This is a genomic window from Pantoea sp. RCC30.1, from assembly GCF_058148845.1.
This window is the reverse complement of record NZ_JBXUHX010000024.1, coordinates 1-57274: the sequence shown is the minus strand read 5'-3', so window position 1 is coordinate 57274 and position 57274 is coordinate 1. Positions and strand designations below refer to the sequence as shown.

The following is a 57274-nucleotide window of genomic DNA, read 5'->3' as shown; positions in this document are numbered from 1 at the left end:
GGGGGTTGAGTAGGTGTAGTAGTGGAAATAAGGATAAACCTGATTTCTATGTTGGGCCAGCAGGGCCAAGTGCGACAATGCCTTCAACAGGTTATAGGTACATGAGGTATCTTGATGATGATGGAAGTATTAACGCTTGGGCTACACCAACTATCAATAATAAGGTAGCACCAGTGACTTACTTTGGTTTTAAAAAGTTCGATTCAGGTTCGGAAGCGAGAGACGCTTTCCAAATAAAAGGTCTTGATAAAACTAACAAGTTAGATCCCAGAGATAAGTCCTGGAGTGATGCTCGTTTGCGCGGAGATTTTGATACCTTACAATTATATGAAAATGGAGTGCCACAAGTAAGACATCCTAGAATGTATGGCGATAAAATAGGCGCACCATTGGAGCCATTCACCGCCGCCTACCCAAAATTTGGTAAGGGTGGAGTAGAACAAATGTATGCAGAAAATAGAATGGTGCATTTCGACGAAGTAAACATATTGCCGGAGGAGTGATGGATTATTTTTCGTATAATGAAGTTTTAGATTATCTTGAAGTTTTCTTTAAAAAGGAAATTAAAGATCCTGACAGCTTAAAAGAAATGCTGCTAATGTTACAATTGTGCCGGAAACATAAAACAGTCACAATCAGAGCCATAGATCAATTCTTTATGAATTACAGGAAAAAGTTTCAGGATTACACTGTACCTACTACTGAAGAAGAGGAGGTTTGGAAAAATTTACTTAATGCATGGCAATGATGATTTATCTTTTTCTATCCGGCAATAGTTTGTTAAACGGCCAAACCACCTAAATAGCTGTTCCTAATAGCGCTACACTTTAGCCGCCCCATGTTTTCCACCGGGGAATGGGCTGACGGTATCCATAAAGTGATGAACCTTTTTCAACAGTTGCCACATCGAGAGGCACTGGTGATTTCGGGTTATTGTCTCATGAAGCGCCAGCCACAACCGTTCGACATGATTGACCCACGGCGAGTAAAACGGCTGATAAATCAGCCTGAACTTTGGGTTGGCTTTCAGCCAGCGCAACGTTTCACGGCTTTTGTGGATAATGTAGTTATCGACAATAAGCGTAATCGTTTTTGCATGTCTGTACGCCGCTTTCAGATGTTTTAACAGACTGATAAATAAAGATAAACCTTTGCAGGCTCCACCAACATAGCTGCCTTTGCCTGTACCACTGTGCAGCGCACCGGCAAGATAGTACTTTTCATTCTGGCCCGGCGTGACGACACGCGTCTACTGCCCGCGTAACTGCCAGTCAGCACCGATCTTGGGATTGAGGTGGATATCGACTTCATCTTCGTAAAACACCGGATTTTCAGGGCTCCAACTGGTCAGCGCCACACTACTTGCTGTCATTTTTCTTCTTTATGAGGGTCCCGAATGCGCAATGTCGGCGCGGCTCTTCGCCATACAAGTCCGGCAGCAGGCAACCATCGCCGTATGGTTGATGCATGTAACGGACAACCGGTTACCTCGCGGATTTTTATCGCCAGCAGTTCGGTACTCCAGCGGGAACGTTGATAACCAAAATCGCCGGGAGAGTGTTTTATCAGCTCACGTAACAATGTGCAGATATGCTCAAAGGGCCAGCGCCTTCCGCGGCCTGCAGGCAGGGACGTCAGGCCTTCAGCACCGAATAATGTAAACCAGTTAATCCAGCGACCAACGGATGAGCGGGCACAATAGAGCGTTCTGGCAACATGGTCGCCCCGATGCAGCATCAGCATGGCTGTGAGTCGCCTGGCATGGTTTTTGTCCTTTGTTTTATGGATCGCTTTTTGCATCTGGCGTCGTTCAGTTCTGGAAATGGGTGCTATGATCGGCATTGCTCAGTCCGGCTGGTGATTTGGGATATTCAGCGATTGATCAGATCGCATAAACCGGACTGAGTTCCCTTCAGGTGATCTACTATTCCGAACAGTTATTTAGAATAAATGGCTCATTTGTTAGTACATCTCCGGCGCTCAATAAAATTCAGGCGAAAATAGACTCTGCACTTTTACCGGAATGGAAAAATACCAGAAAATTCGAGGCAACTTTAAAAATCCCGAAAGGAACGATTCTTCAGATTGGGAAAGTTGAGAAGCAGATTATGAAATCTGGTGCAGTTCTTGAGGGTGGGGCGGACCAGATACTACTTCCGCACGGATATCCTGTCAGTTGGATAACTGATGTGAGATTTTTATAATTGAGAGATTGACTATGAACAAGCAAGAGTTATTGGTTGAAATAGATAAAGCATCTTCTTATATAGAGGGGGTTATGAACGACGAAAATAAAGGAGGGTTAATAGTATTTATTGATGAGTTAAAATCACTTAAAGTTAAAATTATAAATAATAATCTTATGAATAACCCCTTAAGAGGCTTTCCGCGGCGCCATGCTGAGATGTATAACGATTATCTTCATACAATAACTGATGTGATGAGTAAGGCTGAAAAGTCAGTCGATGTATATTTAGATAAAAATTAACTCTTGCGTTGATATTAATGCTTTGGGTTTAATAAAAAAGGGTGGCGAACCCTGTGGGTGCGTTTATCCCTTTTTAGATTACTATATATGTAGTGTCGAAAATGACATTCAAATCTCATGCTAATAGATTTATTTATTTTTCATGAGTTGAATATGATAGTTACCACTGCATTCGAATGAGATTTTAAGTTGTCATTATCAGATGAGCCATAGATAGAGCTAATCTGACATTAATTATTCGCCACGCTCTAATTATATAAATTAGGTATTATGTTGTAAGCGCTATATATCAGTTGATCCGCTGTAAATTAAACAATGGAGATCTAAATCATGCTCGCGCTATAATCACATTCTGCAATATAAGCAGCAGGCTTGGGTTATCATGACGATGATTCGAATTTATGTGGGTTCGGGTTGTAAAATATCTTTTTATTGTCAAATTAAGGGGGTTTTTCTTAGAGCATCATTACCTTAGTCCACATTGAAATGTCAAGCTCGGAATAAAAAAATCCACACCGAAAAGTGTTTTTTAATTTAAAAGAAAAAAATCAAATAAGACGTCAAACCACTTCCCTTGAAATATATCTCTTATTTTATAAATTTATTTTGTGGTTTTCAATTTGCACTTATTGTTGTATTCCTTTTTGATTTGAGAGAAGTATCAGTTCGAGTGGGGCGCGGATTCTCTGTTGCTGGCTCAGGTCGGGCTGGATGGTGTTGCGACCCGATATGACTATGACGCGACGGGCCGCACGGTATCGCGCACCTTTGCCGCCGGACATCCTCAGTCCATTACCCATCGCTACCACTGGAGCCGTGCGGGACAACTGCTGGCGCGGACCACGCCGGAAGGCCAGACGCGTTATCACTACAGCGGCGGGGGCCAGCTGGGTAAAGTGTCGCAGCATCTGCCGCTGTCTGACACCGAGTGGAGCCAGCAGGCCGAGCAGGAAATTACCTTTGAGTACGATGCGCTGGGCCGCATCGTTGCTGAGCAGGGGGAGCAGGGCGAACTGGCGTGGGAGTATGACGCGCTGGGCAACTGCACGGCCTTAACCCTGCCGGATGGTCGCAACCTGAAGCAGCTTCATTACGGTAGCGGCCATTTACTGAGCATCGCGTTAGACAACCTGCCGGTTACCGAGTTTACCCGTGACACGCTGCACCGGGAACTGAGCCGGACGCAGGGCGGCCTGACCATGCGCAGTGAGTATGATCGCTTAGGCAGACTGCGCCGCCGTGACGTGTTTAAGGGAGACGCGCAGCGTCCTGCGCCGCGCGTCTGGTCCCGTCGACGCGACTTCGATTACGGCAACAACCTGATCCGGGAAGAGCGCGACGATAATCCGTTCAGCCAGACATTATGGAACTACGATAACGCCGGCCGGCTGTTGTCACAGGATAGTGCGCAGCCGGGTAATGAACAGTGGCGCTGGGATGGCGCAGGCAACCCACTGGATCGCCATACTACCGCGCATGTCATGCATAACCGCGTCACCGAACTGAACGGTATCCGCTGGCAGTACGATATCCATGGCCGTACCACGGAGAAAGATGACGGCCACATCCGCTGGCGTTATCGCTACGATGGCGAGCACCGCCTGACGGATGTGATCAGCGAGCCGCGTGACCGCAATAAGCCGCGCACTAAGGTGAGTTTTCGCTACGATCCCCTTGGGCGTCGCATCAGTAAAACCAGCCAGCCGCTGTTACAGGGAAGACCGTCGGGGAACGCCGTCACGACGCGCTTTGTGTGGGAAGGCTACCGCCTGTTGCAGGAAATCCACGACGGGATCCCGCTGACCTACGTTTACAGCGACAGCCAGAGCTATGAGCCGCTGGCGCGTATTGATGGTGTTGAAAGCCCAGAGATTTACTGGTTCCATAATGCAGCCAACGGGATGCCGGAACTGCTGACTGACGCTGAAGGGCAAAAAGCCTGGGAAGGGATCAACAGCCCGTGGGGCAAACTGCTGCGCGAGTCAAACCAGCGCGTTCCGGGCTACCATCAGAATCTCCGTATGCAGGGCCAGTATCTGGACCGGGAAACCGGACTGCACTACAATCTGTTTCGTTATTATGATCCGGACAGCGGACGATTTACCCAGCAGGACCCGATAGGGCTGGCGGGGGGGATCAACCTTTACCAGTATGCGCCGAATGCGCTGGGGTGGGTGGATCCTTTAGGATTAAGTAAATGTAGCTCTGAATTAAAACCGGGCCCACAACTCCCTAAAGGAATCGCTGAAACCTTCGACAATGGACTATATAAAAATAGGCAGCTAACTAGAGACGAAACTTTCTACAAATATCATGGCTTAGATAATAGAACAGGAAGAAAGATATCTTGGCTAACGAATGAGAAATATGACTCAGAGCAAATCTTACGGGAGAAATTGGCGATACGCCATGACTGGGGTGTAAATATTACTAACGTATCAGAGTTTAAAGTTCCAAAAGGAACATGGTTAAGTGAAGGTCCAGCAGCTGCACAGGGGGCTGGATATCCTGGGTTGGGATACCAAGCAGTGGTATCTAATCTTCCCAAAACATGGGTTATTAAAACTATGAGGGTACCTTGGTGAATGGCTTAAGTAATTTAATAAAATCACTTGAAAGAATAATATCGGAGCTAAGTGGTAACGGTAAGAGAGAATCAGCACTTTTTTTTACGGTTCGCTATAATGAAATAATAAAGTATGGTGATAAGGTACCAAGTGAAATAATTGATACTCTGTCAACTTGCAGGGCTATGTCTCAATACGCCAATTTCTCTCTACTAGAGGAAACACTATTGGATAATGTCGTGAATGATGCAATAGTGGTAAAAAATACAATGCCATAAGAATATACGGAAGCTAACAAAAAGATTCTTCCGCCTTTGTTATCTGCAGGTTAGATCCTAGAGATAATTTCTGGAGTGATGCAAGTTTGTGCGGAGATTTCGATACATTGCAATTATATGAAATAGAATTCCGTAAGTAAGACACCATAGATTGGTGCTGGGATAGAACTGGCAACCCGCTGGATCGTTACAGTGCCGCTCATGTCATGCATTACCACGTCACCGAACGAAACGGTATCCGCTGGCAGTATGATATCCATGGCCGTACCACTGAGAAGGATGATGGTCAGACCCGCTGGCGCTACCGTTACGATGGTGAGCATCGCCTGACGGACGTCATCAGCGAGCCGCGTGACCGTAACAAGCCGCGTACTAAAGTGAGTTTCCGCTACGATCCGCTTGGGCGCCGCATCAGTAAAACCAGCCAGCCGCTGTTACAGGGAAGACCGTCTGGCAACGCCGTCACGACGCGCTTTGTGTGGGAAGGCTACCGCCTGCTGCAGGAAATCCACGACGGCACTCCGCTGACCTATGTTTACAGCGACAGCCAGAGCTATGAACCGCTGGCCCGTATTGATGGTGTTGAAAGCCCGGAGATTTACTGGTTCCATAATGCGGCCAACGGGATGCCTGAGCTGCTGACCGACGCTGAAGGGCAAAAAGCCTGGGAAGGCATCAACAGCCCATGGGGCAAACTGCTGCGCGAGTCCAGCCAGCGCGTTCCGGGCTACCATCAGAATCTCCGTATGCAGGGCCAGTACCTGGACCGGGAAACCGGACTGCACTACAATCTGTTTCGTTATTATGACCCGGACAGCGGACGATTTACCCAGCAGGACCCGATAGGGCTGGCGGGGGGGATCAACCTTTACCAGTATGCGCCGAATGCGCTGGGGTGGGTTGATCCGTGGGGGTTGAGTAGGTGCAGCAGTGGAAATAAGGATAAACCGGATTTCTATGTTGGGCCAGCAGGGCCAAGTGCGACAATGCCTTCAACAGGTTATAGGTACATGAGGTATTTAAATGATGATGGGACACCAGACAGATTTTTAGAATCAACCCTTCAAACTAAGTCTGCGCCAATTACCTATTTTGGTTTCAAAAAATTCGAAAGTGGAAGTGCTACTCGTGATGCTTTCCAAATTAAAGGTCTTGATCCCAATAATCCTTTAGATGTTTCATGGAGTGATGGCAGATTAAGAGGTACGTTTGACACCTTACAACTTTATGAAAATGGTGTACCTCAGGCAAAAGTTCCTAGAATGTTTGGTAATAAAGAGGGGGCTCCTCTTGAACCATTTACCGAAGCTTACCCAGAATATGGAAAGGGTGGGGTTCAACAACTGATTGCTGACAGAAAAACAGTAATATTTGATGAGATTAAAATTCTTCCAGAGGGCAAAAATGAACCTTGATTCTTATAATGAAGTTTTAGACTACCTTAATGAATATTTTACATTAAGAGTTAAAGATGAAAATTATTTACGTGAACTGAGAGAGTTGATAGAGGGGTCTAGAAGACAAAAAACTGTAACTATCAGACCCATGCATATTCTTTTTTTGGAATATGTAAAGAAATATAATGACTATAACGTTGCCACCATTGAAGAAGAAAAAGAACTGTGGAGAGATCTTTTAGATTGCTGGCAGTAATTAGATTTTAGAATTAAGAAAAAAACCGAAGAGGAATTACGCTGGGGGCGTGGAGTTTTGGGTGTTAATAATAAACATCCTGATATTTTAAATTGCTAATCACTGTTTCCTATAAACGGTCTTTTCGGTCTTTATCATATCCTATAACTTAAATTCATAATGTTTGTTCAAGCAAGTAAAACTCTGAGAAATGAAATCTGCAAGATGCCTGCTGTGTATTAATGGTATATACCGGATTTATGATCTCGTCGAAAACGGTGGTGTAAACGTCGCGTGGCTGGACTCTCAGGATTGGTAAGTTGCCACTTCAATGTCTCTTGACCTTATTTCACTTGCCAGTGTGGGTGGTGCATTAAAAGAAACCCTGGCAACATGGCGAGCGAAGAAATCGGTCTCTTCTTTAAAAGCCACGGAGTGGCTCAGGAACTATCCAAGGCAGGACCGGCCGCGCCTTAATGAATTAATCATCAAGGCACAAAACCCGGGTATAAATAATAAAGAGCTTAAAGCCACCATCCGTGCAGGACTCTATCCGAAACGTTTCCCTGTAGAGCCGGTGCAAAAAGAACTTGTTAAGCAACTCGCACAGGTCGTCACGAGCGCAGCGGCTGTGGCTGGCAGTGCTGTCAGTGGTATCATTGCTGCTCCAGGTAACGTGCCGCGTACCGGACGCTACATTGTGGGAACAATCCAGTCACTGGCGGTAATTTAATGCAATTTTTATCATGGCTTGTCGGGCGTAACATTGCTGAACTTCTGCAACAGAATCGCGAAATAGATCAGGTCATCGCACTGCAGGATGATTCCATACCTGACCGTTCCACGACAGAGCTTGAGCGTTATTTTAAACAGCCTTCCGAGTCGCTTCCCCGGCAAAACGGCTTCCCGGTTGCAATCGTGCTGACGCTGTTGCTGGTTTCATTTGCATTTAATTTGCTGACGTTTCTGCACGCGTTACCTCCTCTCACTCCACAGATACATGCGTTGAGTTTTTTTGTTCCCTCAATCGTCCTTATTGCCGCGATACTCACGGCCAGTTACCTGCTTGCGCGTGGCCATACAGCCGGTGTGGCGGGGCTGGCTTATGTCTGTGCGATGTTGCTTATATCAACTGTTTTACTCCTGAGCTACAGCGTTGTTACGGGTAGCCACTCGGGCCTGTGGTTGCTTCTGGCACTCGCTGCTTTGGCGGGTGCTCGCTGGATATTTAATGGGCAGGCTTTCATCCTGTTTGCCATTTACTGCCGGACACAACGCCTCGCAAACATCGCCCGGCAGCGTCGCATGAAATAACCCGTACGGGTTTGTAGTGCTGTTATCGCGGAATATCCGTTCCGCGACTCTACTCTTACCATCCAGTTTTCTTTCAAACCTGAAACTAAAAGCCAGATGCAAGTTACCCCCCTTGTGAGAATTGATGATGAGGATAGCTCTGCGATATTCAGGTTTCCCTGGCGTGATTTCGATTACGGTAACAACCTCAACTTTGAAGAGCGCGACGATATCCTTTCAGCAGACATCATGGAACTACGATAATGCCTGCTGTTTGTTGCCTTATGATGGCGCACAGCCGGGTTGTGAGCAGTTGCGATGAGACAATGCAGGCAACACGCTGGATTGGCCCATACTGGTTCCGACATCATGCATAAACTCACTGAACAATATTCGCTGGCAAAATGATATCCATGGTCATACCAACCGGGAAGGATCACGGTCAGACTCACTGGCACTACCGTTACGATGTTGAGCACCGTTTGACGGACTTCCTCAGCGAACCGCAGGACAGTAATAAGACATGCACGAAGGTGAACTTCCGCTACGATCCACTGGTGTGTCGCATCAGTAAAACCAGCCAGTAATTGTTACAGAGCAAGCCGTCTGGCAACGCGGTCACTTTTTTATCATAGGTTCTAACCTCCATTGCCCGGTTATGACCAGGGCCAGATCATGAATCAGCAGTTTTAATAATGTTGACAGAAAATGGTTATTAAGGATGGTTTTTTTGATGGCAAAGCTTTCCCGTTTGCCGCAATTAATTGGTCAGCTAAGAGAGATATGTTTAAATGTATGGTATCAATGATTTAATTTTACTGGCTGATCAAGCTATGCTTAAGTGGAAATTTAAGGATGAAGCATTTTCAGTGGTTTTATCCGAAGTCGATCAGGTGTTGGTTGATGAAAACAGAGGTTTAATATTTGTTCTTGATCAGAAGAGAAATTTGCCTGAAAGACTCATTATAATAAATGCGCAAGGCAAAATCTTATCATCTTTTTCACCGCCCGATGGCGGAGTATTCTACTACATGACGTTGGATTCAAAAAAAGAAGTCTTAATAGTCTGCGTTTTCACTGGAAAAATTGATGGCTGGAGTGACTGGTATTTCTCTTTCCATCAGCAAACTTATCAACTGGTGCGGCTATCACGGGCTTACTGATGCCAAAGAAGTAAATGCTAATCATGCTGATCCCAGAGAATTATGCCTGCCCTCAGCACCGGTAACGCGAGTGTTATACTAATGATTAAAAAGGCCTGTGAATCTGGTCGGGTGAGGGTGTGGATGTATCAGAATTATAGCCTGGAAGGTGGACAGTGTATTGTAAAGAAATGGCTCAAGAGTTATTAATCGAATTTCTGAATTTAAAAAACATTCTGATCAATGATGGTGAGTGTAACTGGATTAGAGGTGTTTTATCAATAATAAAAAAACTCAGGATTTCTATCGACTCTCAGGGAGTTGAATCAGCTACTTATTGTAAGGAAGCCTGCGATATGTGGAGGTTAATGTATAGCGGTAATGGCTCTTTCTCTGATTACCATCTCTGGCATGATGATTACAATGAGAGGGTTAAACGTAATATTCCACTAGATTCAATAAAGTATAATATCGCTAGGATACTCGATCCCGAGGAACATTAGTAAAGCATTTGTCTGGATATTATCGGTTCTATACTTTCTTATCCATCACTCCATAATGCGATGGAAAACGTTTCCACTCTATTGCGATTTCTAAAGTGCCATTCAGGCATGCAACATTAGCGCCGTACATTTATAGGAAAGCTTCTGGAGGTAAGATGGAAACCTTACACCCTGATCTATTCGTTATGCGAACGACATTGTAGAAGATAAGTCAGGGTTGTGAAGGGCTTTTAAATAAGGCGTTTTGCTCAGGCCAGGTGAGACGGAAGCAAATTTCTGAAGTGGTCACCAGACCCGTTTCATCACTAATCGGTGTTGAATATGCAATATCAAATTTTTTGCAATTATGGGATAACCCTTGTAAACAGGGATGGGATTCTTATTGCTTTGTTTGACTCGGGCAAGCTTGTTCCTGAATATCTTGTAGCTGAAATCAGCATGGATGAAGCGATAAAAATAAAAAAAAGCCAACAGGATGCCTATGAATTTATAATGTCATTAGGTGACAGGGTTAAAAAAGCTCCCTAGAAAACCTGAAGCGTTTACATATTTTTATCGTAAATTTTATTCCAACATATGAGAAGGTTTTGCTTAAGATGCTTCATTTATTTCATTTTAACAGTAGAATCAGGTCAGTTTAATAATATCACGTGTCGCTAAGGTAGTGATGATGGAAAAAATGATATTTAGTGGTTATGGCATGTTCATCACTGAAGAGAATGGTAAGTATTACATCAATTTTGATGAAGGTGGCATTGTAAATAAGGATGTCAGATATGAAATAAATGAACAGGAGGCTGTGGAAGCTCGCTGTAGTGGACAGGATGCCTATGAAATAATGTTAATTTCTCAGTCCAGAGCAAGTAAATCTAATCTGTGATGCATTATTTTGCGTCAACTTATTTGAATACGTCAGGGTAAATTAAGACCAGCTGATTCGGCACTCGATTTATCGCATTAGAAGAGAGTAAAGAGCGGGTTTCAGGCGCATACATGATGATATGGTTTATAAAAATGCGTTTGTCGGACTATCCACATTTTGCAGATCTCTTAACCCACTATTAAGGCGTCCCTATTCCGCTCAATGCATAACAGAGGTTAAATGAAAATCTCCAGAACAGCTGTGAAGCGTCTTCAGAATATTCCGTGGTTTACTAGTACAGGTAAAGGCGGTTATTTGAACAACATAAAAAATATAACTGCTGAATCAGATTTTATCAGCCTTATAACGAGCGACGACTGGGAAAATGTAACGCTTCAGGCGGGTAATGCGATAACCGGGTATCTGGCCATAAAGCAAAGCTTGAAATATCAGTACTGGAATGATCTTGTCAGAGAAGCAAAAGAGATTATTGATATTGAAATCATACCCTTCATGAAGAATCCCACTTCATTAGATGATGATATCCTGGTCAATAATGTGAAGTGGGATTTAGTAAGTTTCCTTGCTGAAGATGCTTATAAATCATATTTACCTAACGAGCCATTTTTTGGTCGGCTGACGATGATTTATGAAAATGGATACATACCCTGTGGATGGGAAGGGCAATGGCCATCCGGGAGACTTGTTATCTACTGATGCAGGCTCATCTATGATGTTGCTGTGTTAGCACCAACACCAGCCTTTAAGGACGATGATCCTCCGCCAGCCCGGTTAACCCCATTAAGATGGTAAGAACGTGAAGAGGTTATCAATCCCTTATCCCTGCCGGAGAGTGTGATACCGGGAGCTATTATGATGATCAATACACGGATTAGTATGAAAAAAACGACACATCAAAGAAAAAGTGTTCTGTTAATACTGAGTTTCTTTCTGTTTAGCGGGTTCGCAGAAGAGAAGATGCAAAATAAAGATATGTGGAGCTTTATCCCTCAGTTGAGTGCTTCACTTAAAAGTCTCTCTGTGAAAGATCTCACTCAGTTTCCGCTGGCACTGACATTAGAAACCCAAAATGATCACATCAACATTTATCAGGCTAATTCGATAAAACTGGAAGATAATGCAAAAATTACTGATATTGAGTTGCGTGTCAGTAGATCATCAGACGGCATGGCTCCTTTTCTGAGCTTTTCTCCCGCTGGTAAATGCACAACCCTTGATGATGTCAGAAAACACTATCCTGCGGTTAAGTTGAGTGACTATCCTCGTGGCCAATCTGAAAATGAAGTAACCAGCTACTCATTTCCCCCGGATGTGAATGGTCAGGTAATCACATTTTCTTTTGCCGTCAGAAGTCCGGATTGCCTGACTAAAGTGATCATCACGGCTAAAGAGTGAATAAGGTGATGTTGCACATATCTCCAATTAAGCAGGACGGTAACGGCAGCACAATGCCGCTTAGCACTCTTTGTCCCTGGAGTGTACAGACCTACAACGGTTACAACGGGCAATGCCTTCGTCTCTTCCAGAGCGTTACCTCAAAGGCAGCGAGGTCTGTTTCTAAAGCCTGAGCTTAGTGCGACATTGCGCAATTTTGCAAACAGAACTATTTAAGAGAAAGGTTTGAGCGAGACTCTATTTAGTGACTATGGTATTGATATCTTAGTAAGAGATGGGATTTTCTATATCCGATATGATGATGGCGGTTTAGTCAGTAAGGAGATTGAGTCTAAAATAAGTAAGGACGAAGCGCTCAAAGCTCAACGCAGCCCGGGTGATGCTACTGAAATCATTTTGTTAACCCAGGCCAGAGATGGTATTAACATTGAAAAATTTTAGGCGGACTATCCGGGACTGATTGTGTGAGTTTTGCCAGAAACATTTCCTGTGCTTCTGCTCTTAATGAATCCCTCATAAACTCTTTCAGCAATCCATGGCTATAAATGTCCAACGCCATAGAAAATGATACTGACAAGGCCAGATAAATAATCAGAAAGGCCGTATTTATCATTATGAAATTTATTGACCACTCAGAAGTAAATACGATGACTCAGCAAGCGTTAAGAGAGTACCTGTTTTATTTAATCAATAAATATGTGCCGGAAAGCAATAGAAGTGATTTCTTCGAATGTCTTCTAAGAGATGATGTCCCTGTAAAAGGGATTCTGGCAAACCTGAACGAGGTAAAAGATATCACTCTGGATGAAAAAGATGAAGATTTATTAAGAGAAATCTATTTTAATTTTTGCTAAAAAAAGCTATGGATCAGGCGTTACAGCTATCTTTGTTTCATAGACGTATTAGAGCGAAATCGGCTGCATGATGATGGCCGGATTCCACACCAACACCAGGTCAGCGAGGGGAGACTGTCTGGGCCTGCTGCAACTGAAGCTGGTTCATTTAAAACGGAGAGTGATTTTATGATAGATCTCAGAGCTGACGAAGACGAAATTTTGGTTTATGCAAAACGTTACGCCCATTTAATTCCACCCGTTTCGCGTCAGCTGATGAACAGGATGTCCTATAACCCTGTACCAATGCCAGAAACGCCAGAAGACAGGCAAAAGCCGAAATGGATGTACTCTCAGCCTCAAAAGATCTCTGATGTACAGGCCTTGGACAAAGCGCAGGGTGCCCTGATGGGACTTGCGGCAGGAGACGCGATTGGTTCAACTCTGGCGTTTGTACCGCGCGATAAAGCCCATGTAGACGATATGGTTGGCATGGGTCCTTTCAACCTGAAACCCGGTGAATGGACTGATAACACCTCAATGGCACTTTGTCTGGCTGAAACTTACATTGAGAGCCATAGGTGTGACACGACGCTGTTCCGTCAAAAGCTACTCAGCTGGTACAGAAACGGGACGAATAGCTCAAAGGGTGTCTGCTTCAACATAGGTAACACAACCCGCGTTGCGCTAGAGCAATTTGAACGACACGGACCCACCTGGATGGGTAATAATTCACCAGATACCGCAGGAAATGCAGCTCTGGTCCGACTCGCACCCACCGCGATTTTCACGAGAAAATCATTTGTTGATGCTCTGCGTGACGCAAAACAACAAAGTAACGCAACGCATCGCGCGGCTGAGTCCATAAGCTGTTGCCGTTTCTTCATCTTAATATTTCATTACCTTTTGAATGGTTACAGTAAAACTGAGAGCCTGGCGCCGCATCTCATGGGATCATCATTACGTGTTCTTCTGATCAACGCCGGTGAATATAAAGAAAAATACCGGGATCAAATACGATCTTCTGCCTATGTTATCGATACCCTGGAAGCCGCCTTATGGGCAGTCTGGCACACAGACAATTTCAAAGATGCTGTCTTGCTGGCGGCAAATCTGGGTGATGATGCAGCCAGCATAGCGGCTGCCGCTGGTCAGCTCGCGGGGGCGCTATATGGTCTGTCAGGCATTCCGGAGGCGTGGGTGGAGAAACTAGCGCATAAAGAGAGGATTCTTTCATTGTCGAAGCAGCTTTTTGAAATGGCACCCGAAGAAAAAGATTGAAGTCATCGCGCAACATGCTCGTCGGGTATGGGTCAGGTAGATCTGCCCTGAATAGCGACCTGACGCTGTTGACCATAGAGGATATTCAACAGATAAGTATTGATCACCCTCTGTCTAAAATACGACTGTTCTGACAGAGCTGGTTAACTCTATCAAAAAAGTGAATTCATGAGGCCCATCCCCGGTTCATATTTCTGGCAGGTGCGCTGATTAGTGGAGTCGCAACAGACCCGGGAGGTGTAGCAATATGGATGATCTAAGCTATCTGCTCTCAGCGATGCCAGCAAAAAGAGAGGATTGGTCTCAGTGTTTGAGTGAGATCCTTCTTTCTCATAGCCTGGAAATCGGTGTTTCTTATAATGAATCGCTAAGTTTATTATTATCCAAATATCGAAGCAGAATGCGGTCAACTGAAATTGATATCAGTGATACCCTGGGCCTGAATGCCCTAATTAAGTGTTTAGCAGCCCTTGAAGATAACGTTAAAGTCATTGTTTTCCCTTTAAGAAATAGGGTTGTGTCTGGTGATTGCTTCATAGTCGGTGATGAAATTATTGGTTGTGCTTTCATTAAACGTGGCCATGGTCGTTCTAAAGAAGGGCTTTGGATAGAGGGAAAAAAGTTGTGTTGAAAGGCGCTAAAGAAAAAGCTAATACAATTAAAAAACCTTTCTTTGTGACCGCGAAAATTTTAATCTCACAATGACATTCTTTCTGACGTGAAAATGTAAATACCTTTCCTGAGAGAGTAAAGCAGGATATGAGCGAGGGAATTTTGATTCACGTGAGGAAAGGCGACTATGCGATTCTCGAAACACAAGAGGGTTATGTCGTCAGTTTTTTATTTCCCAATGCCTGCATGAACGTTCACTTTGATATGAGCAGGGATTTTAAGCTGGATATATCAGGGCTGATTCAGTCAGGTAATTTTAAAGCACTTGATGATTGGCTCAGGATATAAGAAGGGATTATGTCTCATTTCAACGATATGAAACTGTACAGGTAAGCGTTGCAGGATGACGGGTGATGAGTAAAATGAAATTAGCAATGAGACCCTGGGATTTCACATTATATCGGTGTGGCAACGATAAGTATGTACTCAAGGTCATTTTCATTGAGGGAGATTACAAAGTCGACGTTGAAAGATTTTTTATTGTCACTGACTCACTATTGAACGCAGAAGACCTGGTGAGTACGTGCGAGAGGTTATCAGCAAATATCAGGATGTCTTACGAAGATCATGTTAACAGCGAAATAAGTAAGCGTGATTTTTATTTGCTCTGAAAGTGATTTTCAGGGCGGGCACCGTTTTTAATTCCAGCGTTTTGCTACGGCCAGAATAGTAACGACCGGGGACTCCCATTTTAGGGAGTGAAATAATAACAGCGTGTCAGAGTCTGTACAGATTCGATGAAACTTATTTTCATTTAACTCCTATTAAAGGCATTGATGTAGAGATATCGCTGACGATTAAATTTCTTCAGGCAGGTAGTGATGAGATTGTTTAGTAGTTTGATTTTTTTTATTATTTTCTCAGGTGCCGCTATGGCTTCTGAAAATGCACAACCTTTGTCTCAGTATGAAAGCTTAGCTAAAATTTCAGCTATCTAAATTTAGTGGCCTGTCGTTGAGGTGATAAGGGCAGGGTTATAATCATATCTCAATCTGTAATAACAAAGACGAGTTTTTAAACATGAGCTTAAAATACGCAATGGGAGAGCTGGCTTTTAATGATTCGTTGATTCTAACCCCAAAAATAACTAAGCATGAGTTAATGTCAATTCCTGGTTTCGTCTGGGAGCCATGGCCAGATAATGGCGGGGACACAGTTTCATACAGAAGTATTTTTCCAATTAAAAAAATAATAGTGGCGATATTTATTTGGTTGTCATTTTTTTTGACTCCGTGAACTCAGACGCCTTAATAACGCGCTGGAGTTTTGCACCAGCAAAATTGTTGATGGGTGAGCAAAAAAGCCTTACTGGGGACGTAACTCAAAGGTTAAAACGTTGGTTTAAGGAACAAGCGAGAAGTTCATTACCTTTAAATGGTGTTTGGGGCAGTATCGATGTAGCTTATGACGTTTATAACAGAACGGCTACAATCAATTGTCACTATCGTTCAGGTTCCGGGAAGTAAATTTAATAAAAATAGTTATTATTAATGACGATGCAGGATATAAGGCGTGATTGCGAGTGCTGCTAAATTCATGATTAAGTTAAAATGAAGGTTGATATATTTTTAAAGCCAGCAGTTTAATTTTCCTGATTATTCAGGGTAGCTAAGCTATCTTCTGAGTTAACTAAAGATATCTCTTATTCTCTTGAATATCTTATAAATACAGGTGAGATGCTCATCAGGCTGAACTTTTATGTTGATCAAATATTGAGTGAGCCGGATATATATAGCATTGAGGTTGTTAAATTAGCCTCTGGCTTACAATCCGATCTTATAAAGATCCTCTGCTGATCATGATCCTAAGGGATCCAACTAGTGAACATGATTATTACGCCCCTTTGTCGCTGGGCTGGTTGTACCTAGTATTTAACGCTCAAAGCTTTTAAGAGGGATAAAGAGGGAGTTGCTATGACTGAAAATAGTCCAGACGAAATGCTTTTGGATGCTCTGGCGCCAGATTTGGTACGTCAGTATATTGATTTTAAAAATATAAATGGTTTGTTTTCAAGGGGCAATGCGACGGGCAGAGCAAAGGAGGAAATTGATATTCATCTCAGTTGCGTCAAGAATATGGGTGGCGAGGTTATAGGGAGCGTCTCGCTAAAAGAACACCTTAGTCTCTATCAGGGAAGCTATGTGTATATTTTAGCTGGTTGTGACAGGTACTATGGTTTTGAACTCTATCTCAATGATAAGCAGACTGAGGTTCTGGGCGTTATGATCGTCAGGCTGAGAAATAAAAGTGTAGATGAAATTCAATGGGAAAAGGAGAGGTTAGGCATTAAGTACCCCTGAGTTTTATTAAATAATCAGGTTTTTGGTACATCAACCAGGATTCTGGATGGATCATATACCCGTCAGGGCTGAAGCAAAGTCTGGACGCCTGACAGGATGCGGTTGATATCGGTGCAGTGAGGGGGCCTGGAGGAAAAGTGAATAATCTCCTGGCGTTAACAGATTGAGAAAACTGAGATTTACACGTACATCAGCATGGAAAGTTTTAATCATTACATAATGACAATCTGTTGGCGCAATTGAAAATGTGTCTTCCCGAGAGAAAACAAGCTGAAATGATGTTGTTGAATCTCTTAAACAGAACCTTAAAAAATCAGGCTGATATATCCCTGCTAATGGATTTAGCAACAAAAAATGAGTACTCAATTCCAATGAAGGGCATCAGGTACAAATTTGACAGCATGGAGAAACAGCCACTTACACAAGATGACTGGAATGATATGGATACGCTAATGCACTATTTTGGTCCTTAGCGTTTGCTAAGCAACAGAGAGAAACGACTAAGAAACGTTGTAGCGCTTTACCACCACGCAATTGAAAAAGGAGTTTGTATGATAGATCTAAGATTGTCAGAATCTGAACTTAGAACATACGCAAGTAAGTATGCGAATTTGCTGCCTGAGTTATCACCTCAACTCATCAACCGGATGGCTTATGAACATCAGCCGATGCCTGATGAAAAACCAGTGAAACCTGAGTGGATGTATACGCTGAAACAACGCATTTCTGACGTTGAAGCCTTAGATAAAGCCAAAGGTTTACTCATTGGACTTGCTGTTGGTGATGCAGTGGGTACCACTCTGGAATTCCAGACTCGCGACAGTTCTCACATTTACGATATGGTGGGCGGTGGTCCTTTCAATCTCAAGGCCGGAGAGTGGACCGATGACACCTCAATGGCACTGTGTCTGGCAGAAACGTATATTGAAAAGAAAAGCTGTGACCATTATCTATTCAGGGAAAAATTAATCGCCTGGTATAAAACGGGGCATAATAGCGCTAATGGAATCTGTTTTGATATTGGTAATGCTACTCGCTATGCTCTGGAAAAGGTCATCGAGCATGGTCCTGCTTGGATAGGTAATAACAGCCCTGACACCGCAGGGAATGCTGCATTGATTCGTCATGCCCCTGTAGCAATATTCAGGCGCAAGTCATTTATTGATGGCTGGCGTGATGCCAGCATTCAAAGTGAAGCTACACATTGTGCACCAGAGTCAATTGATAGCTGCAGATACTTCAATACTATTCTGCATTATCTGCTAAATGGTTATGGGAAAAGTGAATCATTAGCGCCTCATAAGATGTCTTTACTGGTAAGGCTTCTAATCATCAATGCCGGTGAATATAAAGAAAAGCATCGTGATCAAATTCGCTCTTCTGGTTATGTCATAGACACCCTTGAGGCCGCATTGTGGGCCGTCTGGCATACAAACAATTTCAAAGATGCCATTTTGCTGGCGGCAAATCTTGCTGATGACGCTGACAGCGTGGCAGCCACCGCAGGCCAGTTAGCGGGCGCATTGTATGGTTTGTCAGGCATCCCTCAGGAATGGGTTGATAAAATAGTCGATAAAGACAGAATCCTTTCGATGGCAGAAGAGCTGTTTCACCTCGCACCGGAAGAAACGGATTAATGTCGACATCCTGTACTTCAGGTAGCGGATTTTTTGTTGCCCTTATATAACCCGGCAGGGTCGCTGGCATTCGTCATAAATGCTCTCATCAGCGGCCCGGCGTTAGTTACTCCGCAAGCCATTTCCTCCTCTTGCCAATATCCATCCCACCTGCCTGAACACAATCTTTTTCCTATGACCCACCCCTTCTTTTACTCCATTCCCTGTCCCAACCCCCCCGAAAAACCCACCAACTATCACTATTAACTCTGACTATAACCTGCCGTTATACCCTCCTGCTAAACAAGCATTCGTCACCTTTCAGAACGCATGAAATAGTGGTTTCAGAACCTGATCTTTTGGCTGAAACGAGAGACAACATGCTAATCCCACAACCCTATTTACTCTTTCTTGGCGATGTTACCGATCCCCTTGCGGCAAAAACGGCGCGCGGTATTCATATCTGGCGGCCGGAGCAGTGCGTTGGCGAAATTAAACTGCCGGGTTGCACGGTCAGTCTGGGTCTGGATGAACTGGATATTACCAGCGCCAGAGCGCGTGGCGCGAAGACGCTGGTGCTTGGCACGGCCAATGCCGGGGGCTATCTGCCAGCGCACTGGCTGGAAACGATTAAAAGTGCCATTAAAGCAGGCATGAATGTTGCGAGTGGTCTGCACCACCGACTGGTGGACGAACTGGAACTGGTGACGCTTGCACAGTCTTCGGGGGTTGAGCTTTTTGACCTGCGTCATATGCGTCCAGCGCTAAGCGTAGGTAGCGGTAAGAAGCGTTCAGGTAAGCGGATACTGACCGTGGGTACGGACTGCTCAGTGGGCAAAATGTATACCTCTCTGGCGCTGGAAGCAGCGATGCATGCGCGCGGTATGAAAGCCGATTTTCGCGCCACGGGGCAGACCGGGATTCTGGTCGCAGGGGAGGGCATTGCTGTGGATGCGGTCATCGCTGATTTTATTGCCGGTGCAGCAGAAGCACTGTCACCGGCGAATGACGAGGACCACTGGGATATCGTTGAAGGTCAGGGCTCACTGTTCCATCCCTCCTATGCGGGCGTGAGTATGGGGCTGATGCACGGTGCGCAACCACACTGGCTGGTTATGTGCCATGAAATGGGACGACCTCACATGCGTCATTTGCCACACCAGCCCATGGTCAGCTTGCAGGCGTGCGTTGAAGCCAATCTGCGTGCCGCGCAGGTGACCAGTGAGTCCGTTCAGCTGGCTGGCTTTGCTATCAACACCTCCAATTACAGTGAAGAAGAGGCGCTCGCTTATTGCGCCGAAATCAGCGCTGAGTTTGGCTTACCGGCCACAGATCCGGTGCGTTTTGGTATTGATGAGATCGCCGCACTGCTTCAGGAGCGTGGCTGAAATGAGACAGTTGCAGATTGATGTGGTGGAACTGCCGCTGGCGCGACCCTTTGCTATCGCACGCGGTACCCGTACCGCCGTGACGGTTATCCGGGTCACGCTGGAGCAGGCGGGTTTCATCGGGCAGGGCGAATGTACCCCGACGGCCCGCTACGATGAGACCCCGGATAGCGTTCAGGCCATGCTCGACGCGGTTCGTACTGAGGTAGAGTCGGGCCTGAGCCGCCATGAACTGCAACACCGGTTACCCGCCGGTTCAGCACGCAACGTGCTGGACTGTGCGCTGTGGCGACTGGATGCCGCACGGGCTAATCAGACGCTGTGGCAAAAAAGCACCTGCTCTCAGCCAGCGTCAGTCGTGACCGCAGAAACCCTTAGCCTGGATACGCAGGAGTTTATGGCTCTCGCGGCGGCGGATGCCGTGTCACGGGGTGCCAGCCTGCTCAAAATTAAGCTCGACCGTCATGCGATTCTGGAAAAAGTGGCGGCGATTCGCGCAGCGGCACCGCATGCCACGCTCATTATCGATGCCAATGAAGCCTGGTCGGGGCTGGACCTTGAAAGCCTGCTGGTGGCACTCAAGGCCTTCAATATTGTGATGGTGGAGCAGCCCCTTCCCGCCGGACAGGACCATGACCTGCAACGCTTTAAGCATCCCATACCGGTCTGTGCCGATGAGAGTTGCCATACGCGGGCAGATATTGCCGGATTACGCGATCGATACGAGATGGTCAACATCAAGCTGGATAAGTGCGGCGGCCTGACCGAAGCGCTGGCGATGGTGGATGAAGCCCGGACGCTCAATATGCGCATCATGGTCGGTTGCATGCTGGGCTCGTCACTGGCCATGGAGGCCGCATTGCCCGTCGCGGTTAACGCTGAGTTCGTCGATCTGGATGGGCCCATCTGGCTTGCCGCCGACAGCTCTCCTTTTTTGAGCTATTTCCAGGGCCGTATCTGGCTATAACTGTGCGAGGCGACGATGACGGACACACTACGTACTTCCCCTGCAAGCCGCGCTGCCTCGCCATCTCCCGTGCTGGCAATTCAGGATCTTAGCGTCTCGTTTCATGGACGCAGCGGTGAAAATCAGGCACTCAAAGGCATCAGTTTTGCCATTAATCCGGGTGAAATTGTCGCCGTCGTGGGTGAAAGCGGATCGGGTAAATCTGTCACGTCGCTGGCGGTGATGGGCCTCCTGGCAAACAACGGCCGTGTCGATCGCGGCAGCATGCAGTTTTGCGACCGGAGCGGAAAAGTGCATGCGTTAGAAACGCTGGATGACGCTCAGCGCCGCACACTGCGTGGCCGTGAAATGGCGATGATCTTTCAGGAGCCCATGACCTCGCTGAATCCGGTGCTGCGTATTGATGATCAACTCACCGAGGCATTACGCGATCACCATCTGTGCGACAGAAAGCAGGCCCATGCGCGCGTGCGTGAATTGCTGCGGCAGGTGCGTATCGCCGATGTGGATCGCGTCATGAAAAGCTATCCGCACTCGCTGTCAGGCGGCATGCGGCAGCGTGTGATGATTGCGCAGGCCCTTGCCTGTGATCCGCAACTCCTGATTGCTGATGAGCCTACCACGGCGCTGGATGTCACCGTGCAGGCGCGCATTCTTCATATTCTGCGTGACCTGCAACGCGAGAAACAGATGGCGGTGCTGTTTATTACCCATGATATGGGCGTGGTAGCTGAAATCGCCGATCGCGTGGTGGTCATGCTGCGTGGCGAGGTGGTAGAGCAGGGAACCGTGTCTGAGATTTTTGCCGCCCCGCAGCACGCTTATACCCAGGCGTTACTGGCGGCAGTGCCAAAACTCGGCGATATGCGGGAAAACGCGTGGCCGCAACGTTTCCCTCTGCCGGGTGCGCGCGAGGCTGTACAAAGCGAACAGCAAACCGCTCGCTATGACGTAGCGCCGCTGCTGGATGTTCGCGGCCTGAAAGTCTATTACCCGATTCGCAGCGGCATCTTATCGAGCCTTACGCATCATGTGCATGCGGTTGAGCAGGTTGATTTCAGTCTGTGGCCAGGTGAAACCCTGGCGATCGTAGGTGAAAGCGGCTGCGGCAAATCGACAACCGGACGGGCGCTGATGCGCCTCATCAACAGTGAAGCTGAAAGTATTCATTTTGAAGGAAAGGAAATCTCTGACCTGAAAGAGGCAGCATTCCAGCCGCTCCGCCGTGAAATTCAGATGGTGTTTCAGGATCCCTATGCGTCACTGAATCCGCGCCTGACAGTGGGGTTCACCATTGCCGAGCCATTACTGTTACATGGCATGGTCTCTTCGCTTGAACAGGCTTCCCCACAGATTGATGCGCTGCTGAAAAGCGTCGGTCTCCTGCCAGAGCACGCGCGTCGTTATCCGCACGAATTTTCTGGCGGTCAGCGTCAGCGTATTGCCATTGCCCGCGCCATGGCGCTGAAACCGAAAGTGATTATTGCGGATGAAGCGGTATCGGCTCTGGATGTCTCGATTCAGGCGCAGGTGGTGAACCTGATGATGGACCTGCAGCAGCAAACGGGCGTGGCATGGATTTTCATCTCTCACGATATGGCGGTCGTCGAGCGTATTGCTAATCGCGTCGCGGTGATGTACCTCGGCCAGATTGTGGAGCTTGGACCGCGCCAGTCGGTCTTTAATCAGCCGCAACATCCCTATACCCAACGTCTGCTGGCCTCCGTGCCGGTAGCCGATCCAGAGAACCGTCAGCCCCGACTTTTCGATGACAGCGAAATTCCCTCGCCGTTGCGTAAGGTGGGCGAAACGGTCACTAAACCCCGTTATCGCCAGGTTGCGCCCCATCACTGGGTCGCTGACGGCATTGCATTGCAGTAATCCTCAACGACCAGGAGAATGTATGAAAACGCTGTTTCGCCGTACTTCGCTAGCCCTCGCATTGACGACGACGCTGGTCATGACTGCGCAGGCACAGGATCTGCGCATTTCAATGTATGCCGATATCACGGGGCTGGATCCGCACGATACCTCAGATAATGTCAGCTACTCGGTTCAGAGCGGCATCTTTGAGCGCCTGTTCCAGTTTGATCCTCAGATGAAGCTACAGCCCTGGCTGGCGACAGGGTATACCTCCAATGACAGTGCCACCGAATTTACGCTGACGCTGCGCAAAGGCGTCACTTTCCAGGACGGTACGCCTTTTGATGCCGAAGCCGTCAAAGCGAACCTTGATCGTCTGGCAGATCAGAAAAAAGGACTGAAGCGTAACAGCCTCTACAAAATGATTGATAAGGTCACGGTGCTGGCACCCTACCAGGTAAAAATCGATCTGAATCAGTCGTTCGGGGCCTTTATCAACACGCTGGCGCATCCTTCCGCAGTGATGTGGAGCCCATCCATTCTTAAGCAATATCCGGACGAAGCGCAGTTGCGACTGCATCCGGTGGGAACCGGTCCGTTTAAATTTATTAACTGGACACCGGGCAAAGCGGTCACACTGGCGAAATATGACGGTTACTGGCAGCAGGGATGGCCTAAAGTCGACCATGTGATCTTCTCGCCGAGTCCGGAAGATGCGACACGCGTCGCCGCATTAAAATCGGGGCAGGTGGATGCCATCTGGCCATTACCTTCAGACCTGATCGCGGCCGTGAAGCAGGACAGCCATCTCTCCATTCAGCGCGATCCGAGCATTTATCTTTACTACATGGCGATCAACACGCAGCACAAGCCGCTGGCGGATGTTCGGGTGCGTCAGGCCATCAACTATGCGATTGACCGTAATCTGTGGCTGAAGGTGGCCTTTGCCGGTCTGGGTAAACCGGCCACCTCCGCGATACCGGAAGGCGTGCAGTTCTATGAGAAACAAGGCGATCCTGATTACCGTTATGCGCCGGATAAGGCCAAAGCCTTGCTGAAAGCGGCGGGCTATCCGGAGGGGCTGGACCTTAAGCTCTGGGTGACCAACGCCACGGCCAGCGTCCGTGCCGCTCAGGTGCTGAAAGCGCAACTGGCCACGGCAGGCATTCGGGCCACGGTAACCCCGATGGATTCCGGCACGCGCAACGCTAAATTGTGGGGCGTACAGGACCCGAAAAAGGCGGAGTTTGACCTCTATTATGGCGGCTGGTCGACCTCAACAGGCGATGCTGACTGGGCGCTGCGTCCGCTGTTTGCCACCGAATCCTGGGTGCCGACCTCGTATAACGTCTCCTACTTTAGTCATCCTGATGCAGACAAAGCGATTGCTGCCGGGCTGGCGACGGCCGATCCGGCAAAGCGTGGCATCGCCTATGCACAGGCGCAAAAGGTGTTGTGGAAAGAAGCACCGGTGGCGTTTCTTGGCACGCCAGACAATCTGGTGGGCAAGCGCAACACCCTGAGCGGCGTTTCGATGCTGCCTGATGGCAATTTGCTGTTCACTCAGGCGTCCTTTAAATAAGACTGTTCCTCTTCCTTGTCCCCTGTCCGGAACGGGTGAGGGACGTGAGGAGGCCAGTCACACCACATTTCAGGGAATGGCATGTTTGCATACATCATTCGCCGATTGCTGGAGATGATCCCGGTTTTGCTGGTGGTCTCGTTGCTGGTTTTCGGTTTTATCAAGCTCATGCCGGGCGACCCGGCGCGCATTTATGCCGGACCGGATGCACCCATTGAGGCCGTCGAAGCGGCGCGTCAGCATCTCGGCCTTAACGATCCGCTGCCGCAGCAGTATCTCCACTGGATCGGCAGCCTGTTGCAGGGCGATCTGGGCACCACATATCGCACCCAGCAACCGGTGCGGGAGGTGATCAGGCAGGGCTTTATGCCGACGCTGTGGCTCGCCTTAGCGGGTTTCACCTGGTCCGTCATTCTCGGTTTGTTATTCGGCGTTATGGCTGCACTGAAACGTGGACGATGGCAGGACTGGACGCTGATGAGCGTGGCGGTGGGCGGTATTTCGATGCCAGCCTTCTGGCTGGGGCTGTTGCTCATCCAGTTCGTCGCGATGCCATTTGGACTGTTTTCGGTCAGCGGCTTTAATCAGGCCAGCGATATTGTCCTGCCCGCTATTACGCTGGGTTCGTCGGTTGCGGCGGTCATGGCGCGCTTTACCCGTTCGGCCTTTCTTGAGGTGGCGCAGGAAGATTACGTGCGTACCGCAAAAGCCAAAGGGCTGCGTAACCGCCTGGTGACGTGGAAACATGTGATGCGCAATGCGCTCATCCCGGTGATTACCATGCTGGGCTTGCAGTTCGGGTTTCTGCTGGGCGGATCCATCGTGGTGGAGAGTGTTTTCAACTGGCCAGGGTTAGGCTGGTTATTGATAGAGTCGATCAAAGCGCAGGATCAGCCGGTTATTCAGGCGCTGGTGATGCTGTTCGTGTTCGAATTTATTGTGATTAATTTGCTGGTCGATCTGCTTTACGCGGTGGTCAATCCGGCCATTCGTCTGCGACAGGAGCCAAAATGAGTATTCAATCGCTGACTGAAAACCCGCCTCAGATCATTCGTTCGCCGTGGCGCGATTTCCTGCATGCCTTTGTGCGTAATCCTCTGGCGCTGGTCTCAGGCGGCTTTGTGCTGTTGTTAATTGTGGTGGCGATCTTTGCGCCCTGGCTGGCGCCCTGGGACCCCATGGCGCCAGACTGGATGGCGTTATCGTCGCCGCCAACGGCGGCACACTGGATGGGGACCGACGAACTGGGGCGCGACCTGCTCAGTCGCATTATCTATGGCGCGCGTATCTCGCTCTATATCGGCGTGCTGTCGGTGACGATCGGCATGCTGGTCGGGGTTATGCTGGGGTTACTGGCGGGCTATTACGGCGGTTGGGTCGATATGCTGATCATGCGCGGTGCCGACGTCTTATTCGCGTTTCCTGGCATGTTGCTGGCCATTGCGGTGGTGGCGCTGCTGGGGACGGGCCTGAACAATGTCATTATCGCGGTCGCGATATTCAGCATACCGGTATTTGCCCGCATCGTGCGGGCTTCGACGCTCTCTCTGAAGCAGGCTGCCTATGTTGAAGCCGTTCGCTGTGCCGGTGCGCCAGACAGAGTGATTATTCTGCGGCATGTTCTGCCCGGCACGCTCTCCAGCGTGATTGTCTATTTCACCATGCGCATTGGTACCAGTATTCTGACAGCGGCGGGCCTGAGTTTTATCGGACTGGGTCCGGAGCCAGACGTGCCAGAATGGGGCAATATTCTGGCGATGAGCCGCAGCATGATGATGGCCGGATCGTGGCACATGAGCGTATTTCCAGGGCTGGCGATCTTTATTACCGTGCTGGCATTCAATCTGCTTGGCGATGCGTTGCGCGACACGCTCGATCCCAAACTCAAGGGCTGACGATGGATTTCCAACAATTGCAGCGCGACCTGCTGCTGGATCGCTGGCGTGACCTGCGTCAGCTTGGGCAGCCACGAAGCCCATGCGGACCCACTAATCGAATCAGTGATGTTGCGGGCGTGCGTGTCGGACATGACACGCTGAATGAAGGCGAAAAGCAGACTGGCGTAACCGCCGTCATACCGCCGGGTGATAATCTGTTTCTCACGCCGCTGCCGTGTGGGGTTGAAGTGCTGAACGGCTTCGCGAAACCCATCGGACTGGTTCAGATAGAGGAACTTGGCGTGCTTCAGACGCCAATTCTGCTCAGTAACACGCTGGCAGTTGGCACGCTGTTTACCGCGCTGGTGCGGGATGCCATCCGTCGTAACCCGGAACTGGGAAGAACGTTGCCCACGGTCAACCCGCTGGTACTGGAGTGCAACGATGGCTGGCTGAATGATATCCAGGCGCTGGCCATTAATGAGGCGATGGCGCAGGCGGCGCTGCTGACGGCCTCAGCCGACTTCGCGCGCGGCAGCGTCGGCGCGGGACGCGGGATGAGCTGTTTCAGCCTGAAAGGAGGCATTGGAACCGCCTCACGCCTTATTCCTTCACTCAACGCCACGCTTGGCGTGCTGGTACTGGCCAATTTCGGCGCGCTGGAGGCCTTAACGCTCGATGGCGTCCGGGCTGGCGAGATGATTGCGCCGCTGCTGGCCGGAGAGGCGCCGCAGCGTGATGCCGGTTCTGTCATCATCATCATGGCGACGGATGCACCACTGGACGCACGTCAGTTGAAACGCATCGCGAAGCGAGCCGGTGCCGGTCTTGGACGGCTGGGCAGTTACTGGGGCCACGGCTCGGGCGATATCGCGGTGGCCTTTTCAACACAACCTTTGCCGCAACCGCCACAGGACGACACGCTGGAGCCGCTGCTTGCTGCAGCGGCAGATGCAACTGAACAGGCTGTACTGGATGCCTTGTTGAGCGCAGAGGCTGTTACCGGCTTTCGCGGTCATCATCGCCCTTCACTGACTCAGATTCTGGATAGATTAACCTCATGAAAATTTTTATCTCGGCCGACATTGAAGGTATCGCGGGGGTCATGCGCCCGGAGCAATGTACCCCCGGCCACCCGGAACATCAGCTGGCCCGTGGTCTGATGGAGCAGGAAGTGAATGCCGCGATTGAAGGGGCATTTGCAGGTGGGGCAACCGAAGTGGTGGTTGCAGACAGCCATGCTCAGATGACCAATTTGCGTGCGGAAAATATGGATCCCCGCGCCCGACTGGTGCAGGGCAAACCCCGCTGCCTGTCGATGGTGGAGGGGATAGAACAGCAGACGTTCGACGGGCTGTTTCTGGTGGGATTTCACAGCGCAGCAGGTGAATCCGGCGTCCTGGCGCATACCATTAACGGTCGGGCATTCTGGCGTATCCATATCAATGGTCTGGTGATGGGCGAAACCGATATCTATGCGGCCGCCGCGGCTGAACACGGCACGCCATTGCTGCTGGTCACCGGTGACGATCAGTTACAGAACTGGATAGCGGAACACTACTCAGCGGTCGATTACGTCTGTGTAAAGCGCGCCATTTCGCATACCTGCGCGGAATCGATCAGCCCACAAGCGGCACAGCGTGCGATCGCTGCCGCGGCAAGTGCCGCACTGCAACATCGCCCTCAGGTGAGCTCGACCCGCCTGACGGCGCCTTACACTATGCGGCTTCAGGCCACTAAACCGGTGCTGGCCGATCTGTTCAGTCTGATCCCCGGCGTCACGCGCCTTGATGCCGTTAGCGTGGCTTATCAGGCGGAGAAGATGGAGACGTTAGTCAGCTTACTCAGTGCCTTCTCCTATCTGGCGAGTACTCAGTCGTAGCAACTTTATACCGGGACTGCCTGCACCGGTTTGCGGTACAGTTTTTGCAGCAGGATAATGATGGCTCTCACCCCTCGCCGGTGCAGCCTGTCGGAGAAGCCTCCGTGTCCGGTATTCCATCCAGGGTAAATCATCATGCGGCTCCGCCATATAGAGGTCTTTCAGGCCATCGTACAGACCGGCAGCATCAGCGCAGCGGCGCGCCTGCTGAATGTGTCGCAGCCGAATATCAGCCGTGTGCTGAATCATGCTGAACAGCAGCTGGGATTTGCGCTCTTTGAGCGACGGCTACAGGGAATGAGTGTGACGGCAGAAGGGCGACGCCTGCTGCCTGAAATAGAAGACCTCTGCCAGCGTCTGCAATCTATTACCCAGCTCACCGAACAACTGCGGCGTGGCGAAGGGCAATTAGTCCGCGTCGGGGCGGCTCACGCTTTTGGTCAGATGGTGATGGCGCCTGCCCTGGTCACCTGGCGGCAACAGATGGCCTCGGTCAGTGTGGAACTGGTCACCGAGCACTTCAGTACCCTATGCCAGATGATTCTGGATAATCAGCTCGATTTCGCGCTGGTCTTCGGTCAGCAGGTCGATGCGGATCTCCTGGCTGAGCCTCTGTTCCAGTCCTCCATGGTGGCGCTGCTACCCCTCACTCATCCCCGGCATGAACCCGTTACGCTGGCGTGGTTGTGCAACAATAATTTACTGATGATGCAGGCTCAGGATCCGCTTGGGCGCGTACTTCACCGTGCGCTGCGCGATAAAAAACTGAATCCCGCCGTGTCGTTGTCGATTAAAACCTATTCGGTCATTGCGGATATGGTGCTGGCAGGCGGCGGCACGGGCGTCGTGGATCTCTTCACCGCCTGTCGCTATGCCGAACAGCTAAAGCTGCTGCCAATAGCGCAGCCCCTGCCGTTTGAAGTGATGCTGATCAGCCGCCGTGACCAGCCACAGTCGCAGTCCACACTGCAACTTAAGCAGGTCATCCGTAACAGACTGTGGGAGATCGCCCGGCAGTGTGAAGCGCAGTTTATCCGTGGCTGAACACGCGCCGCGCTTCACCGCTACCCATCCGACTATTTTGTGAGGTGCATCACAAAATTTTAAGAATTTCGTTCTGATGTGCAACCAGGCTCGCTTGCGCATCACTCAACCCTGACGCTGCGGGGTGAGTTGCTCATTTCGCAAGTTATCAACTGACCGGCTACTGATAACCGGCACAACCTGGCGGAGTGAGAATTATGGATGGAATTAGAAGTCACGGGCGCACACCCACACCTGGACACGAGGATATTGCCCTGCGTTCACGCACTACCGCGTCGACCAGCGCAGCTGCGGGCGTAAATCCTGCCGACGCAGCCCGGATCGAGGAGATCGCACGTATTCAGCACACCCTGGAAAATGAATCTACCGGTGGCGCAGAGGTTCGCGAACACATGCATGAGGTCGCTGTCACTCTGCATGATGAAATGGGGCAGTCTGCAGATGATGTAAGAAGTGTGATTAAAAGCGCTCGCCAAAGCGATAAAGGAACATCCGCACTCGCCGAGGCCGCCATAGGGATGGCTTATGGGCTTTCCGGCTTGCCGGGTGATCTGGCGGGTAAGGCGCTGGCACACCAGCTAAATCTGGAGCCAGGCACGCAGGCACACGATTTTGTTACTGGCCTGACCGGGGGACTGACGGCGGTAGCTTTCAAGGCCGTCGTTTCCAAACTTGTTGATAACAGCCTCAAAGATGGGAAATGGATGCAGGCTGACAAGGAGGCACTCCAGCCATTTATGCAGGAGGTCATGAAAAGGCACGACAGCCTGGGGCATAAAGTGCAGCAGGCGGGGCTGGGAGGGACAGGTTATAATCTGCGCAACCCGGTGACTGCAGCGATTTCAGCAGGTACGCAGAAACTCGCAGAAAACGCGCCGCGTGCGCAACCGATGAAAATTTTAGAAGCTGCCGGAAAAGCAGGGTATCTCATCAATCAGGCAGCAGGTTTGGTCTTTACTACCGGGGCCGGAGCGGCGAGTGGGGTCGCGCAGAACCATTTCGACCATTTGCACGGTGCGGAATATTTATTTGGCCGTAATGACTGGAAGGAGCGGTATGAGGCATTAGCCAGCGGGCGTAAGCATAGCGCTGACGGTGGCCGGTTTGATGCCCTGGCCAATAACGTTAAAACGCCAAAAACCTGGCTCAATGCCCTGAGGAACCTCGTCGCGCTCTCCCAGTTGGTAGAAGGCTTTGCTTTGGGTGGAGGACTGGGGCTGGCAAATATGTCGAAAAGCGGAGCGAGTAAGGCTATCGCGTCGTCTATGGCCAAAGGGCTGGGCAGTGTTGACGATGTTATGAAAAACCCCACTAACCGCATGATTCGCGAACTTGCAGGCCAGGGTGCCTACATCCCGGTGGCGGCGGGGGCCTATTTTTCACAAGGGGCAGCTGCAATTGCCTATGATGAGCTGAAAAAAGCAGTGAAAAACAAACTGGGGCTAAATGACGAAAGCAGCACAAGTTCCTCATCATCCAGCAATACGGACACAACCGACGGCGATGCCCCGATAAGTTCAGGGGCCAGAACGCCTGCCGGCACGCCAGCACCCAGTGTCGGTACCGAGGCGAGAACGCCTGACGGCACGCCAGCACCCAGCACCGGTACCCCGACGAAAGGGCCGTCAGAAGAAGGCGAATCGGACAGCGACAGCGTACGTTCGCATAACTCTGGCCCATTACGTCATACCCCGCCTGAGCGTTCATCTGAGATGCGTGCCGCGGGTGATAACCATGCATGGTGGCACGCGTTCCCGGGCCTGGCGAATATCAAAAGCCCACAGCCTGAGAACTTAACCAGGGCTGAAGCTGAAACCATCGTTGCAGTCCTTGAAGCTGAAGCAGAGAAGATGAGCGAGCGCATTGCCGAGATGATACCGCTGCCGGACTCCTTACCGACATCATCCGCATCATCAGTGGCATCCGGATCTTCTGCGTCATCAGAAGCCGCAGGGCCTGCAGGATCGCCAGAACCTGAAGAAACGAAAAAAGCCTCCTGATGCCACACCTTAAAAGCCGCAGCGATGCGGCTTTTTTTTACGCCTGAAATTGCTCTGTCTCACGTTCCGCCCGGAACTCCCGCCTCGCGCTTTCCACTCAATCATACCCCCGGTCACAGTGGGAGAGGCGTCAGTCTGGCTGGCGCGAACGATGACGCTTTATTGAGAGGAGAGAAGAATGAATATCTCGTCAGGTTCGGCTTTCGGGCCGATACAGTCGCAAATGCCTGATTTTAGTGCGCTTGATGAAAAAAATTTAGCCTCGCTTAGCCCGTCAGATTCTGGCGACAGTGGTCAGGCAATTAACTTTGGCAATAATGCCATGAGCGGCACGGATTTCAGTAGCCTCACCACCACGCCCGACAGTGTGAGCAACAGGGATCCGATGCAGATGCAGGGGCTGATGCAGCAACGGGGGCCGCAAATAGAGGCATTGCTGCAACTGTTATTAATGTTGCAACAGCTTTTCTCTGGTCAGCAGCAAAATAACAGCGCAGGAGCAGGAGCAGGAGCAGGAGCCGGGAGTGGTGGCGGTGCTGATATGACGGGGACCTCAGCAGAAGAGGGGACTTCCCTCACCACACCGGTTAACGCCGCCATGCAGCAGCCTGTTAACCCGCAGGATGCCGCTTCTGCTCAGCAACCGCTACCGGCCAGTACAATGCCACAGCCGGGTACGGCTTCTGATGCTGCACTGAACACGCCTGCCGGGCAGACGCCGACATCCGGCGGGGTACCGCTGATAAAAGGCGAGTCGGGGCTGCATTTACCTGGCCCGCTATTAGATCATGAGCAGGCTATACTGCGTGCCGCGAAAGAGAGTAACCAGGCGCCTGAGGTGCTGGCAGGGCAAATCTGGCAGGAGTCACGCGGAAAAACAGAGGCGACCACCGTTAACGGCGGTAATGGGCTTTCCGACAGCGGCCTGATGCAGGTTAATTCAAACACTTTCGCCGATCTGCAAAGCAGATACCCGCATCTGCTGGGGCCAGATGCCAGCCCATCCAGTCCTGAAGACAGCATCATGGCTGGTGCGCTCTATCTGAAAGAGCAGCGGGAGACTTTTGGGGGCGATCTCGGAGCCGGGCTGCGAGGCTATAACTCAGGGCCGGGTAATGTGAATGTCAACGATCTGACGGATATCTCGAAAACCGGAACCGGCGATCCAACCTATGTCGGCAAAGTTCTCAACTTTGCCGACATTATCTCCAGCGGCAAAGGCGCGTTACCTGCGTAACGGGCAAAAAAAGTCCCTGTACCGGGTACAGGGACAAACATGAGCAGCCTCAAAAATCAGGCAAACGGCGGCGGTTCGTTCTTGCCTTTCCCCCCGCTATTCTCAACCGCAATCTGCACAGTATCGGTCGCTGCCGTGATGCCCCAGCCAATCGGCCCACGCGCCACACTCATTCCACCCTCGGCCAGTCCTTTCAGGCCACCGGTAAAGACTTCGCCCACATTACGGGCCTCGCCAATATTGTTAAAGAAAGGCGCAGCAACAGATTTGAGAATCGGAATGTTCGACAATATTTTGCCGAACTCACCCATTCCCCACTGGAAGTTGTCTTTATTGGTACCATCCATACGAACGTGCGTATCATTCGTCTCCGGCAGTTGTTTATTCTCCGGCAGCATCTTCAGACCCTGCTCGGCGATATCCTTAAGCACACCCGCCTCGGTACCGTGACGCGCGTCACCATCTTTCGTGATGCCCTCTATTTTGTCATTAGCTGAGATCTCCTTCCGCTCGCTGCCATCGCGCGCATTCAGGCTTTTTATGCTGTTTAACACGCAGGCCATGTTATACGCCGCATCAGCACGACTCTTGGGATCTTTATTGGCATCCGTCCAGTCGCCGAAGCGCGCTTTTAGCTCCGCCTGCTTGATATCTTTCTGGTTGCCGAGATTTTTTAGCACCGGATTTTCATCAATGATCTGTTCGGCGCTACGGTTATCACCCGGTGGACGGCCCTTCAGATTTTCCTCCGTCGGCCTGACGCTGGTGTCCTTCTCACTGGTTCTCACGCCATCGCCCGGTGCCTGTGGCCTATCTTCACCTGCTGTTTCGCTGGCAAATAACGCCGTGGGCATCGTCCCTTCTTCAGCGGCTGCCGGATCGACAAGCGCCCCTAATCCAGCCTGCGTTAAAAGCTGATCAAGCTGCTGGATCGGATCGGTCAGGCCCGCCAGCGGCGTTCCGCTCCCACCGGCGTAGCTGATAGGGAGATCGCTGCCCGGACCCGAGAGGGCAGAGCCGGGCAGGGGGGTGGATAATGGCAGGTTACCCGGCAGTTGCCTGCCGGGTGAAAAAGCGGGGGTTATTCCTCCCCCGCCAGGTATTGGCATTACCATACAAGCCCCCTGGGTCAGCTTTGCGTATTTTTCTGGGAAGATTGGCCCTCACCGCTGCCTAAAAGCCCCTGCAACAATGAAGTAAGCCCTAACATGGACAGCAGGTTTTGCATCATTCCGCCCTGTTGCCCGGCATTGTCAGTCGCTCCCTGAGCCGGTGCCTGCGGTGCATTTCCGCCAGATTCTCCGCTGTCTGCCCCTTTACCTTTATCGATACCCATCATTTGCTGGAGCAGTTGCTGAAGCATCTGCATCAGCTGCTCAAGCGGATTGCCGCTGTGATTCGTGCCCTGTGCAGGCGCAGGCGTGCCCGGTTGCTCCGGCTGCTGCGCTTTGTTACCGCCGCCCAACAGCTGTTGCAGACCTGTCAGCATCATAATCTGCTGCAGTAAGCCACCGCCCGACAGGGCGTCAGGCGAGTTTGCACCGTTTGACTGGCCGTTTTTCTGACTTCCGCCTGAACCGGTCAGCGAAGCCAGCGTGCTCAGGCCGTCAAAGGCGTTACTGGCAAAATTGAGCGGGCCTGTTTTCGCATTATTGAGAAAAGGTAAGGACGATTTTCCGGGCTGATCGGGTAAGTCTGGTTTTCCTGACGGACTGCCTCCCGTCTTGCCTGGCATATTTGCCGGAGGAAAATCGACTTTGTTTGCGTTTGTAGCTCCACCACCAAATCCTGGAATCTTCATGAATTTATTCCTCAGAGTTAATAAGTCAGCGATTGATTGGGCAGCAGCAGCGGTAACATTTTGCAATCCTGATTACTGCTGATTGCACAATTTTACCGTTCAGGCTGATGCTACCTCGCACTGTGAGTGGCAGTTGTCCCGGGATGGTTCCACTAAAAATGTTCCCTTTGTGATGCGGATTCAGATTTATAAAAATTAAGCTGCATCGCCATTAATAAATCATCTCTATGTTTTATAAGATTTTTATTTGAGTTATGTAGGGTAATCCTTACCGGCTGAGCGTCTATCCCTACAAGATAATAATCCTGGACTGATAGCGGGGATGACCTGATTGGGTGAGAGTGAGGCCGCAGTAAATTTGTAATTCTTTGCATCAGGCTCTGCTTCCAGAACATCCACAAGTGCTGAACGAGCAGCGCGTCTCATGTAAGGCGCGCTTATGCGAAGCTAATGGAGAATGTATGGTTCGTCTTTACAGGACACAGTCAGGCCACGGGACTGTCGATGAAGAGAGTACGGATAACGTCTTACGTCAGGTTGATTCCCGCCCACATGCGGCGGCGGATTACCCGGAGCCCGTAACCGATATCCATACTCATCTGTATAAGATTTTAAATACGATTGCACCGTTAAACATCGATGTCTTAATCGAGGGAGAAACGGGTACCGGGAAAGATGCACTGGCCCAGCGGCTGTATCAACTTTCCGGCTGTCGCGGCCCGATGGTGCCGGTTAACTGTGCGGCCATCCCGGAGACACTTGCCGAAAGCGAGCTGTTTGGGGTCATGGCCGGGGCGTTCACCGGCGCAAGCAGTTCCCGCGCCGGGTACATTGAGAGCGCTAACCACGGCGTGCTGTTTCTGGATGAAATAGACAGTATGCCGCTCACGATGCAGGCTAAGCTGCTGCGTGTACTGGAAAACCGTGCGGTAGAGCGACTGGGCAGCACCAAAAGTATCGGACTGGATCTGCGCGTGGTCGTCGCCTCGCAAATTCCACTGGCGCAGCTGGTGGCTCAGGGGCGTTTTCGTCGGGATCTCTTCTTTCGTCTCGACACGATTAAAATTGCCACGCCAACCGTTCGATCACGACCGGAGCTGATTTTGCCCATGTTTCGCCAGTTTACGCAGGAGGCGGCGCTGCGCCTGAATCAGCCCCTGCCGCCAGGATCGCTCGCGCTTGATGAGACCCTGCTGCTGCATAGCTGGCCAGGAAATATCCGCGAGCTGAAAGCGGCGGCAGAACGCTTTGTGCTGGGCTTACCGCCGCTGTGCTGTGAGATAAAGCAGGAAGGGCGCGTGTTATTAAAAGACAGAATGCGGCGCATTGAGCGCAGCCTGATCCACGACTGCCTGAACCGGCACGACAATCGTATCGATGATGTCATTCTTGAGTTAGGGATCCCCAGGCGCACCCTTTATCACCGCCTGAAGCTGTTAAAACTTACCGCCTGACATATCGCCCACCTCTCTTGCCGTGGGCCAGAAGGCTTAATCTGCATAAATATTTTCTTTGCGATGGAACCGGATAGCTTCATTTATTACTTAATGAATGCAACACCCAAATACAATCTATCATCAACGCGAGGAATGACTATGTCAGGTGCTAGCTTACTTTCCAACGGGATCACCAACGCCGCTTCTGCTTACACTCAGGTTGCAGGTGCTTACAACGGTGCGAAATATATGGTCCGTTCGCAACAAGCGATGGACAAGATGCAGGAAAACCAGGCCGATAAAATGGATCGCGATGTAGAGTTCCAGCGCATTAACGGCATCGCCGAAAGTAATGCGCAGGCCGCGTCAGCCGCAGCCCAGGTCAAGATTCAGTACTAATCGACTCCGGCAGGGAGGTGTTTTTCATGTCTCCCTGCTTTCTCATCTCACAGGAGTGTTACTGATGAAAGTCTCTCAAACTTCCTTGCTCACTTCAGAACCGGTTCCGTCAGTCGAAATGTACCAGGAAGCACCCTCGGCGGAAGATATTCAATGGTTTAATGCAAAGCTTAATGGCCCTGCACCTGACAGTAGCCAGATGACCTCTTCAGAGCCGGGCGTGGTCGGCAATATTCTGCAATCGCTGAGCGGCAACCAGCGTGCGCAAAAAGACGCTTTTAACGATCTCAGAGTCGCTTCGCGGTCATCCAGTGCGGAAGATTTCTCCCGCGCCAATGCGCAGCTCTCTGATTACTATATCGAGAGCCTGATGAACGCCAAAGTGATCGCCAAAACCGTTCAGTCAGTCGATAAACTCAGCAACCTGCAGTGAATCTTATGAATGGCGCTGTCATTAAATGCTTCTGTGCCCTGTGCCTGGCGTTGCTGCTTACCGGCTGTGGTGATCAGACCCAGTTGCACAGCGGGCTGTCAGAAAACGATGCCAATGATGTGGTGGCAGAACTGAGCCGCTTTAAAATTGAGGCGGATAAACAGGTTTCCAAAGAGGGGATCAGCGTTAGCGTCGCGCGCAGTGATATTGAGCGGGCGGTGAATATCCTCAATGCCGCCGGACTGCCCCATCAGGCGCGAACCAACCTCGGCGCGGTTTTTCAGAAAAGTGGTGTTATCTCCAGTCCGCTGGAGGAGCGCGCCCGCTATATCTATGCGCTGTCACAGGAGGTAGAAGCGACACTTTCACAAATCGATGGCGTCGTGGTGGCACGTGTTCATGTCGTATTGCCGGAGCGTATTGCCCCCGGCGAGCCGGTACAGCCCGCTTCCGCCTCGGTATTTATCAAATATCATGAAAACCTTGATCCGGACAGTATCGAACCGCGCATTCGCCGGCTGGTGGCAACCAGCATTCCGGGGCTGGGCGGGCGTGATGACCGCGATCTGGCGATTGTCTTTGTCCCGGCGAAAGCCTGGCAGGATAAAATTGAAATGGTGCAGCTGGGGCCGTTTCAGCTAAGCCCGGAACGTTATGGGATGATTAAGATAGTTACAACATGTTTAGGGGTGCTTCTGCTGTTACTGGTGGCAAATGCGTTCATTCGTCAGGCTCTGAGTCGTAAGCGCCTGGCCGCACAGGCGAAGTAATTGATTATGCTCAACGCTTCGCCTGATGAGGACATTGCCCTGCGCTGGTTACACTGGTGGCACGCTGACTTTTGGTTACAGGCTGATAAAAGCTGGTGCACCCCGCCACTGGCCCGGTTATCTGCGCCTTTGCAGAGGCACTATCTCCGCCAGCATGCCTCGTACTGGCACCACACGCTGGGTGTACCAGGCGAACTGGTCGCGCCGGAGCCGATGGTGCTGGCCATCAGCGACTTAAGCTGCGAACAGCGCGCGCAACTGCTGATTTTAGTCGCGGAAATTTGCGCCGGAGCCATGCCGTTACCCGCAGAGCTAAAGATCTGGTTGCGGCGTCTGGCGAAAGGAATGCGCATTGAGTGCTGGCTGCCCGCCGGGCTTTTCACCACTGGCGGCAGCGCCGACAGCCTCTGTCTGCTGCAGGCGTTATTTCCGACCATCTGGCCGCGCCTGCGGCTACTCTTCCCTGCAAGCGATGCGCCGGCCAGCCCGGCGCTTTCACTGCCTGGCCATCGTCTGCGTCCTTTATGGGAAACGGCGCTCTGGCAGGTGCAACAACATTCGGGAGAGAAGCGCGATGTGGAAACTTAAAAGCCTGCATCTGCAGGGCGGCAGCGCGCCACCGGGTAATGTGCTGCGCCGCGAGGAAATTGCGCTCAGACTTGAAGCGGCTTCCATCATCGAGATGGCCCATAAACAGGCGCAAACGATCCGCGAGCAGGCACGCACCGAGGCGGAAGCCGAAAGGGCGGCCTGCCAGCGCGAATGGGAAGCCCTGTTCTGGCAGCAGGCGCAGACGCTCTTTGCGGACTGGCAGGAACAGCGCGCAGCCGAAGAGACGCAGCTGGTATTGCTCGCTGGAAAAGTTCTGAACGAGGCACTGCAACACCTGCTCGATGAGGTGGATGATGAGCGCCGTTTTCACGCGTTACTCAAACAGTTGTTGCGTCACTATCCGCGTCAGCAGCAGGCGACGCTGTATTGCGCCAGCGGGCAGGAGCAGGAGATTAACGGCTGGCTGGTCGTGCAGCCGCAGCTTCGCTGGACGCTGTGCGCCGACCCGGCGCTTGAACCAGATCGCTTGCGGCTTATTACCGACGCAGGCGAGCTGATGGTTGACTGGCGGACACTGTGCCGGCACCTCGCACCAGCGCTGGCAGAAGAGACTGCATAAAAAAAGCAAAAACAGTGGAACTGCTTCGCTTGTCGCGCCACTTAACAGGGGTGTCCAACAAGAGGAGTCAACGTCATGAGTTCCAGCGATCTGTTACAGCGTCAGTTATCTTCCAACTCAAACCGCAAACATCATGAAGCCTATCAGTTTGCCCGCGATGTTTCGGGCGAATCGTTCAGCATTGCGGATATGTATGCTTTCCAGAACCGCCTGCAGGATATGTCCAACGCCAGCTGGGCAAGTTCGCAATATACGCAGTTCAAGTTTGGCATCCGTAAAGCGATCATTGACGCTGTTAACTAAGCCCCTGTCATCAAGGAGTCAGGCGTGTTTATGTTTTCTTTTCCGGGCCGCCTGCTGGCGGCCATTACCCTGTTGCTACTGAGTATGGGCATCACAAACGCTCGTGTGCCGGATGAGTGGAAGAATGGGGCGTATGCCTATTCGGCAGATAATACCCCGCTTAACATTATTCTTGACGATTTTGCCAGCAGCTTTGGTGTTGAGGTCAATCTTGGCACGCTGGGCGACAGCAATGTCACCGGTAAACTGCGCGCAGACAGCCCGGAAGCGTTCCTTAATCGCCTGGCGCTTGAGTATCGCTTTCAGTGGTTTGTCTACAACAACACGCTCTACGTCAGCCCACAGGCAGCGCAAACTTCCCAGCGTATTGAGATTTCCCCGGAAGCCGCGCCGGATCTGAAAGAGGCACTGCGCGGTGTCGGCCTGCTGGAACCCCGCTTCGGCTGGGGCGAACTGCCGGATGAAGGCGTGGTATTGGTCACCGGCCCGCCGGAGTATGTGCGTCAGATAACGGAATTTGCCCGTAAATCGGAAAGCAAACCTGAAGCCGGGGCCAATAAAGATATGATGGCATTCCCGCTGCGTTATGCGGCCGTGGCGGATCGCACTATTCGCTATCGCGATCAGGAGCTGCTGGTGCCGGGAGTGGCCACCATTCTGAATGAACTACTGGGTCAGTCCAGTAATGCCTCTTCCGGAAAAATGTCATCAGGCCAGGGAGAGGATGAACAGGTATCACGTGAACAGTCGCAAAGTGTTTTAAACGAGCTGATTAATCGCAATATGCCGGTCTCCGGGCGTAAAAAGGCGCCTGTCAGCAATCTGGCGGGTAAAGTATCAGCGGATGTGCGTAACAACCTGTTGCTGGTGCGTGACGATCCGAAAACCCGGGACACTTATCAGGCATTAATTAACGCCATCGATGTTCCGCAAAAGCTGATCGAAATCGATGCAGTGATTGTCGATATCGACCGCAGCGCGCTGAAGCGCTTCTCCAGCAATCTGGCCGGTCAGTTTGGCAGCGTCGCCAGCGGCGCCAATATGCTTTCCGGTGCCAGTACACTGTTTGTGACCGATTTCCAGCGATTTTTTGCCAGTATCGAAGCGATGGAGGGGGAAGGGACGGCATCCATTATCGCTAACCCAACTATCCTCACGCTGGAGAATCAGCCCGCTGTGATTGATTTCAGCGATACTGCCTTTATTCGCGCCATTGGTGAGAGGGTGGCGGATATTCAGTCTGTCACCGCAGGGACCAGCCTGCGGGTGACGCCACGCGCTATCAGCACCTCACAAAAATCGGCTATCCAGCTCATTGTTGATGTGGAAGATGGCAAGCTCAATAAAGATGAAGAGGGCGATGCGCAGGGAACCCATAACGCAGCGGTCAGCACCCAGGCGCTGGTGGAGGCGCGACGCTCGCTGGTACTGGGCGGGTTCCATTCCAAAGAGACGGGCGACCGCGAACGACGCATTCCGATCCTCGGCAGTATTCCGCTGATTGGCAAGCTGTTTACCTCAACGCGCTATGAAACCTCCCAGCGTGAGCGGCTGTTTATTATTACGCCGCATTTAATTGGCGACCAGGTCGATCCCACCCGGTATATCGCTGCCGAGTCGCGCGAACAGCTGAATAGCGCGATGGATGAGGTGACTAACCGTCATAAATACACCGACATCAAAGGGATGGTGGAAGGCGCGATGCGCGACCTGGCGCTGAACCGCGTGCCAGCGGGGATGACCAGTGGTGGAACCGGCCAGACGCTTTCCTCCCTGTGCCGTATTCCGGGGGCTTTCGGGAGCGATTTCCGCCGCCATCAGTGGTACGGCAACAGCAGCGTACAGATAACCGTTGGGGTAATCACCAACAACACCCATCAGACGCAGCGTTTTGATGAGAGTACGTGCCGCAGCGACCGCACGCTGGCAGTAGCGGTCTGGCCGCGCGGAGAACTGCGCCCGGGTGAATCGGCGGAGGTTTTTGTCGCATTTGATAGCACTGCTCCGACACGTCCGTCACGCGCTTCGCTGCTCTCTGCAACCGGCGGCGCACCGGCCAAAAACCTCTACTGAGCTGATAAGGAAAAAGCATGTTAGTGAGAATAATTGTGCTTACCGCTGCCGCGCTGATGTTGAGTGCCTGCGCGAAGCCGCAGGGCGGATGTAATGACGTGGGCTGCCGCCCCTCTTCAGACCTGCATAACCTGACCATCTGGTGGCAACCACAACTGCGTAATAGCCCGAACGATTACACGCAGATAACGGTAGATAATTAACCACGTTTCGGCAGTTTCTGGCCCCGGCTGATCGCTGGGGCCGTATTTGAGTGAGAACCGACCATCGCTATTCACCTTCCGTTTTCCCGCCGCCCTCCGCAGGCGGCTTCATCTGTTTTCTCCCATCGAAGGGATGCTGGCTAGCGCTGGATGAAGAGGAGCAGAAGCGGCTCTGTTATCAGCAACCGCTTGCCGGTTTCACCCCGGCGACTTTTAGCGCTTTAATGCTGGCTTTTATTCAGCAGGCACGTGAGACGCGGATGTGACTGCCCGAGAGTGTTGTTGCCTGATAAGTTAATGCGGCGCTGCCCTCCGCACTATTCTTCCCGAATCTCAATGACCTCATCCAGATAGTGATCCTCCAGCTCCCGCAGCAGACGATAGACGTGCGCGACGGCATTTAACGTTTCGCGTGGAACATAAGCCCCTTCGCGCGTTGTGCGCCACAGGGTGCGGGTCAGCCAGACAAAGCGGATCACCGGTCTCTTTTTACGCTGCGCCTCTTCAATTAATGCCCGCGCCTCTTCATCGCAAGCCTTAAACAGCAGACGCGGCAGCGGCGTTTCATCCGGGCGGTAATAGAGGCCGACGGCAAAATGGGTGGGATTAACCAGCAGCACATCCGCGTCTTCCACGTTAATCTCACGGGCAGGAACCGGCTCTTCATTCAGCATCTCCTGAGCCAGCTGACGGCGGTGGCCTTTCATATGCGGATCGCCTTCGCTCTGCTTAAACTCGTTTTTAATATCTTCATGACTCATACGCTGCTGCTTGAGGAAGAAATAGCGCTGAATACCAAAATCGAACAGGCTGATTATTAGCATCACCATCAGCACCCGACGTGACACCTTCATAAACAGCGCCATCACTCCCTGCCAGAAACCGTTGAGATCGCCAAGCGCCAGCTGAGCAAGGGCACCGAGATCCGGCATGATCGCCTGCCATACCACCAGGCCTATCACTACCGCTTTAACGATGCTGGTCAAAAGCTGGGTAAACTGGCGGCCAGAAAACATATTCTTCAGGTGATTAAACGGGTTAAGCGCATCCAGTTTCGGTGCCAGCGCTTCGGTGCTGAAGAGTGGGCCGAACTGCACCCAGCCGCCCACCACCCGCATCAGCATGGCAATGGCGCACGGGATGCCCACCAGCACCAGCATTACGGTGACGCTATCACTGATCACTTCCTCCATCGCGTGATCGAATGGGTCGCGCAGACGGGTTAACGGCAGCAGCATCATCGCCTGCAACCGCTGCATCCCGGTATCCACCAGCGCAAACAGGGTCTCAAGGATACCGATTGAGATAAGCAGCTTAGGGATATCCTGGCTCTGGCTGACCTGGCCTTTTTTGCGCGACTCCCTGAGTTTTTGCGGTGTGGCGTCTTCGGTTTTTTCGCTCATGGCGCGCTCCCGGCGGAAGGGGCAAATATCTGCGACAGGACAGGGATAAGATCGCGCAGTTCATACAACCGCGCATTACCCAGATGGTCCAGCAGCGGCAGATAGAGGATAAAAAACAACATGCCCAGCAGGCATTTCAGCGGAATCGTCAGGGCAGTCGCCTGTAGCTGTGGGCTATAGAGACTCATCACACCGATGGCAAAATCGAGCAGCAGCATCAGCGCCACCGGCGGGCCGGCGTAAAGCACCATATCGCTGAAGATTTTGCCCAAAAGCGTAAGCCAGACGTGAAATCCCGCCTCTGCGGGGAAAGGTATCCACTGGGTGGCGGACCAAAGATGATAGCTGTCCCAGATAACCTGGGTGATGGTCGATAATCCCAGCCCTGTGACCAGCAGCAATATCAGCACCTGCTGCATCAATTTACCCAGAGGTGTCACATCCGGCCCGAGCTGGGGGTTAATCTGCCCACCCATTAAGGCACCACGCTGGTTATCGAATAACGCACCGACAGACTCATACAGCCAGAAAGGCAACGCCAGCAACAATCCGATCAGGGTGCCTATCATTAACTCTTTGAGTACCAGCCCTGCCAGCGCCATCATCGTCGGCTCAAGCACATCAATTTGTTCTTTGATGCCAGGGGCGATAAACAGCGCCAGCGCCACCGCAATGGCGGTTCGCAGCAGCCCTTTTATGACGCTAAAAGAGAATATCGGTGTCAGTAACAGGCAGGGAAAGATGCGCGCCATGCCCAGTCCCAGCGCGAGGATTGCATGAAACGTATCGGTGAGTGGGTAACCTGTCAGCATCAGGAACTGACCGTTGACATCATCGCAAACGCCGCCTGCGCCAGCTCCATCAGTTCAACACCGACCCAGCGCCCGGTGAGCGCCAGCGTCAGGCCGACCGCGATAAGCTTGATGCAGAACGGCAGGGTCTGATCCTGCAACTGCATGGCGGCCTGCACCAGTGAAATAATCACCCCTGAGATCACCGCCACCAGCAGCGGCGGCGCGGAGAGGATAACCACCAGCAGTAACCCCTGGCGAAACAGCGTCAGAATATCCATGATGACCTCATAAATAGCTGTAGAACAGGCCGTCGAGCAGCCGCGTCCAGCCGCTGATGAGCACAAACAGCAGGATCTTCAGCGGCAGCGAAACGGTCATCGGCGACACCATCTGCATCCCGAGCGCCAGCAGGATATTCGAGACGATCAGGTCAACGACAATAAAAGGAATAAAGATCAGAAAGCCGATTTTGAAACCGTTCTGCAGCTCCGATAGCACGAAGGCCGGGATAATGAGCAGCATATTGTCGGGGGTGACCGAATCTGCCATTTTCTTTGGCCACATACGCTGGGCATTTTCCTGCAGATGGATGACGATGTCCGGATCGGTGTTTTTGCGCATAAACGTTTTTAGCGGCTCGATACCGTTAGCGGCGGTATATTCGAGCCGCTCCATACTGCTGAAATCGACAGGGATCGCTTTCAGCCGGTCGGTCATATCGCTAAATACCGGCGCCATAATAAATAGCGTTGCCGCCAGCGCAATGCCGTTGAGCGCCATCGTCGGCGGCACCTGCTGCACGCCCATCGCGTTGCGCGTCAATTGCAGCACCATCGTAATTTTCAAAAAGCTGGTACAGATAATGAGCATCATCGGCAGCAGTGCCAGCGCACCGAGAAACAGCGCCAGCATAATCGGGTTGAGTGGCCCCATTTCCATCGGAATCACCTGTTCACATCCCCGACGCTCGCCACGCCCGGCAGCATATGGGTAATCTGCAACCCCAGACGTCCTTCGACATCGACCAGTTCGCCTTTCGCCAGCGGAAACTCGCCGTGACACAGCAGTGCTTCACCGGGCACGACGTTTTCGACCGTGACCGTCGAGCCGACATCCAGACGATTTAACTCACCCAGCGTAAGTCTGAGATGGCCGCAGCGCACGGTTAAGGCCAGCGGCAGCGCATCAAAAGGGGATGCCACAGGCGCCGTTGTTTCAGTCAGGCCTTCATCCGCTTGAGGTGTGTCGGCAGGCAGATTATCTTCGGGGGTCACATTCATGTAACTATTCTCCAGACGGGTAATAAGAAAACGGGCAGGATGCCCCTCCCCGAACAGCAATTCGCCCTTAAGGTGCAATTGCGCAAGGCGAAGCTCGCCGCGACCGGTCGGGAAAAAATACGAGGTAGCAGGGAAAATCACATCACCGGGGCGAAGTGTGCGTAACTGCGAGGGGGCAAACGACACCGCACCCAGTTCTATCGGCAGCGATAACGGCAGGGCGCTGCAAAGCGGTGCAGGGAGCGGAGCCCAGCCAGGTTGGTTTAACAACGCCGCCAGTGTGGCGGGCGCAATATATAACTGACTTTGCGCCTGCGCCTCACTGATCGTGACGCTAATCGCAAGCCACATTCCCTCTACCGGCGCGCAGATCGCACTTTGCGGCGTCAGGTCGCCAAACAGCGCACGCAATCCCGGGCTGAGGTGCTGGTTAAAAAGTGGCCAGTACCAGTCAGCGCACACCCCGGGCTCTGGCAGCAGCGGACAAGAGGAAAACAGACTCAGCAGCGCTTCGCTCCCTGCCAGAGATAACCCTCCCGCCTTGCAGGTGAAGTTCTGCGTCGGTGGCCGCTCGCCGGAGGGGGCGAGCCGCAGCTGAAGCTCACCTGCTTCGCCCGCAAGGGTAAAAGGATAGCCAAGACCGTGGCCGATACGCTGGCGCAGGCTGGCTTCCTCGCGCGGCAGAGTGCGCAGGAATAAGGGTTTCATTCCCGGCCTCCGCGCTGCTCAAAACGCAGGCGCACAGCGCAGGCCATCCGGCGGCGCAGTGACTCCCGGCAGCGCTCCTGATGGGCGGCCATCATAGTCATGGCGGGTGGCGAAAAACGCAGGCTGATATCCCAGCCCGCGGCAAAAGGACTCAGGCGGGCATCCACTTCGCCTAAAAGGGGCAGCAGTAGCGACATCGATATCGGGCCAGCAGGCTGCTTTTCTGCCATTGCGCACAGGGGGGGCTCCAGTTGTTGCCAGGCCCTGACCGGAGAGGCGGGCGCCACATGCTCATGGGATAACTGTGACTCAAAAGAGGGGGAGCCTTCCCACGGTATAATAAGCGGTTGCGGCAGTTCGCTGGGGGTGAGCAACAGTGCGTCGAATAGCGAACACTCTTCACGAAACGGCTCGGCACGGGATTTACGCTCAGACGTCGCGGCGTCTGAAGGTCCGGTCTGCGGCGAACGGCGCGGCACCTCCGGGCGTGCAGGTGGCGCTGGATTATTTTGCGGGGGGTGGGGTAAGGCTGTCATCGTAATGCCTCGCTGTGCGCCATCAGATATTCCAGTTTTTCCACATCGCGCAGACGCGCCTGTGTTTGCTTCTGTGTGTACTGCACCTGTTGTTGTTGCATGACCTGCTGTGCGCGGCACTGTTGCAGCTGATTACGCTGCCCACTTACCGCATCGCTGGCCTGGCGCTCCCGGGCCAATCCCCCGACCAGACGCTCCTGTTTTTGCAGCCCCGACTGGTGGTGTCCGGCAAAGCTATCGCGCAGCTGCTGATAATGCTGTCGTGCGGCTTCAAGCTGTTGTTCCGCCTCGGCTGACTGACGTTGCGTTTCGCACAGAGCCTGCTCCGCTTGCCGTTGCAACCGTTCGCAGCGGCGTAAGCGCTGGCGGCGAATTGGCAGCAGCAGAGAGAAGGCCTGCTGCAATTCAGCGCTGCCCTCATCAGTCATGATGTCGTGATCAGGTAGCGGATGACGGCGCATGCTGGCTTACCTCCGCTAAGTAATGCAGTGTGTCGTCATATCCGCAGGGCGCGTGCATCGCCTGTTGCAGATAGCTATTTATCGCCTCCTGAGCCGATACCGCCGCATCGGTCATGGCATCGTGTCCCGGCTGGTATTCCCCCAGGCGGATTAACATTTCTACCTGCTGCCAGGCGGACATCATGCGACGCAGTTGCGTGGCGTCGCGGATATGCTCGCGAGTCGCTACGTTGCTCATGGTACGGCTCAGGCTCGCCAGCACATCAATAGCCGGGTAGTGTCCGCGCTCCGCCAGACGACGGGTCAGCACAATGTGGCCATCAATCAGGGATCTCACTTCGTCCGCGACCGGATCGTTCATTGAATCGGCTTCAATCAGCACGGAATAGAGGGCGGTGATAGCCCCCCGTGAGGTCTGTCCTGCGCGCTCCAGCAGGGTGGGCAATAAGGTATAAACCGAAGGCGGAAGCCCGCCGCGACCCGGCGGCTCACCCAGCGCGAGGCCGATTTCACGCTGGGCGCGGGCAAAGCGAGTCAGAGAGTCGAGGATCAACAGCACATTCTTGCCCTTATCGCGCCAGGCTTCGGCGATGGCAGTGGCAGTAAACGCGGCCCTGGCGCGTTCCATACTGCTGCGATCGGAGGTGGCGCAGATGAGCACGGTACGGCTGCGCAGTGCCTCATCCAGTTCATGGTCGAGAAACTCACGCAGTTCGCGCCCACGCTCGCCAATCAAACCAAAGACAATGACATCGCAGGGCGTATTTCGGGCAATCTCCGCCAGCAGGGTGGTTTTCCCGCAGCCCGCGCCGGCAAAGATCCCCACCCGCTGTCCCACGCCGAGGGTCAGCGGGCCATCAATGGCACGAATTCCGGTCGGCAGTGGCGTATCGATGCGCGGACGATCGGTAGGTGCCGGAGCATCGCCCAGTACACCCACCGCATCATCCACCGTACCGGGCAGGGCGAACGCGCCAGGCTGGCCTGCATCCAGTGGACGGCCAAAGCCGTCAAGTACGCTGCCGAGCAGGGCGTCCGACACCACAATACTGTGCGGCAGGCGCAGCGGAACCACGCGCGCGCCCCGGGCTATGCCGTCGAGCTGGCCGAGGGCGGAGAGTAGCGTGTGCTGCGGGTTAAAGCCGACCACCTCTGCCAGCACGCTTTGACCGTCATCCCGGGCGATCTCGCAGAGATCGCCAATCCGCGCCTGGGGCAGGCTGCTTTCAAGCAATATTCCGCTGATCCCGGTAATGCGACCAAAACTTTCGACCGGCGAAAAGCCGATCAGCCGCCGCTGCTGCTGCTGATACCACTGCTCCAGTGCTATCGTCATTACCAGCTCACCTTAATGTTATCGCGCCCCTTGAACTCGATCTGGTTACTGGTAATCGCCACCAGCCGCAGGTTGTCTACTTCATCGCCGATAAAGAGACGCTGCCCATCATCAGTGACGATATTGGCGCGGCTACCGGTGGTGATTTGCACAATGCGAAACGGCAACCTGACCTTCAGCAGCCTGACCTGGTTATCCAGAGAGATATCACTGGTGTACGTTGCATTAAAGCGCTCCAGCATTCGGTTAAAGATTTGCATCTGTGGCTTACTGAGGCGGCCTGTAAGACGCAGCCGCTGGTTATGCATATCCACTTTCACGAGGCTTGCCAGATCGCGTTCGCGCAACATTTTCTGTAACGGAGCCTGCAATTCTGCGGGGGTGTTCAGTAGCCGGGAGGAGGCGACCTGAGTCTGGGCAACGGTGGGCTGCAAAACCCAGCTCATTACCGTCAGGGTGAGCAGCAACATCAGGCTCCAGGCCAGCGTGCGGATGCTGCGGGTGAATATCCCTTTACGGGCAGCGACAGGGGGAACGGCCTCAGACGGCGCTTCAGCAGATTCTTCCGGCATAGAAGGGGTGGCTGGCGGCATACAGGCGGCCCACGGCGTGTCGATACGCGCGACGCACAGCCAGACGTCAGCGACCTGAAAAGGTTCTTCAATATTAATGGTATAGCCTTCTCCGCCATCCGGTTGTGCCAGCCACCGTGTCTCTTCCCGGCGCAGTTCGCACTGGCGGGCAGCAACGCGAGCATCGCTAAGCATCAGATCGGCCTCATCGGCGTGGCCAATCAGCCATTTATCGCCAAAGAGGGGTAACGCGGCGCCTAAATGCAGGCCAGACAGCACGCGCAGTTCGAACATGATTAACTCTCCCACGTGGTAAGTGAGTAAGCGGCCGGATCAGGCTCTATACGGCCCAGCACATTTACTGCGAGGTTAGGTTGCAGCTCTGCAAAAGAGAGCACCGGCACATAGTGGAACTCTTCCTGGATAAGCCCGCGCATCGGACTGCGCAGATCCTGGGCGACCAGCAGCACGGCGCTTTCCGGGGTGTCAACCGGGAATGCGTTGGCGATGACCGGGAGAATGGCGCTGATCTGCTCATGGGTTAGCGCAAAGAACAGATCGTTTTGTGTCTGACGAAGCGAGTCACGCAACTGTTCTTCCAGTTCCGGTGTCAGCAGCCAGACATGCAGGCCGTCCGGGCGGGCATACTGGTAACAGAGATGATTTTTCAACGAGATGCGCACCTGGTCGGTCAGCAGCCAGATGTCGCGCTCATGCTGCCCATGCTCGATCAACGCTTCGGCAATTGCCCGAACCGATCGCAGCGGAATACGTTCTGAAACCAGTTTTTGCAGGACGCTGGAGAAGCGTGAGAGGGGCATCACGCGCTGTAACTCCTGCGACAGCTCCGGCTGCTCTGATTCCAGCCAGCTCACCAGCGCGCGGGTTTCCTGCAGACCAATAAAATGCGGGCTGCTGGCGTGAATAGCGTTCTCCATGCGCTTGACCAGAATTTCGCGCGGCGTCCAGCGCTCGACCTCCTCTTTTTGCAGCAGCGGATGATCCGCCGGCAGCCAGAGTAGATCGCCTTCCTGACGCTGCTCATCACCCTCTGTCACGCTTTCCCTGTCGGCTGACGCGATCTCGTCCAGCCAGCGGCGTTTCACCGCCCGGTGCGACACGTTAAATGTGCCTTTTACTTTCGGGATTTCATAAACCGAGAAGCGAAACTCATCTTCTGTCTGCTGGTCGAGAAACTCGATATCGAACGCGGGCAGGGTAAAGCCGAAGTGGTAAACGATACGGTTACGCAGGCGGCGAATATCCTGCACCAGCTCCAGCATCTCCGGATGGCCGCGCCATGAAGACGAGAAATTGATCAGATAAGGACGTGTTGGGTTGAACTGACGTAAATCCTCCTTACCGTTCAGCTCAGGGGGAATGACCTCATTTTCCATTTGTGGCTGCGCAAGGCTCAGGGTCTTTTTGACGCGCCAGATCTGAAAACCGCCGCTAATCATCGTCAGCGCGGCCAGCAGCAAAAAAATTGCCGTTGGCATACCTGGAAGCAGGGCAAAGCCCACCATGCCCATTGAGGAGAGCAGCCAGGCTTTCGGCTGGCTGGTTAACTGCTCGGCAATCTCGCGGCCGATGTTATTGTCGGCCGTCTGTTCATTGTCGGACGAGACGCGGGTAATCAGCATCCCGGCAGTCAGCGAGATTAGCAGTGCAGGGATCTGCGCAATCAGTCCGTCACCGATGGTCAGAATAGAGTAGATATGCATCGCTTCGCCGGCAGGCATGCCCAGCTGCAGCACGCCAATACTGATGCCGCCAATCAGGTTAATCACGACAATCACCAGCCCGGCGATAGCGTCACCTTTAACAAACTTCATTGCGCCATCCATCGCCCCGAATAACTGACTCTCTTTTGCCAGTTCATTGCGCCGGCTTCTGGCCTGGACCCCATCAATCAGTCCGGCGCGCAGATCGCTGTCGATGGACATCTGCTTACCGGGCATCGCATCAAGGGTAAAACGCGCTGCCACTTCGGCTACCCTTTCGGAACCTTTGGTAATGACCAGGAAGTTCACCACGGTCAGGATCAGGAACATCACCATCCCTACCGCAAGGTTGCCACCCACCACAAAGTTACCGAAAGCCGCCACCACATGGCCCGCATCCTGCTGAATTAAGATCTGGCGGGTGGTGGAGATAGAGAGTGCCAGGCGGAACATGGTGGTGAGCAGCAGCACGGCGGGAAAGGTCGAGAACGCCAGCGGCTTTGGCAGATACATGGCCAGCACGACCAGCAGAGATGACAGGCAGATATTCACCGCTATCAGCGCATCAATTAATGGCAGCGGTAAGGGAATAATAAGCATGAACACCAGCGCCATGGCAAAAGCCGCACCGACCACTTCGGAGCGTTGCATGGCGCTGATAGCGATTCGATTCAATATCTGAAACAGGGTATTCATCTTTGTTGCCTCACGACGCCGCGTTCCGGTTGCGGCGTTGCTGTTGCTGCTCAGTTTTGGTGACGTCGGTAATCATGCCGCGCAGGAGTTTTAACGCGTTGTCACGATTTTCCTGGGCGGGCCACAGCGAGGCTGGCACGCCGTGCAGGAGCGGAAAAAGCGAACTAAAAAAAAGCGGCAGATGTTGCCGGTTCTGACCGACAATCTCGTCCGCCAGCCCGGTGAAATCACTCTGATAAGCGCCGTTATGGCTGATTTGCAACATCCGACGCGCCAGAGTCAGGCTGTTCATGGCAACACCGGGCAATTTGCTGCGCATACGCTGCAAAAAGGTCGTGCTGTCGCTCAGCGTCTGGTTTATACCGGCAGCATCGCGCAGCCCGCGGTGGATACGTCCGAGGGTAATAACGCTGATTGAGGGGGCAAGTGCGGCGATATCATCCGCCAGCGCGCGCTGCAGGGTACGCAGCGTCGGTATCAGATTACGCGAGCCGATCAGCTCCAGCAGCATATCCAGCATCCTGGTTGCGGACTGCTGGTGGACGATGCCGTCGTAATAGAGGTTGCGCAACGACTGTTTACGCTGCGGATCGCGGGTATACCCGGCGATGGCTGACGCCGTGTTGTTGCCTGCACGAATGGTCTGGCCGTGGGTCTGCTGTAGCTTATCCAGCTGGGTCCCGGCCAGTCCGGCCAGTTCCCCGTCGCCTTTATCCTGTGCCTGTTCGCCGATCATACGCAGTAGCAGGGCGGTGCGCGCCGGATCGCCGCCGGTTTTTTCCAGCAGTGTGTCGCTATCCGGCGGTGGGTTCTGGCGCAGAGCGTCACGCAGCCATGCCATCTGCTCCAGCGTTTGTTGTTCATCGCCGCCATCGAGCAGAGAAAATAGCGCATTCAGCTCTCCGACTTTGCTGAGCGCATGCTTGCCACGCTGCGGGTTACGTGACGCATTGCGGCGGTCCTGCGCCTTTTGCCTGCGTTCCATCTTTTCACTGAACGCGGCGCCAATTTCTTCCATCGCGTCATTCAATGACGTTTCCCGCGCGCGAACATTATCCGGCACGTCGTTTTTACCTGCTGCCTGTGGCGTATTTTTATGCAGAGCTTTTAGCGAGTGCGCCAGCGCCGGTATCGCATGTTGTATTTTAAGCATCGCCAGCCATCCTCAATGGTTATTACTCTCTTTCTGTGTCAAATAAGGCTTACCGGTTCCGTAAAAAGCAGTAAAAAAAAGTGCAAATAATTTCATCAGGAAATCAGTGCAATTTTTTGCATTACTGAGCGATAAAGAAGGGTAAAAACTGTCTCAGATAATTCTGTATTAAGAATTAATTGTTTTCATAAACAGCGGCTTATTTGTTGAGCGGCAGATGGCATATCTCTTGCTATGTAACGCAATCAATTGTTACTACTCAGAGAGATAAGAAAATGATGAATTCAACACTCGTATCCGCTGTCGCAGAGTCACCCTTAGCAATTAACGTAAACTGGGATAAGATCTTCGTTACGCATAATAAGAAGCTGTTAAATTTCATTCGAAAACGTATTGCCAGCCATGAAGATGCTGATGACATCCTGCAAATGACCTGTCTGGAAGTGTTGTGTAACCGCCATAAGTTTCGCGGCGCATCCCGTCCGGAAACGTGGGTATTTGGCATTGCAGTTAATTTGATTCGCAACTACTACAAATCAAAACAGATCCACTATCTGTTTGATAACCTTAATGATGAAGTTATCGCCGATTTGCTACTGGATAATGATCCCAGCGATCTGACGGAAAACAGGCAATTACTGAGTCATACGCTGGCATCCCTTGAAATTTTACCGAAAGACGTCAGGGTGATGCTCTCTATCCTTGTGGAGGAGGAGGGTAGCTATCAGGATATCGCTCAGCAGTTAGACATCCCGGTCGGCACCGTGCGCTCACGGCTCTCACGAGCGAGGGAAACATTAAAGGGGAGAATTTACGCCTGAATATGGCCTTACGAAAAAGGGCAATTTAACTGCTAAGCTTATCAGCTCGTTAATATTTAGCGGGTTATGACTATCATGCCGTCGGAACGTTATTCTCTGCGGCGTGATAAATCCGTGGAGGGAATAATGCTTTTACAGGGTGTATCTGACCAGAATGACAATCACAAAACTAATATCACCGGTTTATCAAATATTGCCTTAAACAAAATTCATGATGCAATATATTTGATAGACAGCCAGCTGCATATCAAATATGTCAACGAAAAAGCCTGCCAGTTGACGGGATATTCCCGCGAGGCATTTTCGCAGCTCAGCTTTGACATCATTGATAAAGAACTGCGCGACAATGACGTTTTTGCCCTGTGGTGGAAACTCAGTACCCGCCCTGAAGGGATACAATTCACTTCACATCATACCGGCCGGCATGACGTTTTTCCCGTAGAAGTGAGTTGTAGCGGATATCACCAGGATGGTGAGCTGCATATCTTATGCATTGTGCGCGATATGCATGAAATTCGTCGGCAAAAAGAGCAGCAGCAACTGCGGGAAAAACAGCTGCATCAGGTAGTGGAAAATTCTCCCGACCTCATTTTACGTTTTGATTTGCAGACCCGCTGCCTCTATGCCAACCTGGCAGTCCGCAGCGGGTTTAATCTTAGCGAAAACGATATCAGTCGTGTGCCGCTGACCGAAAGTGTTCAGCGCGGGGGGATCGGACTGAGCCTGTTTAAGCTGGTCTCACGCACAATGGTTGATGAGAAAGTGGCCGAAGATGAGCTGGTGGTAAAGCATAAGGGGGATAAACGTACCCTGCATGTGCGCTGCGTGCCGGAATATGATTTACACGGCGAATTAGTGAGCGTGCTGGCGGTTGGGCGCGATATTACCGCTATCCGCAAGACCGAAGAGGAGTTGCGGCAGTTGACTCATAATCTGGAGCGGGCGCGGGAAGCGGAAAAAAAACAGCTGGCGCGTGATATTCATGACGAGCTGGGCCAGCATTTAACCGCACTGCGCACAGGGTTGTCGCTGCTGGCGATGCGTAAAGATCAGCCTGTCGATGCGCAGCAGGCAAAAATCCAGCAGCTGATGGTGCATCTGGACAGCACTATTCAGGTGGTACGGGATGTCTCGACCCGCCTGCGGCCTAATGTTCTCAATCTTGGTTTAATTCCGGCGCTGGAATGGTTGCGCGATCAGTTTATAAAAAACAATGGTATCCGCTGCATTTTACTGGCACCTGACGAACACACCGTGATGCTGGATGAGGCGACGCTGACGGCGGCCTTTCGCGTGGTACAGGAGTCTCTCACCAATGTCGTCCGCCATGCCAGCGCCAGCAATGTTTATATCTTCGTCAAACTCAAGCCGGATGCGCTGCTCATCGAAGTTGTCGATAACGGCAAAGGATTTCATCTTAATCGAGTGAAGAATGGGACGTGTGGGCTGCACGGCATCCGGGAGCGAGGGCGCATGCTGAATGGAGAAGCGACCATCGATAGCACGCCCGGAAAAGGGACCCGGGTTAAACTGACGTTCCCTCTCTCTGTAAGCGCTAAATCAGTAGCATCCTGTCCAAAACCGGGAGTATCAACCGATGAGTAAATGCATACGTCTGATGATTGCCGACGATCATGCCATTATGCGCGAGGGCCTGAAGCAAATATTTGCGCTTGATGAAAATATCGACGTGGTCTGCGAAGCATCGGATAGCGGCCAGGTGCTGGAGCGCCTGCGTCAGCACGAAGTCGATCTGCTGCTGCTGGATATTTCGATGCCTGGCATGAGTGGAGAAGATCTGATTACCCGCCTGATGCCTCTTTATCCCCGACTGCGCATTCTGGTATTGAGTATGTACAACGAACCGCAAATTACCCGGCGGGTGTTAAATAATGGCGCGCTGGGTTATATCACCAAAGACAAGTCGCCGGATGTTTTACTCAAAGCGATTCGAACCGTGGCGCAGGGATCACGCTATATCGATCACGATCTGGCACAGGAGATTATCTTCTCCGACTACCAGAGCAATAATCGCGCGCCTCATGAGAGCCTGACGATGCGCGAACGGCAAATCATGATCATGCTGGCCCACGGGGAGTCGATTAATGCGATAGCCGATGCGCTCTCCATCAGTAATAAAACTGTCAGTACCTATAAATCACGCATGATGAAGCGAATGAAATTTACTAATAATGCCCATATCGTGAAATATTCCCTGCAGCATAACCTGGTGCAATAACATCGTAAGACTCCGCCTGATAAACCTCGGGCGGGGTCGATCTGAGCGTGTTTTGAAGCAAAGCCAAGGGGAAGGGCATATCCGCCTGAATTTTACGCCTGACCGCATAATAAAAAATCCACGCAGTTGCGTGGATTTTAGAGTCTGTCGGATTTCATGGGGTTGCTGAAACCGCATGAGACAACAAAACTTATTTAGACGTTGAGCCGTGAATTATGTTATATGATTTTTATTTAATTGGGGTTATAATTGATATTATTTTGTTTGTACTCACTCCTATACTCATTTTGGTAAAAGCGGCAATTTGGGAAGTATGGCATGGATTTGTTGACCGAAAACTGGTCAAAAATCCATGCTTTAGTGATTGAATGGTGTCCATTACACTGTTATTCCCAAACCACCTCAGTTGCGAGGTAGTTATGTATGACTGAGCGGAAGGTCATTATGTCTTGTTGAAATACCCCGTATCGATAGATATCATTCTGAACATTAACCCAACCATCATCTAAGTCTTGACCTGTCATGACACGAGTCATCATTCTGCTACCAACTTCTGGCCAGCCAGCAAAGAGTCCACCGGCTTCTTCGAAGTTGTTACGTTGGTTTTGATTCATAGATATCAGTGGAACGGCACTTAAAGAGACTGGATTGTCCAACATTGGCTCTCCGTACTCGTAACTCGTAGAAAGCATGGCCTCAGGTATTTTTCAAAATAACCCGATGTATGTGTTCTATCTCAGGTAGCCAAAGAATCTGCTGTTTGCCATATTCATTTACTGTAATCTGCTTAGCTGCCTGTAGTCGAGCAGCCAGGGATGGGTTACGTGTAAGTGCCCTCCCGATTTTTGGATTTCTCTGCGCTAAAGGATCTGTGCTTCCTGCCTGCACACAACTCAGAAAAGTAACGAAGTACTTTTCATCCAATGAGAAGCCGGTATTACATTACTTGCATTCTTCGACTTGTGGTACATGGGCAGCAGAGGTCTTTCTAGTAACCCTTTTGTCGGGACGTGATCTCTGTTGGTATGACTGTCAATAATGGGTGAACCGCAATGGACACACCAAGCTTTGTGTCGATCATCGGTAAAATGCTCTATTTCTTCCATACATCCTCTCTAAATGTCATATTGCTGTTGCTTTTTTGTTCTGTAAGCTACGCAGTTTCAACGATTAAAAAGTTACTGATGCATCAACCAGCCATCCCACGTACATAGAAACTAGTATTAATCCTGTTGTTAATCGCAGTAAAGTGGATTTTGTGGATCCTGAATATGACAAGGATCGGCGTTTTTGAGTGAAACCGTGGTTTCAAAAGAGTCAAATCCAGGAAATAATGTGCGTCTACCACCGTAATCTATAAACCCCTGACTGTTATTATAATGCCTAATAACCGGTAATGTTGGAGGTGACCGCTACTCTCATTCTGGCTAAGCTGGGAATTAATGGCTCCTTCCGTCTACTAGGTATATTACTGTATCTATTGAGCTCTATATAAACTGTAACTCTCTATATTGTATATATGGCTTATCCATACTATAGCCATTATCCAGTATTAGCTATCATGAGGCTCCAGCCTCTATCATTATATATAATATCATGTAGCAGCTATAACCATAAATAGTAAAGATGGCCCAATTTTCCCTAGTCACGGGTTGAATAATTTTATCGTAATTCAGTTGTAAATAAATGAGGCTAGGGCAATGGTGCTCTACCATTATCTGTAGGTGAACGATGAAGCCGTATCTAACGAATAATAGTATTCTGGTGACTGATTCTACATTGGATTATTTCAAGGGGATTGTTTTTAGTATTACTTATGATGGGCCAGGAAATTTAAAACGCCCATTCTATGGTGATATTGCATAGTTCTTTCAGCATATTATTTGCGTGGCTACCTGTAGTAAGAATAATAAAAATAAGGCAGCGATTAAGACAGGTAAGAAATGGGCATATTCTTTTCCTTTACCTTTTGAACTTGGTACGACTAAACTTCCTGCTGCTTTTAATAAAAAAAGTGTACTTCCGCATACTCGTGCGCAGGAACTGTGGGCTACCGCGAAGATCATTAAAGTCGTTGAGTATTCAAAACGTAAATGCCGAGAGTTCTCTATATCCCAAAAGATTATCCACACGTTATTTGGCAATGACCGTCAGGCATATCTGCGCAGGACTGACCGTTACCATTATCTGACGGATATCATCAATAAACGGAAAAACTATACGTTTGATGAGCTGATCG

At 51.5% G+C, this 57274-nt stretch carries 57 protein-coding genes and 6 pseudogenes (1 of these 63 cut by a window edge); 48 read left to right on the top strand and 15 right to left on the bottom strand.

Annotation, left to right across the window (positions count from 1 at the left end):
- Nucleotides 1-503 carry the end of an RHS repeat-associated core domain-containing protein gene (locus AC2LB6_RS18530; protein ID WP_490094610.1) on the top strand. It extends 3976 nt beyond the left edge of the window, so only the last 503 of its 4479 coding nucleotides appear in the window; the start codon falls outside the window, past its left edge; the stop codon is at nt 501-503.
- On the top strand, nt 503-748 hold the full coding sequence (locus AC2LB6_RS18525; protein WP_490094609.1) for a hypothetical protein: 246 nt from the start codon (nt 503-505) through the stop codon (nt 746-748). The genes AC2LB6_RS18530 and AC2LB6_RS18525 overlap by 1 nt, the downstream gene beginning before the upstream one ends.
- A 72-nt stretch (nt 749-820) precedes the next feature.
- On the opposite strand, the pseudogene AC2LB6_RS18520 reads toward AC2LB6_RS18525, so the two are convergent.
- Nucleotides 821-1842, bottom strand: a pseudogene (locus tag AC2LB6_RS18520) (IS630 family transposase).
- A gap of 74 nt (nt 1843-1916) precedes the next feature.
- On the opposite strand from AC2LB6_RS18520, the gene AC2LB6_RS18515 reads away from it, so the two are divergent.
- From AC2LB6_RS18515 to AC2LB6_RS18360, 32 genes and pseudogenes are all read left to right on the top strand, one after another.
- Nucleotides 1917-2204, top strand: a complete 288-nt coding sequence (locus AC2LB6_RS18515) for a hypothetical protein (RefSeq protein ID WP_490094608.1) — start codon at nt 1917-1919, stop codon at nt 2202-2204.
- Between the two features lie 14 nt (nt 2205-2218).
- Complete coding sequence (locus AC2LB6_RS18510; RefSeq protein WP_490094607.1) at nt 2219-2488, top strand: hypothetical protein; 270 nt, start codon at nt 2219-2221, stop codon at nt 2486-2488.
- 653 nt (nt 2489-3141) lie between these two features.
- Nucleotides 3142-5073 (top strand): annotated as a pseudogene (locus AC2LB6_RS18505) (RHS repeat-associated core domain-containing protein); the annotation flags it as partial.
- Nucleotides 5074-5485: 412 nt separating this feature from the next.
- Nucleotides 5486-6748: pseudogene (locus AC2LB6_RS18500) on the top strand (RHS repeat domain-containing protein); the annotation flags it as partial.
- Nucleotides 6738-6986 carry a hypothetical protein gene (locus AC2LB6_RS18495; protein ID WP_490094606.1) on the top strand — a complete coding sequence of 83 codons (249 nt, stop codon included), beginning with the start codon at nt 6738-6740 and terminating at the stop codon, nt 6984-6986. The pseudogene AC2LB6_RS18500 and the gene AC2LB6_RS18495, both read left to right, overlap by 11 nt.
- 310 nt (nt 6987-7296) lie before the next feature.
- Complete coding sequence (locus AC2LB6_RS18490) at nt 7297-7698, top strand: hypothetical protein (RefSeq protein ID WP_490094605.1); 402 nt, start codon at nt 7297-7299, stop codon at nt 7696-7698.
- A complete protein-coding gene (locus AC2LB6_RS18485; protein WP_490094604.1) occupies nt 7698-8279 on the top strand; it encodes a hypothetical protein in 582 nt (193 codons plus the stop codon). The genes AC2LB6_RS18490 and AC2LB6_RS18485 overlap by 1 nt, the downstream gene beginning before the upstream one ends.
- Before the next feature lie 162 nt (nt 8280-8441).
- A pseudogene (locus AC2LB6_RS18480) lies at nt 8442-8842 on the top strand (hypothetical protein); the annotation flags it as partial.
- Between the two features lie 207 nt (nt 8843-9049).
- Complete coding sequence (locus tag AC2LB6_RS18475; RefSeq protein ID WP_490094603.1) at nt 9050-9421, top strand: hypothetical protein; 372 nt, start codon at nt 9050-9052, stop codon at nt 9419-9421.
- Nucleotides 9422-10224: 803 nt separating this feature from the next.
- Entirely contained in the window at nt 10225-10431 is a 207-nt protein-coding gene (locus AC2LB6_RS18470; protein ID WP_490094602.1) for a hypothetical protein, read from the top strand.
- A 139-nt stretch (nt 10432-10570) separates the two neighbouring features.
- Entirely contained in the window at nt 10571-10783 is a 213-nt protein-coding gene (locus AC2LB6_RS18465; protein ID WP_490094601.1) for a hypothetical protein, read from the top strand.
- Between the two features lie 222 nt (nt 10784-11005).
- Nucleotides 11006-11482, top strand: a complete 477-nt coding sequence (locus tag AC2LB6_RS18460; RefSeq protein WP_490094600.1) for a hypothetical protein — start codon at nt 11006-11008, stop codon at nt 11480-11482.
- A 156-nt stretch (nt 11483-11638) separates the two neighbouring features.
- Nucleotides 11639-12181: a hypothetical protein gene (locus tag AC2LB6_RS18455; protein WP_490094599.1), complete on the top strand. Its 543-nt coding sequence runs from the start codon at nt 11639-11641 to the stop codon at nt 12179-12181.
- Between the two features lie 225 nt (nt 12182-12406).
- The gene (locus tag AC2LB6_RS18450; protein ID WP_490094598.1) at nt 12407-12622 is read left to right on the top strand and encodes a hypothetical protein; all 216 of its coding nucleotides are present in this window, start codon (nt 12407-12409) and stop codon (nt 12620-12622) included.
- 206 nt (nt 12623-12828) lie between these two features.
- On the top strand, nt 12829-13035 hold the full coding sequence (locus AC2LB6_RS18445) for a hypothetical protein (protein ID WP_490094597.1): 207 nt from the start codon (nt 12829-12831) through the stop codon (nt 13033-13035).
- A 168-nt stretch (nt 13036-13203) separates the two neighbouring features.
- The gene (gene tri1 / locus AC2LB6_RS18440; RefSeq protein WP_490094596.1) at nt 13204-14295 is read left to right on the top strand and encodes an ADP-ribosylarginine hydrolase Tri1; all 1092 of its coding nucleotides are present in this window, start codon (nt 13204-13206) and stop codon (nt 14293-14295) included.
- Nucleotides 14296-14542: 247 nt separating this feature from the next.
- Nucleotides 14543-14926, top strand: coding sequence for a hypothetical protein (locus AC2LB6_RS18435; protein WP_490094595.1), 384 nt, complete (start codon nt 14543-14545; stop codon nt 14924-14926).
- Nucleotides 14927-15054: 128 nt separating this feature from the next.
- Nucleotides 15055-15255, top strand: a complete 201-nt coding sequence (locus tag AC2LB6_RS18430; protein ID WP_490094594.1) for a hypothetical protein — start codon at nt 15055-15057, stop codon at nt 15253-15255.
- Nucleotides 15256-15987: 732 nt separating this feature from the next.
- Nucleotides 15988-16433 (top strand): annotated as a pseudogene (locus AC2LB6_RS18425) (hypothetical protein).
- Nucleotides 16434-16880: 447 nt separating this feature from the next.
- Complete coding sequence (locus tag AC2LB6_RS18420; RefSeq protein WP_490094593.1) at nt 16881-17267, top strand: hypothetical protein; 387 nt, start codon at nt 16881-16883, stop codon at nt 17265-17267.
- Nucleotides 17268-17818: 551 nt separating this feature from the next.
- On the top strand, nt 17819-18904 hold the full coding sequence (tri1, locus tag AC2LB6_RS18415; RefSeq protein ID WP_490094592.1) for an ADP-ribosylarginine hydrolase Tri1: 1086 nt from the start codon (nt 17819-17821) through the stop codon (nt 18902-18904).
- Nucleotides 18905-19263: 359 nt separating this feature from the next.
- Entirely contained in the window at nt 19264-20271 is a 1008-nt protein-coding gene (gene dgcN / locus AC2LB6_RS18410) for an N-acetyltransferase DgcN (RefSeq protein ID WP_490094591.1), read from the top strand.
- A 1-nt stretch (nt 20272) separates the two neighbouring features.
- Nucleotides 20273-21238 (top strand): N-acetyl-D-Glu racemase DgcA, encoded by a 966-nt coding sequence (gene dgcA, locus AC2LB6_RS18405; RefSeq protein ID WP_490094590.1) that lies wholly within the window; start codon nt 20273-20275, stop codon nt 21236-21238.
- 15 nt (nt 21239-21253) lie between these two features.
- On the top strand, nt 21254-23119 hold the full coding sequence (locus tag AC2LB6_RS18400; RefSeq protein WP_490094589.1) for an ABC transporter ATP-binding protein: 1866 nt from the start codon (nt 21254-21256) through the stop codon (nt 23117-23119).
- 22 nt (nt 23120-23141) lie between these two features.
- Nucleotides 23142-24683: a glutathione ABC transporter substrate-binding protein gene (locus AC2LB6_RS18395; protein ID WP_490094588.1), complete on the top strand. Its 1542-nt coding sequence runs from the start codon at nt 23142-23144 to the stop codon at nt 24681-24683.
- Between the two features lie 81 nt (nt 24684-24764).
- Complete coding sequence (locus tag AC2LB6_RS18390; RefSeq protein WP_490094587.1) at nt 24765-25697, top strand: ABC transporter permease; 933 nt, start codon at nt 24765-24767, stop codon at nt 25695-25697.
- Nucleotides 25694-26578 (top strand): ABC transporter permease subunit, encoded by an 885-nt coding sequence (locus AC2LB6_RS18385; RefSeq protein WP_490094586.1) that lies wholly within the window; start codon nt 25694-25696, stop codon nt 26576-26578. The genes AC2LB6_RS18390 and AC2LB6_RS18385 overlap by 4 nt, the downstream gene beginning before the upstream one ends.
- A gap of 2 nt (nt 26579-26580) precedes the next feature.
- On the top strand, nt 26581-27624 hold the full coding sequence (locus tag AC2LB6_RS18380) for a DmpA family aminopeptidase (RefSeq protein WP_490094585.1): 1044 nt from the start codon (nt 26581-26583) through the stop codon (nt 27622-27624).
- Nucleotides 27621-28442, top strand: coding sequence for a M55 family metallopeptidase (locus AC2LB6_RS18375; RefSeq protein ID WP_490094584.1), 822 nt, complete (start codon nt 27621-27623; stop codon nt 28440-28442). The genes AC2LB6_RS18380 and AC2LB6_RS18375 overlap by 4 nt, the downstream gene beginning before the upstream one ends.
- Before the next feature lie 135 nt (nt 28443-28577).
- Nucleotides 28578-29486 carry a LysR family transcriptional regulator gene (locus tag AC2LB6_RS18370; protein ID WP_090961951.1) on the top strand — a complete coding sequence of 303 codons (909 nt, stop codon included), beginning with the start codon at nt 28578-28580 and terminating at the stop codon, nt 29484-29486.
- 197 nt (nt 29487-29683) lie between these two features.
- Entirely contained in the window at nt 29684-31486 is a 1803-nt protein-coding gene (locus tag AC2LB6_RS18365; protein ID WP_490094583.1) for a hypothetical protein, read from the top strand.
- A 178-nt stretch (nt 31487-31664) separates the two neighbouring features.
- Nucleotides 31665-32723, top strand: a complete 1059-nt coding sequence (locus AC2LB6_RS18360) for a transglycosylase SLT domain-containing protein (RefSeq protein ID WP_490094582.1) — start codon at nt 31665-31667, stop codon at nt 32721-32723.
- Between the two features lie 56 nt (nt 32724-32779).
- Here the strand turns inward: AC2LB6_RS18360 and AC2LB6_RS18355 are convergent, their stop codons facing one another.
- Nucleotides 32780-33838: a hypothetical protein gene (locus AC2LB6_RS18355; protein ID WP_490094581.1), complete on the bottom strand. Its 1059-nt coding sequence runs from the start codon at nt 33836-33838 to the stop codon at nt 32780-32782.
- A gap of 14 nt (nt 33839-33852) precedes the next feature.
- On the bottom strand, nt 33853-34524 hold the full coding sequence (locus AC2LB6_RS18350) for a hypothetical protein (RefSeq protein WP_490094580.1): 672 nt from the start codon (nt 34522-34524) through the stop codon (nt 33853-33855).
- Nucleotides 34525-34985: 461 nt separating this feature from the next.
- Between AC2LB6_RS18350 and AC2LB6_RS18345 the strand changes: the two genes are divergently transcribed.
- The 10 genes from AC2LB6_RS18345 to AC2LB6_RS18300 all read left to right on the top strand — a co-directional run bounded on the left by AC2LB6_RS18345 (nt 34986) and on the right by AC2LB6_RS18300 (nt 41578).
- On the top strand, nt 34986-35978 hold the full coding sequence (locus tag AC2LB6_RS18345) for a sigma 54-interacting transcriptional regulator (protein ID WP_490094579.1): 993 nt from the start codon (nt 34986-34988) through the stop codon (nt 35976-35978).
- Nucleotides 35979-36119: 141 nt separating this feature from the next.
- Nucleotides 36120-36359 carry a hypothetical protein gene (locus AC2LB6_RS18340; protein WP_010245940.1) on the top strand — a complete coding sequence of 80 codons (240 nt, stop codon included), beginning with the start codon at nt 36120-36122 and terminating at the stop codon, nt 36357-36359.
- Nucleotides 36360-36423: 64 nt separating this feature from the next.
- Complete coding sequence (locus tag AC2LB6_RS18335) at nt 36424-36792, top strand: EscF/YscF/HrpA family type III secretion system needle major subunit (RefSeq protein WP_490094578.1); 369 nt, start codon at nt 36424-36426, stop codon at nt 36790-36792.
- A gap of 5 nt (nt 36793-36797) precedes the next feature.
- Complete coding sequence (gene sctJ / locus AC2LB6_RS18330; RefSeq protein ID WP_490094577.1) at nt 36798-37562, top strand: type III secretion system inner membrane ring lipoprotein SctJ; 765 nt, start codon at nt 36798-36800, stop codon at nt 37560-37562.
- 6 nt (nt 37563-37568) lie between these two features.
- Nucleotides 37569-38150 carry a serine kinase gene (locus AC2LB6_RS18325; protein WP_490094576.1) on the top strand — a complete coding sequence of 194 codons (582 nt, stop codon included), beginning with the start codon at nt 37569-37571 and terminating at the stop codon, nt 38148-38150.
- Nucleotides 38137-38733, top strand: coding sequence for a type III secretion system stator protein SctL (sctL, locus tag AC2LB6_RS18320; protein WP_490094575.1), 597 nt, complete (start codon nt 38137-38139; stop codon nt 38731-38733). Before AC2LB6_RS18325 ends, sctL begins: the two co-directional genes overlap by 14 nt.
- Nucleotides 38734-38808: 75 nt before the next feature.
- Nucleotides 38809-39036 (top strand): HrpF protein, encoded by a 228-nt coding sequence (locus tag AC2LB6_RS18315; protein ID WP_069026120.1) that lies wholly within the window; start codon nt 38809-38811, stop codon nt 39034-39036.
- Nucleotides 39037-39060: 24 nt separating this feature from the next.
- Complete coding sequence (sctC, locus tag AC2LB6_RS18310) at nt 39061-41109, top strand: type III secretion system outer membrane ring subunit SctC (protein WP_490094574.1); 2049 nt, start codon at nt 39061-39063, stop codon at nt 41107-41109.
- Nucleotides 41110-41126: 17 nt separating this feature from the next.
- On the top strand, nt 41127-41312 hold the full coding sequence (gene hrpT / locus AC2LB6_RS18305) for an HrpT family type III secretion system protein (RefSeq protein WP_490094573.1): 186 nt from the start codon (nt 41127-41129) through the stop codon (nt 41310-41312).
- A 50-nt stretch (nt 41313-41362) separates the two neighbouring features.
- Nucleotides 41363-41578: a CesT family type III secretion system chaperone gene (locus AC2LB6_RS18300; protein ID WP_490094572.1), complete on the top strand. Its 216-nt coding sequence runs from the start codon at nt 41363-41365 to the stop codon at nt 41576-41578.
- A gap of 51 nt (nt 41579-41629) precedes the next feature.
- Here AC2LB6_RS18300 and sctU read toward each other — a convergent pair whose 3' ends face one another.
- Genes sctU through sctW form a run of 11 tightly spaced genes read right to left on the bottom strand, consistent with a single transcriptional unit; the run spans nt 41630 to nt 51975 of the window.
- On the bottom strand, nt 41630-42715 hold the full coding sequence (gene sctU / locus AC2LB6_RS18295; protein WP_490094571.1) for a type III secretion system export apparatus subunit SctU: 1086 nt from the start codon (nt 42713-42715) through the stop codon (nt 41630-41632).
- Nucleotides 42712-43527: a type III secretion system export apparatus subunit SctT gene (sctT, locus tag AC2LB6_RS18290; protein ID WP_490094570.1), complete on the bottom strand. Its 816-nt coding sequence runs from the start codon at nt 43525-43527 to the stop codon at nt 42712-42714. Before sctT ends, sctU begins: the two co-directional genes overlap by 4 nt.
- Nucleotides 43527-43787, bottom strand: a complete 261-nt coding sequence (gene sctS, locus AC2LB6_RS18285; protein ID WP_010245915.1) for a type III secretion system export apparatus subunit SctS — start codon at nt 43785-43787, stop codon at nt 43527-43529. Before sctS ends, sctT begins: the two co-directional genes overlap by 1 nt.
- A 7-nt stretch (nt 43788-43794) precedes the next feature.
- Nucleotides 43795-44448, bottom strand: a complete 654-nt coding sequence (gene sctR, locus AC2LB6_RS18280) for a type III secretion system export apparatus subunit SctR (RefSeq protein ID WP_490094569.1) — start codon at nt 44446-44448, stop codon at nt 43795-43797.
- 5 nt (nt 44449-44453) lie between these two features.
- A complete protein-coding gene (locus AC2LB6_RS18275; RefSeq protein ID WP_490094568.1) occupies nt 44454-45497 on the bottom strand; it encodes a FliM/FliN family flagellar motor switch protein in 1044 nt (347 codons plus the stop codon).
- Entirely contained in the window at nt 45494-46033 is a 540-nt protein-coding gene (locus tag AC2LB6_RS18270; RefSeq protein ID WP_490094567.1) for a type III secretion system HrpP C-terminal domain-containing protein, read from the bottom strand. The genes AC2LB6_RS18275 and AC2LB6_RS18270 overlap by 4 nt, the downstream gene beginning before the upstream one ends.
- A complete protein-coding gene (locus AC2LB6_RS18265; protein WP_490094566.1) occupies nt 46030-46494 on the bottom strand; it encodes a type III secretion protein in 465 nt (154 codons plus the stop codon). The genes AC2LB6_RS18270 and AC2LB6_RS18265 overlap by 4 nt, the downstream gene beginning before the upstream one ends.
- Complete coding sequence (gene sctN / locus AC2LB6_RS18260) at nt 46472-47830, bottom strand: type III secretion system ATPase SctN (RefSeq protein WP_490094565.1); 1359 nt, start codon at nt 47828-47830, stop codon at nt 46472-46474. Before sctN ends, AC2LB6_RS18265 begins: the two co-directional genes overlap by 23 nt.
- Nucleotides 47830-48696, bottom strand: a complete 867-nt coding sequence (locus AC2LB6_RS18255; protein WP_490094564.1) for an FHA domain-containing protein — start codon at nt 48694-48696, stop codon at nt 47830-47832. The genes sctN and AC2LB6_RS18255 overlap by 1 nt, the downstream gene beginning before the upstream one ends.
- A gap of 2 nt (nt 48697-48698) precedes the next feature.
- On the bottom strand, nt 48699-50822 hold the full coding sequence (gene sctV / locus AC2LB6_RS18250) for a type III secretion system export apparatus subunit SctV (protein ID WP_490094563.1): 2124 nt from the start codon (nt 50820-50822) through the stop codon (nt 48699-48701).
- Between the two features lie 10 nt (nt 50823-50832).
- The gene (gene sctW, locus AC2LB6_RS18245; RefSeq protein WP_490094562.1) at nt 50833-51975 is read right to left on the bottom strand and encodes a type III secretion system gatekeeper subunit SctW; all 1143 of its coding nucleotides are present in this window, start codon (nt 51973-51975) and stop codon (nt 50833-50835) included.
- A gap of 275 nt (nt 51976-52250) precedes the next feature.
- Between sctW and AC2LB6_RS18240 the strand changes: the two genes are divergently transcribed.
- The 3 genes from AC2LB6_RS18240 to AC2LB6_RS18230 all read left to right on the top strand — a co-directional run bounded on the left by AC2LB6_RS18240 (nt 52251) and on the right by AC2LB6_RS18230 (nt 55035).
- Complete coding sequence (locus tag AC2LB6_RS18240; protein ID WP_490094561.1) at nt 52251-52796, top strand: RNA polymerase sigma factor; 546 nt, start codon at nt 52251-52253, stop codon at nt 52794-52796.
- Nucleotides 52797-53021: 225 nt separating this feature from the next.
- Nucleotides 53022-54401, top strand: coding sequence for a PAS domain-containing sensor histidine kinase (locus AC2LB6_RS18235; RefSeq protein WP_490094560.1), 1380 nt, complete (start codon nt 53022-53024; stop codon nt 54399-54401).
- Entirely contained in the window at nt 54394-55035 is a 642-nt protein-coding gene (locus AC2LB6_RS18230; protein ID WP_490094559.1) for a response regulator, read from the top strand. The genes AC2LB6_RS18235 and AC2LB6_RS18230 overlap by 8 nt, the downstream gene beginning before the upstream one ends.
- A gap of 386 nt (nt 55036-55421) precedes the next feature.
- Here AC2LB6_RS18230 and AC2LB6_RS18225 read toward each other — a convergent pair whose 3' ends face one another.
- Nucleotides 55422-55694, bottom strand: a complete 273-nt coding sequence (locus AC2LB6_RS18225) for a hypothetical protein (protein WP_490094558.1) — start codon at nt 55692-55694, stop codon at nt 55422-55424.
- A 1228-nt stretch (nt 55695-56922) separates the two neighbouring features.
- Between AC2LB6_RS18225 and AC2LB6_RS18220 the strand changes: the two are divergent.
- Nucleotides 56923-57274 (top strand): annotated as a pseudogene (locus AC2LB6_RS18220) (hypothetical protein); the annotation flags it as partial.

Bases quoted from the DNA above. Each gene is read 5' to 3' on its own strand.
- AC2LB6_RS18525 (WP_490094609.1), top strand. From the start codon at position 503: ATGGATTATTTTTCGTATAATGAAGTTTTAGATTATCTTGAAGTTTTC.
- AC2LB6_RS18510 (WP_490094607.1), top strand. From the start codon at position 2,219: ATGAACAAGCAAGAGTTATTGGTTGAAATAGATAAAGCATCTTCTTAT.
- AC2LB6_RS18495 (WP_490094606.1), top strand. From the start codon at position 6,738: ATGAACCTTGATTCTTATAATGAAGTTTTAGACTACCTTAATGAATAT.
- AC2LB6_RS18490 (WP_490094605.1), top strand. From the start codon at position 7,297: ATGTCTCTTGACCTTATTTCACTTGCCAGTGTGGGTGGTGCATTAAAA.
- AC2LB6_RS18485 (WP_490094604.1), top strand. From the start codon at position 7,698: ATGCAATTTTTATCATGGCTTGTCGGGCGTAACATTGCTGAACTTCTG.
- AC2LB6_RS18475 (WP_490094603.1), top strand. From the start codon at position 9,050: ATGTATGGTATCAATGATTTAATTTTACTGGCTGATCAAGCTATGCTT.
- AC2LB6_RS18470 (WP_490094602.1), top strand. From the start codon at position 10,225: ATGCAATATCAAATTTTTTGCAATTATGGGATAACCCTTGTAAACAGG.
- AC2LB6_RS18465 (WP_490094601.1), top strand. From the start codon at position 10,571: ATGATGGAAAAAATGATATTTAGTGGTTATGGCATGTTCATCACTGAA.
- AC2LB6_RS18460 (WP_490094600.1), top strand. From the start codon at position 11,006: ATGAAAATCTCCAGAACAGCTGTGAAGCGTCTTCAGAATATTCCGTGG.
- AC2LB6_RS18455 (WP_490094599.1), top strand. From the start codon at position 11,639: ATGATGATCAATACACGGATTAGTATGAAAAAAACGACACATCAAAGA.
- AC2LB6_RS18445 (WP_490094597.1), top strand. From the start codon at position 12,829: ATGACTCAGCAAGCGTTAAGAGAGTACCTGTTTTATTTAATCAATAAA.
- tri1 (WP_490094596.1), top strand. From the start codon at position 13,204: ATGATAGATCTCAGAGCTGACGAAGACGAAATTTTGGTTTATGCAAAA.
- AC2LB6_RS18435 (WP_490094595.1), top strand. From the start codon at position 14,543: ATGGATGATCTAAGCTATCTGCTCTCAGCGATGCCAGCAAAAAGAGAG.
- AC2LB6_RS18430 (WP_490094594.1), top strand. From the start codon at position 15,055: ATGAGCGAGGGAATTTTGATTCACGTGAGGAAAGGCGACTATGCGATT.
- AC2LB6_RS18420 (WP_490094593.1), top strand. From the start codon at position 16,881: ATGACTGAAAATAGTCCAGACGAAATGCTTTTGGATGCTCTGGCGCCA.
- tri1 (WP_490094592.1), top strand. From the start codon at position 17,819: ATGATAGATCTAAGATTGTCAGAATCTGAACTTAGAACATACGCAAGT.
- dgcN (WP_490094591.1), top strand. From the start codon at position 19,264: ATGCTAATCCCACAACCCTATTTACTCTTTCTTGGCGATGTTACCGAT.
- dgcA (WP_490094590.1), top strand. From the start codon at position 20,273: ATGAGACAGTTGCAGATTGATGTGGTGGAACTGCCGCTGGCGCGACCC.
- AC2LB6_RS18400 (WP_490094589.1), top strand. From the start codon at position 21,254: ATGACGGACACACTACGTACTTCCCCTGCAAGCCGCGCTGCCTCGCCA.
- AC2LB6_RS18395 (WP_490094588.1), top strand. From the start codon at position 23,142: ATGAAAACGCTGTTTCGCCGTACTTCGCTAGCCCTCGCATTGACGACG.
- AC2LB6_RS18390 (WP_490094587.1), top strand. From the start codon at position 24,765: ATGTTTGCATACATCATTCGCCGATTGCTGGAGATGATCCCGGTTTTG.
- AC2LB6_RS18385 (WP_490094586.1), top strand. From the start codon at position 25,694: ATGAGTATTCAATCGCTGACTGAAAACCCGCCTCAGATCATTCGTTCG.
- AC2LB6_RS18380 (WP_490094585.1), top strand. From the start codon at position 26,581: ATGGATTTCCAACAATTGCAGCGCGACCTGCTGCTGGATCGCTGGCGT.
- AC2LB6_RS18375 (WP_490094584.1), top strand. From the start codon at position 27,621: ATGAAAATTTTTATCTCGGCCGACATTGAAGGTATCGCGGGGGTCATG.
- AC2LB6_RS18370 (WP_090961951.1), top strand. From the start codon at position 28,578: ATGCGGCTCCGCCATATAGAGGTCTTTCAGGCCATCGTACAGACCGGC.
- AC2LB6_RS18365 (WP_490094583.1), top strand. From the start codon at position 29,684: ATGGATGGAATTAGAAGTCACGGGCGCACACCCACACCTGGACACGAG.
- AC2LB6_RS18360 (WP_490094582.1), top strand. From the start codon at position 31,665: ATGAATATCTCGTCAGGTTCGGCTTTCGGGCCGATACAGTCGCAAATG.
- AC2LB6_RS18355 (WP_490094581.1), bottom strand. From the start codon at position 33,838: ATGGTAATGCCAATACCTGGCGGGGGAGGAATAACCCCCGCTTTTTCA.
- AC2LB6_RS18350 (WP_490094580.1), bottom strand. From the start codon at position 34,524: ATGAAGATTCCAGGATTTGGTGGTGGAGCTACAAACGCAAACAAAGTC.
- AC2LB6_RS18345 (WP_490094579.1), top strand. From the start codon at position 34,986: ATGGTTCGTCTTTACAGGACACAGTCAGGCCACGGGACTGTCGATGAA.
- AC2LB6_RS18340 (WP_010245940.1), top strand. From the start codon at position 36,120: ATGTCAGGTGCTAGCTTACTTTCCAACGGGATCACCAACGCCGCTTCT.
- AC2LB6_RS18335 (WP_490094578.1), top strand. From the start codon at position 36,424: ATGAAAGTCTCTCAAACTTCCTTGCTCACTTCAGAACCGGTTCCGTCA.
- sctJ (WP_490094577.1), top strand. From the start codon at position 36,798: ATGAATGGCGCTGTCATTAAATGCTTCTGTGCCCTGTGCCTGGCGTTG.
- AC2LB6_RS18325 (WP_490094576.1), top strand. From the start codon at position 37,569: ATGCTCAACGCTTCGCCTGATGAGGACATTGCCCTGCGCTGGTTACAC.
- sctL (WP_490094575.1), top strand. From the start codon at position 38,137: ATGTGGAAACTTAAAAGCCTGCATCTGCAGGGCGGCAGCGCGCCACCG.
- AC2LB6_RS18315 (WP_069026120.1), top strand. From the start codon at position 38,809: ATGAGTTCCAGCGATCTGTTACAGCGTCAGTTATCTTCCAACTCAAAC.
- hrpT (WP_490094573.1), top strand. From the start codon at position 41,127: ATGTTAGTGAGAATAATTGTGCTTACCGCTGCCGCGCTGATGTTGAGT.
- sctU (WP_490094571.1), bottom strand. From the start codon at position 42,715: ATGAGCGAAAAAACCGAAGACGCCACACCGCAAAAACTCAGGGAGTCG.
- sctT (WP_490094570.1), bottom strand. From the start codon at position 43,527: ATGCTGACAGGTTACCCACTCACCGATACGTTTCATGCAATCCTCGCG.
- sctS (WP_010245915.1), bottom strand. From the start codon at position 43,787: ATGGATATTCTGACGCTGTTTCGCCAGGGGTTACTGCTGGTGGTTATC.
- sctR (WP_490094569.1), bottom strand. From the start codon at position 44,448: ATGGAAATGGGGCCACTCAACCCGATTATGCTGGCGCTGTTTCTCGGT.
- AC2LB6_RS18275 (WP_490094568.1), bottom strand. From the start codon at position 45,497: ATGAAACCCTTATTCCTGCGCACTCTGCCGCGCGAGGAAGCCAGCCTG.
- AC2LB6_RS18270 (WP_490094567.1), bottom strand. From the start codon at position 46,033: ATGACAGCCTTACCCCACCCCCCGCAAAATAATCCAGCGCCACCTGCA.
- AC2LB6_RS18265 (WP_490094566.1), bottom strand. From the start codon at position 46,494: ATGCGCCGTCATCCGCTACCTGATCACGACATCATGACTGATGAGGGC.
- sctN (WP_490094565.1), bottom strand. From the start codon at position 47,830: ATGACGATAGCACTGGAGCAGTGGTATCAGCAGCAGCAGCGGCGGCTG.
- AC2LB6_RS18255 (WP_490094564.1), bottom strand. From the start codon at position 48,696: ATGTTCGAACTGCGCGTGCTGTCTGGCCTGCATTTAGGCGCCGCGTTA.
- sctV (WP_490094563.1), bottom strand. From the start codon at position 50,822: ATGAATACCCTGTTTCAGATATTGAATCGAATCGCTATCAGCGCCATG.
- sctW (WP_490094562.1), bottom strand. From the start codon at position 51,975: ATGCTTAAAATACAACATGCGATACCGGCGCTGGCGCACTCGCTAAAA.
- AC2LB6_RS18240 (WP_490094561.1), top strand. From the start codon at position 52,251: ATGATGAATTCAACACTCGTATCCGCTGTCGCAGAGTCACCCTTAGCA.
- AC2LB6_RS18230 (WP_490094559.1), top strand. From the start codon at position 54,394: ATGAGTAAATGCATACGTCTGATGATTGCCGACGATCATGCCATTATG.
- AC2LB6_RS18225 (WP_490094558.1), bottom strand. From the start codon at position 55,694: ATGTTGGACAATCCAGTCTCTTTAAGTGCCGTTCCACTGATATCTATG.